Origin of the sequence: Geobacter sp. (assembly GCA_009684525.1) — a bacterium.
In the GTDB taxonomy this organism is placed as follows: Bacteria; Desulfobacterota; Desulfuromonadia; order Geobacterales; family DSM-12255; genus Geoanaerobacter.
The window spans coordinates 634,385-692,055 of sequence record WKKR01000001.1 but is presented as its reverse complement, the minus strand read 5'-3'; the positions used below and the strand labels follow the sequence as shown (position 1 = coordinate 692,055).

At 56.3% G+C, this 57,671-nt stretch carries 48 protein-coding genes and 1 pseudogene (2 of these 49 running past the window's edge); 33 read left to right on the top strand and 16 right to left on the bottom strand.

Annotation, left to right across the window (positions count from 1 at the left end; genetic code table 11):
- Window positions 1-355: the 3' portion of a hypothetical protein gene (locus GJT30_03110; GenBank protein MSM38600.1), read on the top strand. The gene continues 236 nt to the left of window position 1, outside the view; the window shows 355 of its 591 coding nt (coding positions 237-591); the start codon falls outside the window, past its left edge; its stop codon occupies window positions 353-355.
- A gap of 296 nt (window positions 356-651) precedes the next feature.
- Here GJT30_03110 and GJT30_03105 read toward each other — a convergent pair whose 3' ends face one another.
- The 4 genes from GJT30_03105 to GJT30_03090 form a co-directional block, all read right to left on the bottom strand.
- The gene (locus GJT30_03105) at window positions 652-3,063 is read right to left on the bottom strand and encodes a glucan 1,4-alpha-glucosidase (GenBank protein MSM38599.1); all 2,412 of its coding nucleotides are present in this window, start codon (window positions 3,061-3,063) and stop codon (window positions 652-654) included.
- A 62-nt stretch (window positions 3,064-3,125) separates the two neighbouring features.
- Complete coding sequence (locus tag GJT30_03100) at window positions 3,126-3,911, bottom strand: SDR family oxidoreductase (GenBank protein ID MSM38598.1); 786 nt, start codon at window positions 3,909-3,911, stop codon at window positions 3,126-3,128.
- 26 nt (window positions 3,912-3,937) lie between these two features.
- Window positions 3,938-4,723 carry a hypothetical protein gene (locus tag GJT30_03095; GenBank protein ID MSM38597.1) on the bottom strand — a complete coding sequence of 262 codons (786 nt, stop codon included), beginning with the start codon at window positions 4,721-4,723 and terminating at the stop codon, window positions 3,938-3,940.
- A complete protein-coding gene (locus GJT30_03090) occupies window positions 4,716-4,904 on the bottom strand; it encodes a hypothetical protein (protein ID MSM38596.1) in 189 nt (62 codons plus the stop codon). The genes GJT30_03095 and GJT30_03090 overlap by 8 nt, the downstream gene beginning before the upstream one ends.
- Window positions 4,905-5,704: 800 nt before the next feature.
- Here GJT30_03090 and GJT30_03085 point away from each other — a divergent pair.
- Entirely contained in the window at window positions 5,705-6,868 is a 1,164-nt protein-coding gene (locus GJT30_03085) for a choice-of-anchor F family protein (GenBank protein MSM38595.1), read from the top strand.
- Between the two features lie 161 nt (window positions 6,869-7,029).
- Here GJT30_03085 and GJT30_03080 read toward each other — a convergent pair whose 3' ends face one another.
- Window positions 7,030-8,484 (bottom strand): response regulator, encoded by a 1,455-nt coding sequence (locus GJT30_03080; GenBank protein ID MSM38594.1) that lies wholly within the window; start codon window positions 8,482-8,484, stop codon window positions 7,030-7,032.
- Window positions 8,481-10,844, bottom strand: coding sequence for a histidine kinase (locus tag GJT30_03075; protein MSM38593.1), 2,364 nt, complete (start codon window positions 10,842-10,844; stop codon window positions 8,481-8,483). The genes GJT30_03080 and GJT30_03075 overlap by 4 nt, the downstream gene beginning before the upstream one ends.
- Before the next feature lie 366 nt (window positions 10,845-11,210).
- Between GJT30_03075 and GJT30_03070 the strand changes: the two genes are divergently transcribed.
- The 5 genes from GJT30_03070 to GJT30_03050 all read left to right on the top strand — a co-directional run bounded on the left by GJT30_03070 (window position 11,211) and on the right by GJT30_03050 (window position 16,760).
- Window positions 11,211-12,149, top strand: a complete 939-nt coding sequence (locus GJT30_03070; GenBank protein ID MSM38592.1) for a methyltransferase domain-containing protein — start codon at window positions 11,211-11,213, stop codon at window positions 12,147-12,149.
- A 12-nt stretch (window positions 12,150-12,161) separates the two neighbouring features.
- A complete protein-coding gene (locus GJT30_03065; protein MSM38591.1) occupies window positions 12,162-14,225 on the top strand; it encodes a molybdopterin-dependent oxidoreductase in 2,064 nt (687 codons plus the stop codon).
- Complete coding sequence (locus GJT30_03060) at window positions 14,198-14,869, top strand: TetR family transcriptional regulator (protein ID MSM38590.1); 672 nt, start codon at window positions 14,198-14,200, stop codon at window positions 14,867-14,869. The genes GJT30_03065 and GJT30_03060 overlap by 28 nt, the downstream gene beginning before the upstream one ends.
- A gap of 36 nt (window positions 14,870-14,905) precedes the next feature.
- Entirely contained in the window at window positions 14,906-15,706 is an 801-nt protein-coding gene (locus tag GJT30_03055; protein ID MSM38589.1) for an OmpA family protein, read from the top strand.
- A 211-nt stretch (window positions 15,707-15,917) separates the two neighbouring features.
- On the top strand, window positions 15,918-16,760 hold the full coding sequence (locus tag GJT30_03050) for a response regulator (GenBank protein ID MSM38588.1): 843 nt from the start codon (window positions 15,918-15,920) through the stop codon (window positions 16,758-16,760).
- A gap of 113 nt (window positions 16,761-16,873) precedes the next feature.
- Here the strand turns inward: GJT30_03050 and GJT30_03045 are convergent, their stop codons facing one another.
- Together GJT30_03045 and GJT30_03040 are read right to left on the bottom strand one after the other, a co-directional pair.
- Window positions 16,874-17,473 (bottom strand): hypothetical protein, encoded by a 600-nt coding sequence (locus GJT30_03045; protein MSM38587.1) that lies wholly within the window; start codon window positions 17,471-17,473, stop codon window positions 16,874-16,876.
- A 71-nt stretch (window positions 17,474-17,544) separates the two neighbouring features.
- The gene (locus GJT30_03040; protein MSM38586.1) at window positions 17,545-18,465 is read right to left on the bottom strand and encodes an EamA family transporter; all 921 of its coding nucleotides are present in this window, start codon (window positions 18,463-18,465) and stop codon (window positions 17,545-17,547) included.
- 188 nt (window positions 18,466-18,653) lie between these two features.
- Between GJT30_03040 and GJT30_03035 the strand changes: the two genes are divergently transcribed.
- The 18 genes from GJT30_03035 (at window position 18,654) to rarD (ending at window position 39,267) form a co-directional block, all read left to right on the top strand.
- A complete protein-coding gene (locus GJT30_03035; protein MSM38585.1) occupies window positions 18,654-19,418 on the top strand; it encodes a transporter substrate-binding domain-containing protein in 765 nt (254 codons plus the stop codon).
- Window positions 19,419-19,487: 69 nt separating this feature from the next.
- Window positions 19,488-20,276, top strand: coding sequence for an ABC transporter permease subunit (locus GJT30_03030; protein ID MSM38584.1), 789 nt, complete (start codon window positions 19,488-19,490; stop codon window positions 20,274-20,276).
- Between the two features lie 7 nt (window positions 20,277-20,283).
- Window positions 20,284-21,006: an ATP-binding cassette domain-containing protein gene (locus tag GJT30_03025; GenBank protein MSM38583.1), complete on the top strand. Its 723-nt coding sequence runs from the start codon at window positions 20,284-20,286 to the stop codon at window positions 21,004-21,006.
- Between the two features lie 560 nt (window positions 21,007-21,566).
- Window positions 21,567-22,865 (top strand): TolC family protein, encoded by a 1,299-nt coding sequence (locus GJT30_03020; protein MSM38582.1) that lies wholly within the window; start codon window positions 21,567-21,569, stop codon window positions 22,863-22,865.
- Window positions 22,862-24,106: an efflux RND transporter periplasmic adaptor subunit gene (locus GJT30_03015; protein MSM38581.1), complete on the top strand. Its 1,245-nt coding sequence runs from the start codon at window positions 22,862-22,864 to the stop codon at window positions 24,104-24,106. Before GJT30_03020 ends, GJT30_03015 begins: the two co-directional genes overlap by 4 nt.
- A gap of 9 nt (window positions 24,107-24,115) precedes the next feature.
- Window positions 24,116-27,220, top strand: a complete 3,105-nt coding sequence (locus tag GJT30_03010; protein ID MSM38580.1) for a CusA/CzcA family heavy metal efflux RND transporter — start codon at window positions 24,116-24,118, stop codon at window positions 27,218-27,220.
- 57 nt (window positions 27,221-27,277) lie between these two features.
- A complete protein-coding gene (locus GJT30_03005; GenBank protein MSM38579.1) occupies window positions 27,278-27,865 on the top strand; it encodes a hypothetical protein in 588 nt (195 codons plus the stop codon).
- Window positions 27,866-28,151: 286 nt separating this feature from the next.
- On the top strand, window positions 28,152-29,765 hold the full coding sequence (locus tag GJT30_03000; protein ID MSM38578.1) for a hypothetical protein: 1,614 nt from the start codon (window positions 28,152-28,154) through the stop codon (window positions 29,763-29,765).
- 407 nt (window positions 29,766-30,172) lie between these two features.
- Window positions 30,173-31,597, top strand: coding sequence for a hypothetical protein (locus GJT30_02995; GenBank protein MSM38577.1), 1,425 nt, complete (start codon window positions 30,173-30,175; stop codon window positions 31,595-31,597).
- A gap of 67 nt (window positions 31,598-31,664) precedes the next feature.
- Window positions 31,665-31,940: a hypothetical protein gene (locus tag GJT30_02990; GenBank protein MSM38576.1), complete on the top strand. Its 276-nt coding sequence runs from the start codon at window positions 31,665-31,667 to the stop codon at window positions 31,938-31,940.
- A gap of 70 nt (window positions 31,941-32,010) precedes the next feature.
- On the top strand, window positions 32,011-33,186 hold the full coding sequence (locus GJT30_02985; protein ID MSM38575.1) for an ABC transporter substrate-binding protein: 1,176 nt from the start codon (window positions 32,011-32,013) through the stop codon (window positions 33,184-33,186).
- 263 nt (window positions 33,187-33,449) lie between these two features.
- Complete coding sequence (locus GJT30_02980; protein ID MSM38574.1) at window positions 33,450-34,325, top strand: branched-chain amino acid ABC transporter permease; 876 nt, start codon at window positions 33,450-33,452, stop codon at window positions 34,323-34,325.
- Window positions 34,326-34,418: 93 nt separating this feature from the next.
- Entirely contained in the window at window positions 34,419-35,342 is a 924-nt protein-coding gene (locus GJT30_02975; GenBank protein ID MSM38573.1) for a branched-chain amino acid ABC transporter permease, read from the top strand.
- 22 nt (window positions 35,343-35,364) lie between these two features.
- Window positions 35,365-36,129 (top strand): ATP-binding cassette domain-containing protein, encoded by a 765-nt coding sequence (locus GJT30_02970; GenBank protein MSM38572.1) that lies wholly within the window; start codon window positions 35,365-35,367, stop codon window positions 36,127-36,129.
- A 65-nt stretch (window positions 36,130-36,194) separates the two neighbouring features.
- Window positions 36,195-36,899, top strand: coding sequence for an ATP-binding cassette domain-containing protein (locus tag GJT30_02965; protein MSM38571.1), 705 nt, complete (start codon window positions 36,195-36,197; stop codon window positions 36,897-36,899).
- A gap of 55 nt (window positions 36,900-36,954) precedes the next feature.
- Window positions 36,955-37,866: an EamA family transporter gene (locus tag GJT30_02960; GenBank protein ID MSM38570.1), complete on the top strand. Its 912-nt coding sequence runs from the start codon at window positions 36,955-36,957 to the stop codon at window positions 37,864-37,866.
- Window positions 37,859-38,341 carry a YbaK/EbsC family protein gene (locus tag GJT30_02955; protein ID MSM38569.1) on the top strand — a complete coding sequence of 161 codons (483 nt, stop codon included), beginning with the start codon at window positions 37,859-37,861 and terminating at the stop codon, window positions 38,339-38,341. Before GJT30_02960 ends, GJT30_02955 begins: the two co-directional genes overlap by 8 nt.
- Window positions 38,338-39,267 (top strand): EamA family transporter RarD, encoded by a 930-nt coding sequence (gene rarD / locus GJT30_02950; protein ID MSM38568.1) that lies wholly within the window; start codon window positions 38,338-38,340, stop codon window positions 39,265-39,267. Before GJT30_02955 ends, rarD begins: the two co-directional genes overlap by 4 nt.
- 24 nt (window positions 39,268-39,291) lie before the next feature.
- On the opposite strand, the gene GJT30_02945 is transcribed toward rarD, so the two are convergent.
- The gene (locus GJT30_02945) at window positions 39,292-40,008 is read right to left on the bottom strand and encodes a GntR family transcriptional regulator (GenBank protein MSM38567.1); all 717 of its coding nucleotides are present in this window, start codon (window positions 40,006-40,008) and stop codon (window positions 39,292-39,294) included.
- Window positions 40,009-40,202: 194 nt separating this feature from the next.
- Between GJT30_02945 and pruA the strand changes: the two genes are divergently transcribed.
- The 3 genes from pruA to GJT30_02930 all read left to right on the top strand — a co-directional run bounded on the left by pruA (window position 40,203) and on the right by GJT30_02930 (window position 44,432).
- The gene (gene pruA / locus GJT30_02940; protein ID MSM38566.1) at window positions 40,203-43,217 is read left to right on the top strand and encodes an L-glutamate gamma-semialdehyde dehydrogenase; all 3,015 of its coding nucleotides are present in this window, start codon (window positions 40,203-40,205) and stop codon (window positions 43,215-43,217) included.
- Window positions 43,218-43,419: 202 nt separating this feature from the next.
- A complete protein-coding gene (locus GJT30_02935; protein MSM38565.1) occupies window positions 43,420-44,112 on the top strand; it encodes a branched-chain amino acid ABC transporter permease in 693 nt (230 codons plus the stop codon).
- Window positions 44,109-44,432, top strand: coding sequence for an AzlD domain-containing protein (locus GJT30_02930; GenBank protein ID MSM38564.1), 324 nt, complete (start codon window positions 44,109-44,111; stop codon window positions 44,430-44,432). The genes GJT30_02935 and GJT30_02930 overlap by 4 nt, the downstream gene beginning before the upstream one ends.
- A 39-nt stretch (window positions 44,433-44,471) precedes the next feature.
- On the opposite strand, the gene GJT30_02925 is transcribed toward GJT30_02930, so the two are convergent.
- The 7 genes and pseudogenes from GJT30_02925 to GJT30_02895 all read right to left on the bottom strand — a co-directional run bounded on the left by GJT30_02925 (window position 44,472) and on the right by GJT30_02895 (window position 51,923).
- Window positions 44,472-45,197 (bottom strand): hypothetical protein, encoded by a 726-nt coding sequence (locus GJT30_02925; GenBank protein MSM38563.1) that lies wholly within the window; start codon window positions 45,195-45,197, stop codon window positions 44,472-44,474.
- 829 nt (window positions 45,198-46,026) lie between these two features.
- Window positions 46,027-46,827 (bottom strand): annotated as a pseudogene (locus GJT30_02920) (AAA family ATPase).
- Window positions 46,828-47,311: 484 nt separating this feature from the next.
- The gene (locus GJT30_02915; GenBank protein MSM38562.1) at window positions 47,312-48,688 is read right to left on the bottom strand and encodes a PDZ domain-containing protein; all 1,377 of its coding nucleotides are present in this window, start codon (window positions 48,686-48,688) and stop codon (window positions 47,312-47,314) included.
- Window positions 48,689-48,757: 69 nt separating this feature from the next.
- On the bottom strand, window positions 48,758-49,531 hold the full coding sequence (locus GJT30_02910; protein ID MSM38561.1) for a hypothetical protein: 774 nt from the start codon (window positions 49,529-49,531) through the stop codon (window positions 48,758-48,760).
- 41 nt (window positions 49,532-49,572) lie between these two features.
- Window positions 49,573-50,394 (bottom strand): cytochrome C, encoded by an 822-nt coding sequence (locus tag GJT30_02905; protein MSM38560.1) that lies wholly within the window; start codon window positions 50,392-50,394, stop codon window positions 49,573-49,575.
- The gene (locus GJT30_02900; protein MSM38559.1) at window positions 50,391-51,494 is read right to left on the bottom strand and encodes a cytochrome bc complex cytochrome b subunit; all 1,104 of its coding nucleotides are present in this window, start codon (window positions 51,492-51,494) and stop codon (window positions 50,391-50,393) included. Before GJT30_02900 ends, GJT30_02905 begins: the two co-directional genes overlap by 4 nt.
- A 12-nt stretch (window positions 51,495-51,506) precedes the next feature.
- On the bottom strand, window positions 51,507-51,923 hold the full coding sequence (locus tag GJT30_02895) for a Rieske 2Fe-2S domain-containing protein (GenBank protein MSM38558.1): 417 nt from the start codon (window positions 51,921-51,923) through the stop codon (window positions 51,507-51,509).
- A gap of 167 nt (window positions 51,924-52,090) precedes the next feature.
- Between GJT30_02895 and GJT30_02890 the strand changes: the two genes are divergently transcribed.
- From GJT30_02890 to GJT30_02870, 5 genes are all read left to right on the top strand, one after another.
- Window positions 52,091-53,032, top strand: coding sequence for a class 1 fructose-bisphosphatase (locus GJT30_02890; protein MSM38557.1), 942 nt, complete (start codon window positions 52,091-52,093; stop codon window positions 53,030-53,032).
- Window positions 53,033-53,069: 37 nt separating this feature from the next.
- Window positions 53,070-53,345 (top strand): hypothetical protein, encoded by a 276-nt coding sequence (locus tag GJT30_02885; GenBank protein ID MSM38556.1) that lies wholly within the window; start codon window positions 53,070-53,072, stop codon window positions 53,343-53,345.
- Between the two features lie 130 nt (window positions 53,346-53,475).
- Complete coding sequence (locus GJT30_02880) at window positions 53,476-54,927, top strand: response regulator (protein MSM38555.1); 1,452 nt, start codon at window positions 53,476-53,478, stop codon at window positions 54,925-54,927.
- Between the two features lie 182 nt (window positions 54,928-55,109).
- Window positions 55,110-56,390 (top strand): hypothetical protein, encoded by a 1,281-nt coding sequence (locus GJT30_02875; GenBank protein MSM38554.1) that lies wholly within the window; start codon window positions 55,110-55,112, stop codon window positions 56,388-56,390.
- Window positions 56,391-56,403: 13 nt separating this feature from the next.
- Window positions 56,404-57,671, top strand: the 5' portion of a protein-coding gene (locus GJT30_02870) for a DNA internalization-related competence protein ComEC/Rec2 (GenBank protein ID MSM38553.1). Its footprint extends 1,150 nt past the window's final position; the window shows 1,268 of its 2,418 coding nt (coding positions 1-1,268); its start codon is at window positions 56,404-56,406; the stop codon falls past the right edge of the window.

Below are 57,671 nucleotides of genomic sequence, written 5' to 3'. Positions count from 1 at the left end.
CCTCACCGATCCGTTGGGTGGGCTCATCGATTCGTTTGGCAAGGCGGTCCGCGACTACCCAGATGAAGCAATCACAAACCTATCTGATCTCCTGAGTGACTTGAAGAAGGCGGCCTCGATGCGGAACATCCTCTGCCACGGTTCGTGGAGGTTGCCAGATTCGCAGGGAGCTTCTGTGCCGTTCTTTGTGAACAGGCAGAAGGAAGTATTCGAAACCGCCATGGATTGCGCCTACCTTGACCAAGTCCAGCGTCACACGGCGGAGATCGCGTGCTCCGTAATCAATACGGTTACCAATATGGGCTGGCAGTTTCCTGGGTCAATGGGTCCTGGCAAGCCCATTTGGAGAAAGTAGGTAATTGAGGCAAAAAGGCGCGGGGTCTAGCTTCCAAGATGACAAGATTACATTCAAAAGGCGGCCAATCTTTGGCCGGTTGACTCCGGATGACATAGCTCGGATCAATGTATTTCAGGTTTATCTCCTGATTGATTCGATTGAAATGTTCCTTGATGGCGAGAACCTTTGGGGACGCCCTTCACATATTCACATTTGATAAAAAGTGATGTCCCAACTCGCACTTTGACCGGGCCGGGTTCCGGGGACGCCAATAAAAACAATGGCCGATTTCATCGTGAAATCGGCCATTTACTCTATATGGAATCAACAGTAACCGCGAAGTCAACTCCTTCCCAGTGATTTGCATCCGTCCAATAGATGGTGAATTTTAACTGTTTCCCCTCCTGGATCAATTTTGTTGGCAGATCTGCAACATGAATGGTCAATCCGGTATCGAGCGTGGTGGCGTCATGTGCCGTATTCCAATCGTCGTCACTCCAGTGAATGACAGCAGGGGCTAATGTCTCGATGCGAAGTATTTTACTGGCAGGGAGGGAGCGAATCTTGTGGTTGAAGCGCCACACCATGTATGGCGATCCGGTTTTGTCCACCAGGTAACGTTGCACGGTTTGTGGCGGCAGGTCGAAGACCCGCCCATCATGCAGTGAACGAAGCAATTTCAGGTACTCGGCATGCGCCCAGACAAGCGGCATGGCGGAACCGGACGGTCGTCCGAAAAACAGCTCTCGCTCAGGAAGGTCCGGCGCATCCCAAACCTGCTCGGGAAACAGCCCTTCCGCGCCGGCAAAGGATTCCAGAGCCGTCTGCAGCCGCCGTGCGTCTCCTTCCCGGTCTGCAGCCAGTTCGAAGTGGGCCCGTTCACCGGTCAACAGCGGCCATACCCGGCCAACCCCGGTGCCGTCGAATGGCTTGCCATCCTCCTGTTCGCCGTAGCCGTCGCCGTTGTAGCGATGCCAGATGGGGCCCTGAGGTGTCTCAACCTTGAGCAGTGCATCAATGATCTTGACCGTATCGAGTATGCGCGGATCTTCTGCTGTACGCAGTCCAAAACGCACCAGGGCCAGGGCGTCGGGGCTTATCAGATGGCAGGCGAGGTTGCTGGCCTCCGCAGGCGAGACATTCTTGACGGGAATACTCTCTTGAAAGCGTGACACGCCATCCCCTGTCTTGACCGGGGCAATACGAACATAATAGCCATCAACCTTGAACTCACGACACCAGTCGTTACCGGTCACATACATCCAGCGGTCGATGGATTCATTCCACACGTCAGCGGTTTCCCGCATGTATGTCGCAATGGCTGGTTCATGGTGCAGTTCGGCCAGGTCTGCCGCTGCCAGGAGCGCGGCGATTTCAGCAGAGACAGTGAATGGTGAATACCCGGGATCTTCCTCCCAGCGGTCCTGGGGGCTTACCGGGCCGTTGCAGATCAGGTAGGCAGCGGCTTGACGCACCATCGGCCAGAACCGGGCCAGATCGCTCTCGGCCAGCGCCCTTTCACGCCTGGCCAAGTCTACGAGAAGGACCGGCAGGGCGGTTTCATCCATCTGGATGCCGTTCCAGTAGGGAGAACCATCCAGCCACATGTTCTGAGCCCAGTGTCCGTCCGCTTCCTGGGTCGCCTGCAAATAGCAGAGTACGCGACGAACTTCTTCCTGGGCGCCGGCGGCCAGGAGCCCCCCCGCTGACTCCACCAGGTCGCGTGGCCAGGCAAGATGATAGCCCCCCAGGTCATTGTCGCCCTTGTTGAATCCCCATGGGATCGAAAGGCTGGCGATAATCCCACCGGGAAAATGGAAAGACTCGTGCGTGCGCACAACGGTTGTGCTGACCCGGTAAAAGTTTTGCCGGTCATTTGTCCGGTCCTTGTCGAGGGGAAGCAGCTTCGTTTGCCATCTGTTCCATTCTTTAATATACATCGATTGAGCAGCGTTGAAGCCGTCCTGGAGGGCGGCGCGGGCTCGGTTCCCCGCTTCGGCGGCGTTACGTCCAAACCCCAGGGCCAGCAGAAATTCGCCATTACCCGCTTCCAGGTCAACCTCTGCCGTCAGGGCAATGTTCCCGTTTTCGGCCCGCTGGTAATCCCACGTCATCTGCTGGTGAGCAGACAGATCTTGCCAGCCGTCTGAGAACCCCACAAATCCCACGGAGCGCTTGAGCCAGGGAACGGAAGAGGCCAGAGCCAGGGCGTTGCCGTCCCGTTCGGCGAACAACATGGGCATGCCTTTATACTCGCCAACCCAGCCCGTATTGCCGGCTCCATGATTCCCCAGGTGCGGCGCAAGCAACACGTGGAGCCGGTAATCCCGTATCTGTCCTTCCCGGGCGACGAACCGGGTTTGCTGCAACACGGCGTCTCTTTGGGGATCGGCCAGAATCTTCTTTTCGATGCAATAGCGCCCCTGCCGGCACGTGTTGACCAGACTGTAGGCCGGTACGCCTTCGGCCATCCAGCGAACCTCGCTCGTTGCATCACGTTTTTCCTCGGAGAGGAAACCTGCCCCGTCCGTAACGACCAATCCCATGTCCCGCACACAGGCCTGGTCAATCCGCGGATAGTAGATCTCGTTGAATATCCCGTGGCTCAAGGTGAACCAGACACGGCTTTTATCACCAAGAGAAGCGCCCACTCCCGACTTGGCGCTGGAGGTCCAGCGCGCCGGGATACCCGGCCAACCGGGTGAGTTATGATCCGTTGCATCCATAGCGACTCCTTTTTCCGGTTTCCATACCCGCTACGATTACGTCCAATCAGGTGCTTGGAAGATCAACCGCCATGGGCAAAGTCGGGATAATCGGTCATGCCGCCATCCACAAAGATTGTACGGCCGGTCACGTACGAGGCAATGTCCGAGGCCAGTACCACCACCATGTGGGCGACTTCTTCCGGATTACCGATCCGCCCTAACGGGATCTTTTCCATCAAGTCTTTCATACTTTGCTGATCGCTCCAGACGGAGCGGTTGATCGGCGTCTTGATCGCACCGGGCGCAACCGCCAGGACACGTACCCCATGGGGGGCAGCCTCTTGGGCCAGGGTCTTCGTCAGCATGCCGACTGCTGCCTTGCTGGCGGTGTAGGCACTGTAGCCGGACCAGGCGATCTCTTCATGCACCGAGCTGATGTTGATGATGACGCCGCTTTGCTGCGCCACCATCCGCTGCAAGGCTTCTCGAGCGCAAAAAAAGGCTCCCAGCAGGTTCACCTCGATCACCTTTCGCCATGCGGCACTATCCGCCTCCCAACCGACGGCGCGGCCGCCGTCGATGCCCGCATTGTTGATCAGGATATCAATTCCTCCCCAGGCTGCGTCGATATTCTTGAACATTTCAGCGACGGCCCCGGGATCGGATACGTCGGTCTCGATCGCCATGGCAGTGCCGCCTTGCTCCCGAATCTTCTGCACAAGGGTCTGTGCGGTCTCGGGATGGGTGACGTAGTTGATTGCCACTCGCGCACCCGCTTCGGCGAGGGATACGGCAATTGCCTCACCAATGCCGGAATTGCCGCCGGTGACAATGACACGTTTATTATCCAGCCTTATGTTCATAATGCGCCTCCCTTTCCCTGGGTAACAGCTCATACCTTCCTGCGGAACACACCGTACCGGTCGTGCTCGAAATGGTATAGCTTTGCAACCTCAACCTTCAGCCAACCCAGACCAGTAACCCGGTGGGCAGCCACCCCCAGAAAAGTGCCCAACAACGGTCCTACCCAGTAAATCCACCAGTCATGCCAGACTCCGGAGATCACTACTGGCCCCAGGCTGCGGGCTGGATTGGTACTGGTGCCGGAGATCGGCGCCTCGGCGAAAACCATGAAGGCGTACAAGAAGGGGAAAAGAGCTGGTGTGAAAGGCCGCAACCGGTGGTGCCGCAGGAAGAAGAACAGGCCGACGATGAGGGCGAAGGTAGTTATCGCTTCTCCTACCAATGCCCATCCTGCCCCGTAGCCTGAGCCAGGCAGGGTTGCACCGAACGACACGCTGCGGCCCATCTCCCCCCATGCCAGTAATGGCACTGCGCCCAGCACTGCACCCAGGAGCTGCGCGAGGATATAGCCTACTGCATGGCGGGTTTTCAGTTTGCCCATCAGCCAGAAAGCCAGGGTGACGACCGGATTGATGTGAGCCCCGCTTTCTTTGCCAAGTGGCGAGAGCGCAATCAGGGCTCCGGTGGAGCCGAAAAGAAAGCCGGTGATCAGGCGGCGCCAGCCGTTGCCCGGGATGAGTTGGATTATGGGACTTCCCTGTCCGAAGCCCAGGATCACTAACGACAATCCAAAAGCTATGAGCAGCGCCGTGCCCAGGAACTCAGCGCCGAACAGTAGCCATGGAATGGATCGGTCTTGTTCCTCCTCACTCATTATCCTTGCCCCAGAAAAACATGATCTGCGGGGTGGTGAGGCTATGCTCGTTGATAAGTTGCTGGGTGCTGACCAGTTCCCAGCCCACCCTGGCCATATTGTCCAGGTGATCTTGTAAGTCGAGTGCCAACAGGTCATTTACAGGGTAATGTTTGGTCGTGAATGTATATGTTTTAGTCATGACTAGCCTCCGTTGTACACACAGGTTTCTACCGTTGACATGACGCAGCCAGTACACTTTGATAAGAGTAACATGATTTTTGACAGATATATTTTTGTTGCGTGTTGTTATGCTGCATGAGGCAGATAAATATTCTGTCGTCAGCATACTTGGAAACTTCGAAGTGCACCCTCCAGGGGGACACATTTTTCAAAAGGACACTCAGGAGAAGTGGCCTTTTTTGTTTATGTGCGTCATGTGCAACAACAAATAAATCAAAAATTTCCACCCATCTCGTTTTTTGTTGCGCAACCATAGTTGCATGGCAACCATGGTTGCGGATGCTCTTTTCCTGCCTTCTTTCTCCAACGAACAGTTCGATATTTCTGATGCATTCACAATATATATACTGCATTATTGGTATATTAAATTAAATTAAGCATTGTCCTCCCCTCAACTGCATCCTCTGAAACAATAACTCTTCGATGTCACAGGCCGAACGATGGCAACCATGGTTGCCTCGCTCTAGAGCCACATTTTCTCTGCCAGCCTGAAAAACCAAATGATAACCGCTGGATAAGCGAATAAATCTGTTTGGCCTGCCTATTGCTGAACAGGGATACAAAAGCGTTGTTACCTGTCGACATCGTCGATTTTATTGTTGAAACAGTGTAGCAAATGCACGGTAAGGAATGAAAAGGGTTACAAGCCGGAAAGGAGTTCTTACGAAAGGAATTGTACAGTGTGGCCGGGATGGGCTCAGTTTACCTGATAAGAAGGTGCTGCAGCACATCAAACTCAATCAAAAAAAGGAGAGAGAAATGTCGAGAACAAAAGTTTCGAAGAAGTTGAGTGTCTTGCTGGGCGTATCATTGTTGGTTACTGCCGCTTCTGCCAATGCCGGAACCATTACCGGCTGGGATATGAGTAACGTAACTGTAGCACCGCCGCCGTACACTGATTTTATAAAATATAGAAGCACTCTCTTCACCAACACTGCCAAGACTGCCACCAACGGCTATATCGGTTGGGAAGAGTCGGACGTCACGGCTCCGGGCATGAAGATCGTCAACAGGGATGATGTCACCGGCCTCAAGTGCATCATGACCACTGGTATCAACCCCTATGACTTCTCCGACAAGATGTGCTCCGACCCGCTGCAGTCCAGCAAGCGCTGGAAGGTCGGCGGGGTCAACGGCCAGCCGATCGACGTCTACTTCACCGTTGCAACCGACACGCTCACCAGCATCTACAACTCCATGCAGAAGCTGACCGACAACGACGTCAGGAAATGGAAAGGCTTTAAAGCTGAACTGGGCTTCATGGTCAATGGCGTGTTCACCAAGTCCACGTCCCTTGACGGCCTCGGTTTCTCGGACAAGAAGGGCAAATTTTTCACCACGACCACCTCCGGCCTTCAGTCAGCAGAGACGCTGTCGGCTCTCTTTGCCCAGGGACTGGCCGGTCCGGCCGATGCCAATCATCCGGAAACCGGCTATTTTGACCCGATCAACCGCTTCAGCTACTTCCTCAATGCAACTGAAGACACGATCGACTCCGGACTGATCACCTCCAACTACTACGCCCTGTTTGGCGACTGGAACAACCTGTCCGGCGTACCCTATGCCTACTATTATGACGACGATGCCAACCCCAACACTGACAACACCCTGATGGCCAACTGTGATGGCACCTTCGTCGTTACCGACCCGGTCACAGGGATCGGCTACTGCGATGGCACCTGGGTGACCTACCGCAGCCAGGCCGGCCTGGATGCCAATGGCATTGCCTATCCTTCCGATGGCGTCAAGAAGCCGGTCCCGGCCGACATCCTGGCTGCCTGGCAATCCAACTACCTCTACACGACTGCCCCGCTTGAAGATTTGGCCAACCTGGGGCTGAACTACTACATCACGGTCAACAAACTGAACTCCAAGTGGAAGACCCCGAACCAGTTCGTGCTGCGCTTCACCCCGAAGTACTGATCACTGGCCGGACTATTGCTGTAGTACCACCTCGAATGCGGGGGGAGCGTAAGCTCCTCCCGCTTTTGCATATCAGTTGGCAGGTTCTCTAAAGACGAAAGGAGGGAGGCCAAGCCGTTCCCTCCTTTCAATTTCTTTACAGAGATTGCGTTGCGGCTATTTCAGGATGTTGCTTGGGATATGCTCATTGTCTGATTGCCGAGAGATTTTTTGAGGCGCTTTGCCAGGGCCTGACGGGTAATGCCCAGCATTGAGGCTGCCACGGTCTGATTCCCGCCGGTGCGATGTATCGCTTCCAATACGACGCGTTTGCCGATCTCTTCGATGGTTGGCAGACGATCAGGGAAAGTGATCGGAGCGAGGTCATCGATTGCCGTAGCTTGCGCTGGCTTCAGGTTGAGGTCTGCATCGTAGCCGATTTTCTCCTTGAAACTGTCGAGTGACAGCACATGAGAAGAGTGCAGGCTGACCGCGTGGAACACCATTGCCCTGAGTTCACGGATGTTGCCTGGGAAATCATAGGTGGAGAGCAGGGCCACAAGCTCCCGTGGCACAGCCGGTGTTTTCTTCCCCATAGTTTGTGCAGCCTCTTTCAGGAAGTGGTGCAGGAGCAGGGGCAGATCCTCCAACCGGTCCCGCAATGGGGGGAGCTCAATGTGGTGGGTATTCAGACGATAGAAAAGATCCTTGCGAAACTCACCCTTGGCAACCTTGGCGTCGAGGTCATGATTGGTAGCGAACAGCACGCGCGCCTTCAGTTTCTTTGGACGATCCGATCCGATGGGGAAAAATTCACCCTCCTGCAGAAGTCTGAGGAGCTTGACCTGCGACTGGGGGGATAAATCCCCGATTTCGTCCAGAAACAGTGTCCCTCCCGTTGCCTCCTCGATCATCCCTTTGCGCTCCCGGTCAGCTCCCGTAAATGCGCCTGCCACATGACCGAAAAGCGTGTCGGAAACGACATTGTCATCCAGTCCGGCTACATTAACGGCTACCAGCGGGGCATTCGGTGAACGAAGCTTCCACAGTGCACGTGCGATCAACTCTTTTCCCGAGCCGCTTTCGCCGGTGATAAGAATCGGTTCGCTACTCCTGGAAATGGCTTCACAGTATCGGAAAACCGCTCGCATCTTAGTGCTGGTACTGATGATCTGTTCGAAAGCCTCAGGGGTTTCCAGTTTGTCGTTCAAGATACCTTTCTTCAGGCTACAATTCTCACTCCTTAGTTGCTGGATGGAGATTGCCCTCTGGATTCCGGCTATCAACCGCTCCTTTTCACTCGTTTTGACATGGTAGTCCAGTGCACCAAGGTGCAGGCACTCCACGGCAGTCTCAACCTGATTGAGACCGCTGAGAATGATCACCGGCACTGAAGGGTGCCTGCTCACAATCATCCTGAGGATATCCTGTCCTGAAAAGAATGGCATGGTCAGGTCAAGCAGAACCAGGCAGATGTCATTATTGTCAAGAATATTCATGACTTGCCGGCTATCAGCGCATTTGATGAAATTATTCATTCCGGTCGATTCCCTGAGAAAGACCGATAGGCTCCTGAGCCACGCCTCTTCGTCGTCAACGAGCAGAATGGGCATCTGGGGATAGAGTTCCTGATTCATGCTGCTATTGCCTCCTTGAAAACGGGGATGTTGATCGTGACGGTCGTCCCCTCTCCAAATCTTGAATTGAACAACAGATCCCCCTTGAAATCTCGGATGATTCTCATCGAGATGGAAAGGCCAAGCCCTGTTCCACCCTGGGTGCGCTTGGTGGTAAAGAACGGATCCGTTATCTTGGGAAGGATTTCGGGAGGAATCCCAATGCCTTCATCCGCCACGGTGACGACACACTCCCCGGCGCCCGGGTCATAGACTGTCGATATCCGGATCCCCCGATCTTTAGATGGCAAGGCCTGACAGGCGTTCAGAATCAGATTCACCAACACCTGCTCGATCCGTTGCAAACTTCCTCGAATCAATGGCATCTCATTGCAGAGTTCAAGCTCAAAGCGATCGGTTGCATTCTTGATCGCATTACCGACAAGGCGGGATGAAGTGCATATCGCATCATTGATGTTAATTATCTCTTCCGTGTCCGGTTCATCTTCCCGCGCAAAGTTCCTCAGATCATCGACAATCCTTTTTATCCTCACCGCACTGTCGACAATTTCGCCAAAAAGATACGGCAGGTCATGCTTGATCTCGTTATAATGCAAGCCCCCCAGCATGAAGTCGCCGTTGACCTCGAAGTGCTGACTGAGAATGGGAGTCAGACTGGTTGATACCTTCTTGAGGATTTCAGAGTTCAACATGATTACCGCGTTTGGATTGTTGATCTCGTGTGCCACCCCTGCTGCCAGTTCACCAATTGAAGCCAGTTTGCCCGTACGTATCGAGTCTTCCAGGAGCTGATTCTTTTCCGTTATGTCACTGGCAAGCATGATCACATGAGTTACCATGCCCGCTCCGTCAACAACCGGGAATGCCTTTACTTCCAGCGTCCTTCCGTCCGGCGTTGTAATGATGGATTCGACTCGTTCGCCGGTAGCGAATGACTTTATTGCAGGGCATTCCTCGCACACTGATGACCGGTTGTAGAGGAGTTTGCAGCAGTTGTCTCCTGGAGTCGTACCCAGCGTACCGTTGAAAAATGTCTCGGTGCTCTTGTTCGACCAGATGACCTTCATGTCAGGGGATATAAGCGACAACCCGTCGGAAATCCCGTCCAGAATGATACCGAACTGCTGAGACAGGTCCCGGAAATTCCGTTCGCTCTCCCGAAGCATGGCTTCTGCGATCCTGCGGTTCATTATATTCCTGATAAGAACCAACGAAATCGTTATCGAGGAGACAAGCAAAGAAATGGCAATCCAGAACTGTCCTTTGCTGATCTGAAAGTTATTGGGGGGGAGATTGATGATCCTGCTCCCGCCAGGGATGCTTGCCTGGGAGATGCCAAAACGTTGTAGCTGATTGTAATCGAACATGAGGTTAGATTTCAGCAGTGTCGGTACCTGTGGTATTTTATCTCCTTTGAGAATGGAGAGTGCCATAAGCGCCGCTGCCTTTCCCTGTTCACGGGGAGATGTCAGCGGCCCCCCCACAATCCCTTCCCCCAGGTAAACATCCCAGAAACTGTACATGGGAATACGGCTTATATTACGAAAGAGAGCGTTCTGCTCGTTGAATGAAAGGAGATTGCCGGCGTTGTCGTTAAGATAGCCGTTAATTACCAGGACTGAATCTTTTGGAATTTCAGTAAGCCGCTGCTTGACCGTTTCGCTTGAAAGATTGTTCCAGTAATCAAAATTCATCTCTCCGGCAAACGTTTTGGCTACTTCAATGAAACGTAAATAGTTCTGATTGTCATAGGAATCTGTCGTATCGCCGATAACGACAACATTACGATTATTGGGATGAAACTTCTTTATCTGTCGCAAAACTCCTGCCATGTCGGGCATTGAGCGAATTCCATAGACTCCCGACATGGAGGTTGCCTTTTCCAGGTTTGCGTTGGCCGCACAATAGATGACCGGAATGCCTTTCAAAATGGTGGATCGATGTCCAAGAGCAAAAGAAAGCGCTTCATTGCCTGAAACGATGACGATGTCGTAGGTGCGGCTTTTCAGCTTGTAATGCAGCATGCTTTCTACAATTTTGGAAAGGAAGATCGGGTCCTGATGCCGCTTGCTGTCAATGTATTCGATATCGATGTGGGTATCGGGGAGATGGCCTCTGAAAACTGACTGAATCCCCTCCGTAATCGTGTCGGTGCACGGGAAGCCGGGATGATAGGAATGTAGGACAAGAATGTGGTAAATACCTGGCTGGGATTTCTGGTCCTCAGAGAGGGCGTTTCCGATCAGAAGAAGGGAAAAAAAGAGGGCCAGGAGAACAATGATTGCATGTTTGCCCGGCTTGGCAGGGTTTGCGTATGGGGTGTGTCGATTACGCTGAATTGTCATGAGAAAAATCGCCATATTTTGTCGTTAATAGAATCTCACCCTTTAACGCAATAGTTGTGCCATACAGTTTGCATTCTGCCGCCTAACCTGAATGTGGTCGAAATGTAAAACATTTATATGGATAATTAAATAAGTACATATTAATAAAATAATCAGTTCGTTACAGAACATTGGAGATTTGGCAGAAGGACGCGCGATATCACCGAATTTGCTAGACATCACATGTTTCGGTGGACTGTAACTGCTCACAATTTGGGTCCTGCGTGTACGGTGTTCCGGGACAGTTGGATGCAATGCGATTTGACGTAGGGGCAAACCAGCTCTAATCTTTTTCTATGGCCCGAATTGCATGCGCCATAGAATCTAATTCCGGGGGGATTCATGAAAAAGCGCCTTCTTGATCTGCTCATCTGCCCCTGTTGCCTGCCGGGCGAATACCCGTTCATTGCCGACATCGGCCGGGAACATGACGGAGATATCGAATCCGCTACCCTCATTTGCCCACAGTGTGGAGCCCGGTTTTCTATCGACGAAGGGGTGGCCATGCTCGACCCCCATGCCACCGACAGCCAGCGGACCACCAATAAGTACGAGACCGACGAGGTGGTTTCTTCCTATCTCTGGAGCCATTTCGGGGATCTTATCGCGGATGAGCATGCATCGCAGGCGTACGGCACCTGGGCCGGGTTGATGCAACCCCAGGCCGGCGTCGCCCTGGATGCCGGCGGGGCTGTGGGGCGCTTTTCCTTCGAGATGAGCACGTGTTGCGATTTTGCCGTTGGCATCGATACTTCGCATGCCTTTATCCGGGCGGCCCGGTGCCTGATGCGGGAGCGTTGCATGACGGTATCGCTCAAGGACGAGGGGGTGCTGCGTCGCGAGGTCACCATCCGTCTCCCGGACAAGTGGCGTAGCGACCGGGTGGAGTTTCTCGTGGCCAATGCACTGGCTCTGCCGTTCCGGCGCAAATCCATTGGCCTCTTTTCCTCCCTGAATCTCGTGGACAAGGTACCTTCGCCGATCCGGCATCTGCGGGAGATGAACCGGGTAGCCCGCGATACCAAGGCTCAGTTTTTGCTCTCCGATCCCTTTTCCTGGTCTATTGAGGCGGCTCCAATGGAGGAGTGGCTCGGCGGCAAAAGCGATGGCTCATTCGCTGGCAAGGGGCTGGCAAATGTGGTGGCACTCCTGGCCGACGATAAGGGAGAGCTGGCGCCGGTCTGGCAGGTGGACGAGCCCGGTAGTGTCTGGTGGAAGATCCGTACCCATAGCAACCATTTTGAGCTGATTCGCAGCTGTTTCGTCCATGCCAGCCGCTAGGGAGAGAAAACGATGATCGTCGATACCGTTTGCCGACTCTGTTCGTCCTGCTGCCCCATCGAAGCCGAGGTGGAGGATAACCGCCTGGTCGGAGCCCGGCGCAAATCCTTTCTCGATCCGGACAAGCGACTGACCTGCGCCAAACTGGCCGCTGCCCCGGAGATCGTCTATTCTCCCAAGCGGCTGACCGTGCCGCTGATTAAGCGCGAGGATGGTTCGGGATTCCGCGAAGCGGGCTGGGATGAGGCACTCGATCTGGTTGCTGCCCGGTTCCACCGTCACCGGCAGGAATCAGGACCCCAGTCCGTTGCCTGGTTGCGGGGGATGGCAGCCGACTGGGGCGCGCCCTGGGATTATCCCAATCGGCTGATGAACGTCTTCGGCAGTCCCAACACCATTGGCAACGGCTCCATCTGTTTCGTTGCCCGCGATTTCGCCCACTCTTACACCTACGGGTCCATGGCCTATCCCGAGGCCAAAAACGCCAGGTGCATCATCGTCTGGGGGAAGAACGACGGCGATACCGCCCTGGGTGCGGCCGAGGGGATCCACTGGGCCAGAGAGCATGGCGCCACGCTGATCGTCATCGATCCTGTCGAGACGCCACTGGCGCGCAAGGCCGACATCTGGATGCGGATCAAACCGGGGCATGACGGCCTGTTAGCCATGGCCATGATCAACGAGATCATCGAGGCAAACCTCTACGATGCCGAGTTTGTTTCCCAGTACACCATCGGCTTTGATGCCCTGAAAAAGGCGGCAGCCCGCTTCCCGGCAGACAGGGTGGCCGAGAGCCTCTGGCTGAGCACCGGGCAGATCAGGCAGGTGGCCCACCTTTACGCCACCACCAGGCCGGCCGCCATCATCGACGGCAACGGTCTGGACATGCACCGGGAGGTCTTCGACACTACCAGGGCTATTGCCATGCTGCGCGCCATGACCGGGAATCTCGACAAGCCGGGGGGCGACGTGCTCCCCCAGCCGATCCCGGTCCGCAACATCCAGTTGAGGGAGAGGCTGGACGACACTATCCCTCCCATTACCCATCAGTATCCCCTGTTCAACACTTTTTCCGAAACCTGGGGCAACCAGGTGCAGGGGTGCGTGGTCGACGCCATTCTGGATGAGTCTCCCTATCCGCTGAAGATGGTGGTGGTCCAGTCCGGTAACCCCCTCGTCACCATGGCCGATTCCCGCCGCACCAGGGCTGCCTTCGACAAACTGGAGAGCCTGGTGGTGATCGACATGTTCATGACCGAAACCGCCAGGCTGGCCGATGTCATCCTGCCGGCGGCCAGTTGCTTCGAGAAGACCCAGCTCAACCGTGCCTCCATCCGCAACAATCCGATCATTCTCCAGAACGCGGTGATCCCAACGGTGGGCGATTCCTGGCCTGACTGGAAGATCGTCTTCGAGTTGGGCAGAAGGCTCGGATTTGCAGCCGAATTCCCCTGGGAGACGGCGGAGGAGGCGATCGATCATCAGCTGGAGCCCGCCGGGGTCACGGTTGCGGAGCTGCGCAAGAGCGGCAAGACCGGTTTGCGGATCGAGGAGACGCGCTACGAAAAATACCGGGATACCCCTTTCCGGACCCCTTCCGGCAAGGTCGAGTTCTTCTCCGGCCGGCTTGCACAGGCCGGTTTGTCAGGAGTCCCGTTCGAGAGCGGTTTCGGTGACGACCCGATCAGTTTTGCCGACCAGAGCGGAGAGTACCCGGTCCTGGGGATCAGCGGCAGCCGTGATATCCGCTTCACCAATTCACAGTTTCGCACCATTCCTGCGCTCCTGAAGGAGGGTGCCCAGTGCATGGTCGACATCCACCCCGCCGATGCCGCCCGGCAGGGATTTGTCGAGGGGGAGCGGATCGGGATCGAAACTCCCAAGGGGGCAGTGGAAATGACGGTGCGCCTCTCCACGGTGGTGAGCCCCGGTATGGCCCGTCTGGGCTGGGGCTGGGGCGACCACGATCCGCGTGCCAGCCTCAACGCCCTGACCGAGGACGACAAGCGCAGCCGGGTCACCGGCACCTCTACCAGCCGGAGCTTCATGTGCCGGTTGTCCAAGATAAGCCCCTGACCGAGAATGCACTTGCATTAATAGACGAACGGTCATATATTGCCATAATGGCTCGGATAAGAAAAAGCGATGAGACACGGACACGTCTTTTGGAGATCGGTCTGAAGACGTTCGCCAATCGCGGCTATCACGGAACCGGCATCAAGGAGATTGTCGAGAGCGCTGGAGTGCCGAAGGGCTCATTTTATAACTATTTCAAAAGTAAGGAAGATTTCGGGATTGAGATAATTCGCCGTCATTCTCAGGCATTCTGGGAAACATTGGAGCGGTGTTTCGACCGTGGGATACCCGATCCCATCGATGCTCTCAATACCTGTTTCGAGAAGATGATAACGGAACATGAGGAGTGTACTGTTTTTCATTGCAGCATCGTAGGCAATCTCGTTGTTGAGTTGAGCGAGCACAGTGCACCATGCAAAGCTACCATAGCCACATTTTACAGCCATTGGCTGGAGAATCTGGCCACACATATCAAGAGAGCGCAAGAGTTGGGCATAGCGAGGATCGATGTTCCCTGTGACGATCTGGTGATGCTGTTCTGGGATGCCTGGCATGGTGCCCTTTTCCGGGTAAGGATCGAAGATTCGACAGAGCCTCTGAAGCGATCCGTTTCGTTTGTTTTGCAGAAAATCATTCGTCGCTAATTTTTTTAACCATATATTAAGACGACCGGTCATATTATGGCGCCGAAAAAGAAACCTCAAAAAGAACCAAACCATGAACGTTGGCTGGTTTCATACGGAGATTTGCTCACACTCCTCTTTGCTGTTTTTGTTGTTTTGTATGCAATGTCCCAGGCAGACAAGAAAAAGGCAGAGGAGGTCTCGGCATCCATTCGGGAAGCTTTTGGCGCGGTTAACAGTAGTGGTTCGACAAGGAGGCCTGCCATTATCGATTCCGGGAAGATAAGTGTCATTCCGGACATCGCCAGTCGACCAGTATCCAAGGCTCTTCAGCAGGGAGACTTCAAGAGCGGAAAGCACGAGGCGAATGAAAACGATTTCAAGGCGATGAAGGCTTCCATAGATGCTTATTTGCTCAAGACTGGAGCACGAGACAAAGTCAATGTAGAAATAAACCGGAGAGGGCTGGTCGTGAGTTTGAAGGAAGCCGGCTTTTTCGAGTCCGGCAGTGCAGTGATGAAAAAAAACTCCGGTGATGTCATTGACACAATCGCAACTGTTATCAATAAATATTCAAACCGTTGCCGGGTGGAAGGCCATACCGACAATGTGCCGATCCAGTCTGGTCCATTCGATTCAAACTGGGATCTTTCGACTGCACGGGCATCATTCCTGGTAAAGAAGCTGGTCCAGTCACACGGGGTCGAACCGAAGAGCATCTCTGCCACCGGGTACAGCGAATATCAGCCGGTAGCGGAAAATACCTCACCGGAAGGGAGAGCAAAAAACAGACGGGTCGATATCGTTGTCTTATCCTCCACGAGCGATGGTGCCCGAACATATACGCCTCCAGAGTGATGAAAGACTGCGATTCATAAAGCACTGCCATTGGGAACAGTTTGAAAATCTCGAAAAGGTCACTTTACTTCAATAAAGTGGCCTTTTTCTGTAGCTAATCAGTTGTCTCATTGCTTAGAAGCCTTCTGTAAAGTTTTTTTACACCAATAGTGACTATTGGACTGTTACTGCTATAATAAAGCGTATTTGAAGCCTCAGTCCGGGGGATGGTGTGGAACCACGCAAACGAATAGGCGAAATTCTGGTAGAGAAGGGCATTTTGACACCGAAAACGGTAGATCGGGTGCTTGTTGTTGCACATCGGCTCAATAAGAGATTCGGCATGGTCCTTGAGGATATGGAAATCGTCACGCCGGAGGAGCTGGCCTATGCTCTGGCACAGCAATATGGCACCAAGGTGGCGACGAATATGGTGAAATATTCGTTTCCTGCGGATCTGCTGGGGATCATTTCAGCCGACAATGCGCTCCAGTACGTCATTTTTCCCCTGAAGCTCGAACAGAACAAACTCTGTCTGGCCATGGCCGACCCAACCGATATGAAGATGGTCTCGAATCTGGCGTCAAACCGCAACTTGAGCATTGTCCCATTCATCGCAACGCGAAAAGATATCCTGGCGGCTATTTGCAAGCATTATTATGGCAAGGATCTGGAAGAGCAGGCCGAGCGAACCATCCTGATAGTGGATGACGACGTCTCTGTATTGCAGATGTTGACCTCGATTCTGTCGAAGCACGGATACCGGATCATTACTGCAACGGATGGCATGGAAGCATTCAAGGAGGCTATCTCCAAGAATCCTCATGTCATCATTACCGACAAGGTTCTGCCCAAAATCGATGGCTATGCCTTGCTCGATTCCCTGAAAAAACTTCAGGAAACCAAGTCCATCCCGGTGCTCCTCATAACAGGGCAAAAATCGGAGAATGAAGAGGCACTGGCGTTTCGCAAGGGATTTTTCGATTTCATCCCCAAACCGTTCGGTGAGATTACGATTGTCTCCCGCATCCAACGGGCGCTCCTGTTTTATGATCGGAAATACCAACTCACGTGATAAGCAAAGGGGCAACGGTATCGGTCGTTGCCCCTTTTGCACAGCAGGGGGATCTTCGTTCGGATGAATGCAATTGCCAGGGATTCCCGAAATGATCCTATGGACGCGGAATGTCAGGGAGTGGTCGGCTCCTCCTGGAACTGTGAAGCATCACACTTTCCACTTACCTTGAGTTGTTGACAGATCTCTTCTATTGCACGGTCGATTTCGTCGCTCCCCATACCGAGCTCTTTGCGTACTTTTTCCTCAGCAGCCTTATCCCACTCGATTTCCTTGTCCCGTAATTCTCCGCGGTTGTAACGATGGCTGTGCAGGGTTGAGTAAGCATAGAATTTACTCTGTTTTTCATCGCTGAAAATCTTTGCTGCACGCTGTTTCAGCTCAAACAGCATGCGACCGCGCCGCTTGGGGTCGTTGGCGGTGGGGAGGGACTTCGCGGTGAGCGGGGTGGGCTTGGCATCCGAGGCCGCTACCGGTGCAAGAAGCTGCAGGAGTCGATCATTGGCCTTGACGGCAAATTCGCTGGCAGGGTAACGGTCGATGAGGGATTCGTAGATTGTCTGCGCCTGCTGTGTATTCCCCTGGCGTTCAAGTTTGCCGGCCTGCAGGTAAAGGGACTGGGGTGATTCCGGTGCGGACTCCGCTGCCGGTACCGTCCCGGAAAGCAGCAGAAAGAAACAGACAGCAGGGAGAAAAATGGTGAATGGTTTCATGGGATGCTCCTGACAGGTTCGTGTAATATGCAAGATCCAAGGGGGCAACTGCGAAATTCGTGACCTCTCGATCAGGCGGTTGTATGTGTTTCCAGGGTATCTGCGCCGGAAGGGAGCGGAATGGCCCCGGCAGCAGCCCTCCGTGGTGCGAGTTCCGAAACTATCATCCCGGCGAAAATGAGCAGGGCTCCAACCATGCCGATTGGGCCCATGCGTTCTCCCGCGGCCAGATAGGCGTAGAGAGCTGCGAATACCGGTTCCATGCAGAAGATGAGAGCAGTATGGGACGGGCTCAGCACCCGTTGCATGGCTGTCTGGACCAGGAAGGCAAAAACTGTGGCAAAGATGGCACAGATAATGATAGCCCAGGCGATCTGTGGATACAAGGCGAGTATCTCTTTGCCCCTGATGCCGGCAGTGACAAAACTGAGTAGCGCCACCGTGCAGATCTGCACCGTGGTGAGCCAGTAGATGTCCGTCCCTGTACGCCGGGAAAAACTGCTGGTGAGCAGGAGGTGCAGGGCTACGCAGACGGCGCATATTGCGGCCAGGATGTCGCCGTTATTGAAATTCCAGGTACCGTTGGAACAGAGCAGGAACAGTCCGGTTACGGCGAGTCCGACCCCGGCAACGACAGGTGCGGAAACCCGCTGGCGGAAGAACAGAGCCCCGGTCAGCGGGACGAGAACCACGTTGAGCCCGGTGAGAAAGCCGGTGTTGGAGGCGCTGGTATAGAGTAGGGCAACGGTCTGGAAGCCGAAAGCAGAGAAGAGAACGACCCCCAGGACAATGCCATCTTTCAGGGCCGACCTGGTGAGCTGCCTGCGGGTCAGGAAACAGAACAGCAGCAAAAGGAGAGATGCCAGAGCAAAGCGGTGGGCAAGGAAAATGAACACGTCCACCTGTGCTACGGCATCCTTCACTATGGTGAAGGTTACCCCCCAGAAAAAGGTGGTCAGGAGCAGCAGGGTAAGTGCAACGTACTTTTTCATCTCGGTCTTTCTCGACATGGGACAGGGTGACGTTCTACTGAAACGGCATCTATAGTGCCGTTTTTTCACGCCAATGGCAATAAATATTCTAAATGGTTTTACCAATCGTATTGACAAACGGGTGAATAAGCGATAAAAAGGCCGGAATCCGTCGAATAATCGATATATTTAGACATACCCCGAGGAGGATACAAAAAATGCGAAAATCGTTATTCATGCTTTCTGCAGTTCTGATCCTTGCAGCACTTTCGTTTGCGGCAGTTCCTGCACAGGCTGCCGGGGCTCGCAAAATCGTGGTCGCGACCGATGCTACTTGGCCTCCGATGGAGATGGTGAATGCGAACAAGCAGATTGTCGGATTCGACATCGATTTCATGAACGCTGTCGCCAAAGAGGCGGGCCTGGCTGTCACCTACAAGAATACCGCCTGGGACGGCATCTTTGCCGGTCTCGCATCGGGACAATACGATGCCATCATCTCTTCCGTGACCATCACTGATGAGCGGAAGAAAAACTTCGATTTCTCCGATCCCTATATCAATATCGGCCAGATCATCGTTGTGCCGAAAACCGATAAGACCACCAGGAAACTGGCTGATCTGAAAGGGAAGAAGGCCGGAGCCCAGATTGGCACCACCGGTGCCTTTGAGATCAAGAAGAATGCCGGTGTTGAACTCAAGACCTATGACGAGATCGGGCTGGCCTTCGAGGATATGGCTGCTGGCAGGATCATGGCGGTCGTTTGCGATGAGCCGACTGCAGCACACTATGCCCTGCAGAAGCAGGAGTACAAGGCAAAATTCAAGATAGTCGGCGAGCCTTTCACCCACGAAGGCTATGGCATTACCGTGAAAAAGGGTGACAAGGAGCTGATCGCGCTTTTCAATAAAGGGATCAAGGCAGTCAGGGCAAAGAAGCTGGATGAGAAACTCCGCAAGAAGTGGCTCCGTTAGTCAACTGCATGGGGTGGAGCGATCCACCCCATAATCATATATTTGCAGGAAGGATGAGAACAATCAGGCATGTCAACCAGCGAATCGCCACAATCCCACATCGACGTTGGTGACGGCGCAGCCATCCCAACGAAGTCCGACGCCGGCCTGTTTACCGCGTGGCGCATCGCGTTTGTCGGGTCGATTTCCTGCTGTATCCTGCTGGCGGTATATAAGCCCGATCCGTACCTCGCCATTTTCAAGTTCGTTCCCGATGGCATTCTGGTCACGTTCAAGGTAACCGTAGGGGCTATCCTTCTTGCCATAGTGCTCGGGCTCTTCACCGGACTGGGGCGCATTTCCACAAACAGACTGGTCAATGGCATTGCCTCGCTCTATGTCGAGGTGATCCGCGGCATTCCCCTTCTGGTGCAGATCTTCTACATCTATTATGCGCTTGGGCGGTTTGTCCGAATCCCCGATCTCTTCAGCGCCATCATCGCCATGGCAGTCTGTTACGGTGCCTACATGGGCGAGGTATTCCGGGCCGGCATCCAGTCCATCCCCAAAGGGCAGATGGAGGCTGCGCTCTCCCTCGGGATGTCGCGTCGGCAGGCCATGCGGCACGTCATTCTGCCCCAGTCGATCAAAGTGGTGCTTCCTCCCATCGGCAACGAGTTCATTGCCCTTCTTAAGGATTCCTCCCTGGTATCCATCCTGGCAGTGTCCGATCTCCTTCGCCGCGGCAGGGAATTCGCTTCGGAATCCTTTACCTATTTCGAGACCTACACGGTGATTGCCCTGATCTATCTGGTCATTACCCTTTTCTTTTCCAAGCTGATCGGCATCATGGAGGAACGACTCAATGCGGGAAAATAGTCGCCCCATGATTGAGGCCCGTAATGTCTTCAAGCATTTCGGCAGTTTCCGCGCTTTGCATGATGTCTCTTTCTCTGTAGCTGCCAACGAAAAGGTGGTCATCATCGGCCCCAGCGGTTCGGGGAAAAGCACCTTGCTCCGCTCCATCAACCGCCTGGAGACTATCGATTCGGGCAGCATCATCGTCGATGGCGTGGACATTGCCGATCCGAAAGTCGATATCTGCAAGGTTCGCGAAGAGGTGGGGATGGTGTTCCAGTCTTTCAACCTGTTTCCCCATAAGACCGTTCTGGAAAATCTCACCCTGGCACAGCTCGTCGTTCGGAAACGGAGCAGGGCCGAGGCTACAGATCGCGCCATGGAGCTGTTGAAAAAGGTTGGCATTGCCGAAAAGGCGTCGGCATACCCGAGCAAACTTTCTGGCGGCCAGCAACAGCGGGTCGCCATTGCCCGCTCCCTTGCCATGAACCCGAAGATGATGCTGTTTGATGAACCGACGTCGGCCCTTGATCCGGAGATGATCGGCGAGGTGCTTGACGTCATGAAGGATCTTGCCCGCGAAGGCATGACCATGGCGGTCGTAACCCACGAAATGGGGTTTGCCAGGGAAGTGGCCGACAAGGTCATCTTTATGGACCAGGGTGCCATCGTCGAGGTGGGGACACCGGAGCATTTCTTCACCAGTCCTTCCCACGAGCGGGCAAGGCAGTTTTTAAGCCAGATTTTGTGAAACGATTTCAAGATATTTTCTGTTCTTGACTTTGTAACTCGTGATTTACTATAGTTCAATAAGGTTTTACCCATCTCCTGCTGGGCGGTAATGGCTTGAAGCAGTTGTCCTTGCTCATTATATTCATACTTCTGACCAACTGGTTCAGCGGAATGTGCGAGAATGCACATGCCATGGAAAAGTGTCTGGTCGAACATGTTCCAATCTCTGTAACATGTAATGACACTGGCGAGTGTCCTTCGTGCCCTCTTGAACATCACAACGATTTTGATGGATGTGATACGTGCATCAACTGTGCATGTCATGCATCTCTAACCACTCAGAATTTCCAACTTGTTTATTCCCCGTGTGTTCTTGATTTACACACATCTGACCCATTCAGATTCTTACCCGAAGTCTACCTATCTAAATTTATTCCCCCGCAAAACCAGGCCTAAAAAGACTCGACAGGAGTAGTTTGTCTTCGATCGGGGAATGCTCTGCTTTTCCCCTATGTCGAGTTGCGTCCCGCATTGAATCTATTTCTGCCTAAAAACAACTAAATAGTGGAGGTTAATCCCTTGGGAACAACGGAATGTGCACGTAGAGCATTGCTCTTGGTGCCGGCGATCATATGCATTGTAATGGCTCAACCTGTCCGCGCGGAGACACCGTACCTGGAATTGCAGCAGATACTCGAATATTCATTGCAAAATAACGGCGAACTTAATTCATTTCGTGTTGAGAAGGGTATTCGAGATGCGAACAGAATTAAAGCGGGACTGATGCCCAATCCTACTCTCGATCTTGAAGGGGGAACAGGTGCTTTGACCGGCAGCAGTGCCGAGAACAACCTGGCAATCGGTGTTTCACAGGAAATCGTGCTGGCAGGCAAGCGCCATAAACGCATGACAGTTGCGGAACGCGAACTGGAAACCTACCGCTGGCATTTGCTTGAACGTGGGCGATCTTTGATTGAGGAAGTGAAGACGGTATTCTATGACGTCATGCTTGCCGAGCAACGGCTCAAATTGACAGACCGGTCCATTGAGCTCAACCGGCAGCTTCTTGAAATAACCAAGGAGCGTCTGGCTGCCGGCGATATTCCCGAGCTGGAAATGAATCTGGCAAAAGTGGAGCTGATACGCAGCGAAGGGACTCGAATCGAAGCTGAGCGGGCGCTTCTGCAAATCCGGGCCAAACTCTTTTCGTTCATGGGGCAGCCTTCTGGTGAAACACCGGCCATTGCTGGAGCGTTGGACAACAGCTTCTCTCTTGACAAGAGTCTGGCTGACCTGAAGCAGTTGGCGTTCGCAAAACGTCCCGACCTGAAGGCTCTGGAGGCAGAAAAATCAAAAGGGGACGCGGAGATCGCCCTGGCGCAGTCCGAAGCCATCCCTAACCTTACCGCCGGCCTCGCCTTCAGGCGCGACACGACCAGCATGGAAATCGGAGGAGTTGAAGGCAAAGATACTGCCTACACGATCGGGTTGAAACTGTCGATGCCGATACCGTTGTTCGATAAGAACCAGGCCGGCATTCAGGAGGCCCGGGCAAAACGGAGCAGCAGCGAAAGCCGTTTCTTTGCCGCCACCAGGAATGTGGAACGGGACGTAGAGACCGCCTACGCAAGTTTTCAGAATGCCGAGAAAGTACTCTCTCTCTACAAGTCGAGCATTATCCCCCAGCTTGAAGAAAACCTGCAATTGACCCACGAGGCGTACCGTCTGGGTGAGGTCGGGATACTTTCCGTTATTCAGGAACAGAAAAAATTCTTCGAGGTCAGCGATGGTTATCTGGCAGCGCTTCATGCCCGGCAGCTGGCATTCGTAAAACTCGAATCAGCAGTGGCGACAGACATCAACGGAGGTGCGCAGTGAATAAGAAAGCAATCATCATCGGACTCATCCTGGTTCTGGCCCTGGGGGGCGGCGTCGCCTACCGGCTGATCCATTCCACCACCGGGGGGGGAGAAAAAGTAGAACATAAAGAGACCGGTCATAAGGACGAAAAAGGGGACCATGACGCGGAGAAGGGGCATGAAGGCCACGACGAACATGGCGAGGGAAAACTCGTCAAGATGTCCGCAGAAGTGCAGAAACAGAGCGGCGTGGTCGTGGCTTTGGCCAAAAAACAGCGCCTGGCCGGCACTATCAGCACCACTGGCAAGGTGGAAGCCAATGCCGACCGCATCGCCCATGTGTCGCCCCGCATCTCCGGCAAGATCGTCAGCGTCAAGTCCTCCCTGGGGGACAGCGTTGCCGCCGGCCAGGTATTGGTGACCCTGGACAGTGTCGAGCTGGGTGAAGCCCTGAACCGTTACCATCAGTCAAAGACCAAGTTAGCCTTGGCACAGTCCAACATGGATCGGATCAAGGCACTGGTGGATAAGAAAATTGCGGCCCGCAAGGAGATCCTGCAGGCCGAAACCGACTACAAGACCTCACAGACCGAACTACATACGGATGAAGAACGCCTCGCCTTGTATGGGGTTTCGATTGCTCATCTGAGGGGCGACATTCACAAGAAGCCGCTCTTGCCGGTTCGCTCTCCGATTTCAGGCATTATCACCGAGAAGCATGCCATTGTCGGGGAGCTGTCTGACCCAGCCAAAAGCCTCTACACCGTCGCCGATCTCTCCTCAGTCTGGGTGCTGGTAGACATCCACGAAAAAGACCTGGCCAAAGTCCGCCGGGGACAGGCGGCAACCGTCATCGTTGGCGCTTTTTCCGATCGGAAATTCAGGGGCAGGATAACCTATCTTGCCGATCTGGTCGACGAGGCTACCCGCACGGTCAAGGCGAGGGTCGAAGTTGCCAATCCGGGCCGCATGCTGAAACCGGAGATGTTTGCTACCGTCGAGCTGGCGCTTGCTGCAGACGCTCCACCGGTCCTGGCGGTGCCGGAAGAGGCCCTACAGGAAATGGACGGCAGGAAGCTGATCTTTGTCGCCGAGAAGGAGACCGAGTTTGAACCGAGACCGGTTGAACTGGGGCGTGCCTCTGGCGGCATGGTGGAAGTGGTTTCAGGCCTCAGGGAAGGAGAGCGCTATGCCGTCAAGGGGGCGTTCACACTGAAGTCGGAACTGAAGAAGGGTGAACTTGAGGGGCACGAACATTAAGGAGACAGCATGCTGGAAAGACTCATTGCATATACATTGAAGCAGAAAGGGATGGTCATCTTCTTGGCGCTGGTGATCGTTGTTTTCGGCTTTTACTCGTACATCAGATTGCCGATTGACGCCTTTCCTGATGTGACCAACATCCAGGTTGAGGTGGTCAGCCATGCCGACGGCCTGTCGGCGGTCGAAATCGAACGGAATGTTACCTATCCGATAGAAATGGCCATGCGCGGCCTGCCGGGCATCGAGCAACTCCGCTCGGTGACCAAGTTTGGCCTCTCCATCGTCACCGTTGTCTTTAAGGACAATGTGGATATCTACTTTGCCCGGCAACTGGTCTTCGAGCGGCTGGCCGAGGCACGGGAAAAGGTGCCGAAAGGTGTTCAGGTTGCCATGGGGCCCATCGGAACGGCCATGGGGGAGATCTACCAGTACACCCTGGAAGGTAAGGTGCCCCAGGACCCGGAACAGAAACGGGCTTACCTGACCAACCTGCGCACTATGCAGGAATGGGTCATTACCCCCCAGCTGAAGAGCGTCGCCGGAGTGAACGAAATCAACTCATTCGGGGGCTATTTCAAGCAATACCAAGTGCTGGTGTCGCCGGAGAAACTGGTGAAATACGGCGTCACTGCGGATGATGTCTATAACGCCATCGGCAGCAACAACAGCAATGTTGGCGGTAACGTCCTCGAGCGGGGCACGGACCAGTACATCGTACGCGGCGTCGGCCTGATCCAGAGCATCAGCGACATCGAAAACATAGTCCTCAAATCTCAAAAAGGGACGCCAACCTACCTGCGGGACGTGGCTCAAATAAGGTTAGGCGAAGCGGTTCGCATGGGTGCTGCCATCAAGAACGGCGCCGACGAGGCGGTCGGGGGCATTGTCATGATGCTGCGGGGCGCAAACAGCCGCGATGTGGTATCCAGAGTGGCGGCCAAAGTCAAGGAGATCAACGAAAGCAACATGCTGCCGGACGGAGTCAAGATGGTTCCCTATTACGACCGCAGCGATATTGTGAAGGCCAGTGTCGGTACCGTCAATAAGGCGCTGATCGAAGGCTCCATCCTGGTCTTGATTGTCCTCTACCTGCTCCTGAACAGCATCCGGGGGAGTATCGTGGTGTTGCTGGCCTTACCGCTGTCGCTGTTGGTAACCTTCATCGTAATGAAGCTCACCGGCATTACCGCCAACCTGATGTCCCTCGGTGGCCTGGCCATCTCCATCGGTATGATCATCGATACCACGATTATCCAGGTGGAGAACGTCCAGCGTCACCTGAGTGAAGAGGGGCACCTGCACCCCAAGCTCGACACGGTTCTGAAGGCGGTTATGGAGGTGCGCAAGCCGAGTATATTCGGCGAGTTAATCATTGCCCTTACCTTTATTCCAATCCTGACCCTTGAGGGGATCGAAGGGAAGATGTTCGGCCCGCTGGCAATTACCGTTGCCATTGCTCTGCTCTCGTCGCTACTCCTCTCCATTTTCATTATTCCGGTGCTCTGTAGTCTGTTTCTCAAACCGGAAGAGGGAAAAGACAGCAGGATCATGGCCTGGGCCAAGCAGCAGTACCTGCCGATGCTGGAGTATGCTTTGAACAAGAAGAAGGTCGTCCTCGGGATTGCCGGAGGGCTGCTGGTCGTCTCGCTGTTCCTGGTGACCAGGCTGGGGTCGGAGTTTATTCCGATCATGGATGAAGGGTCGTTTGACATGGATATAGCCATGCTTCCCGGCGTCTCTCTGGCCAAGGCGCTGGAGGTCAACCAACAGGCTGCCGCCAAATTGATGAAGTTTGATGAGCTGGACGTGGTCATTGGCCGCATCGGTCAGACCGGCGTCGCCCTGGATACCCGTGGCGTGGACAAAACCGGCTATGTGGGGGTGTTTAAACCGAAAAGTGAGTGGAAGCGGGACATTACGAAGGAAGAGCTGACCAACGAGTTGCGCGAGGCGCTGGAGAGCGTTCCGGGGATAAGCTTCGGTTTCAGCCAGCCGATCCAGTGCCGGATCGACGAACTGGTGGCCGGCACCCGGGCCCAACTGATCGTCAAGCTGTTCGGCGAAGATCTTGACATTTTAAATGAAAAATCGGCCGAAATAGCCAAGGTTCTCTCCATCGTCCGGGGCGGAACAGACCTCAACACGGAAAAGGTTTCCGGGCAGCCCTATCTGACCGTCACCATCGACCGGGCAAGAATAGCCCGCTATGGCCTCAACATCAGTGATGTGCAGAATGTCATCGAAATAGCGGTAGCTGGCAAGGCGGCCTCTACCTTCTATGAGGCAAACCGGGGCTTCGACATTACCGTTCGGCTGCCGGAGGAGAAGCGGAATTCCATTGAGACTATCAAGAACCTTCTGATCACGACTAAATCAGGAATGAACATTCCTCTCGAACAACTTGCCGAAGTAAGGATGGTGGAAGGACCGGTGCAGATCAGTCGTCAGGATGGCGTGCGCCGGATCGGTATCGAGATGAACGTCACCGGTCGGGATATGGGTAGTTTCGTAGCCGAGGCGAAGCAGAAGATCAAGGAACAGGTAAAACTACCAGTCGGTTACTACCTGACCTGGGGCGGCCAGTTCGAGAACCAGCAGCGCGCCATGAACAAGTTGATGATCATCGGCCCTGTGGCTATCGGGCTGATCCTCTTGCTGCTCTACGTTACCTTCCGCTCCATTCGCTTGGCGCTGCTGGTAATTTCCAACCTGCCGTTCGCCCTGATCGGCGGAATTTTTTCTCTCTTTCTCTCTGGCCAATATCTCTCGGTTCCGGCGTCGGTCGGTTTTATCGTCCTTTTCGGGGTGGCGGTGCTGAATGGCCTGGTTCTGGTATCGCGCATTTCGCAGCTTAGGGACGAGGGGATGGAACTCGGGGAGGCCATCAGGAAGGGCGCCGCTGATCGGCTCCGGCCGGTGCTGATGACCGCATCCATAGCCATCTTCAGTCTGATGCCGATGCTGCTGGCCAGCGGGACCGGTTCGGAGATCCAGAAGCCGCTGGCAACGGTCGTTGTGGGTGGTTTGATAACCTCAACCCTGCTGACCCTGTTGATCATCCCGGCAGTATACGGTTGGTTCGAGAAGAGGAAAGTCGAAGCGGAAATGTAGTCAAATCCGGATTGAACCGAAGTTAAACGATGGTTGAGCCGCAAAAGGAGCTACGTCATGACGAAAATATGTCTAATGTTGATCATGCTGGTCTTTCTTTTTAGAGGGCTTGCGGAATGCTCTGTACTGTTTGAGGCAAACAATGCATGTTTGCCAAAAGATGCTTCAGAGAGTATTTCTCGTGGGATTGTCCCGGAAGGATTGTCCGCATTGCGGGTCACCGCCAGCATAAAAACTCACAAGCCTGGTATTCATTCTGTATCGGATATCCACGGAACGCCGGATTACAAAATTTTACTGAATATCGACGGTGAAGTCTTGAAATTGAGCGGGCAACTGCATGAAGAAAATAGCGAACCGAAGAAACTGTCGGATCCGGAAACTGGCGACGGTATCAGGTATGTCTTTCAAGAAAATCTGCGCTTGAAGGCTGGCCATCATTCGATAGTGGTGACCCTACAAAACGATGATATTGAAGTTCATAAAACAATGACGCTTGAAGCTGGGAGCATGAACAATCTGGTGTTGGAGCCGATTTATCGTGCTGTGCCAGGAAAGAAGCGATTGGGTCTTTATGGTACTCCCAGCTTTACGGAGGGCCTGAAAGGGTTCGCTCTCCTATTGAATGGGAGAACCTTGGATTGATGTGAGCGCATTTGACAGGTAGCTGGCTTCAGGCTCATTCATGGAAATGGATGAACGATCAGGGAAGAGCGATCTTCCCTTTTTTTATTTGACAAATATCGCGTAAAGCTGTATTGAAAATAAAAATCAATATCTACACGTATGTATTCATAATTTATATAGATAATATATGGTTGTGATAGGCAGATGCTTAGATGGCGTGACGCCGGAAAATTTCATGAGCAAACCCGTAGTTAAACAATCCCAATATCTTTGCCGATACAACTGTAGGGAGGATAAGTGCATGATGATAAAATTGGCGAATAGTGTTCTGCTCGTCGGCCTGTTGCTCTGCATCAACTTTCACGTGGCGATGGCGGCTGAAGTCATTCCGGAGAGGGTCGAAAGCAAGCACTGGTCGTGTCTGGAGCTGAAGGATCTTGCCGTTAAGTATGATGCTTCACGACGGGTTCCTGATGGCGAGTTTGTTGCAAAACAGGACCTTGCTGCTTCGCTTCTGGCGGTTCTGGATAAAGTCATGGAGATGTGTGACAAGAATGGTTCCAATGCAATTCCCAAGGAAGATATGGAGCGGATTGCTCGTCTTTACGATGCCTTGAAAGCGGATCTTTCAGGTTACGAGGGTTATCTGACCAGGCGTGAAGCAATAGAGAAGATGCTTGCCAAACCCGATGAAACAAAACCTCCTTTTGAATTTGCTGCTGGAATCGGCGGGTTTCTGCGAGGCGAAGGAGTGGGGAATTTCCGTTTGACGGATTTCAGTTATGCGCCCAACCACGCAGAAGGAAGATTTCTCTATCGTGCAAAGCCTTTTGTTTACTGGCACCCAACTGACTGGATAGACATCCATGTCGAGGGACAGGGGTACGGGTACATGGGAGGAGAGCACCAGGAACGCAACCGTTTTTCCCTTTACCAGGGTTATGCTGAACTGAAATCGCCCGGTCGGGACTGGCTCTCCCTGAAGGGAGGGCGTCAGGAATTCAGCTACGGCAGCGCCTTCATCCTCGGCACCAACTCCTTCTTCGACGGCCTTGTATTCGACGCGGCACGGCTCAGGGTAAAACCGATAGAGCCCCTCAGCCTCGACTTCCTGCTTGGCGCCTATGCTCCCCCCTTCAACAACGGGTTTTTGGGGAACTTGGCCGGTGCCTATGCAACCTACAGTATCGACGATGCGACTTCTGCCGAACTCTATGTCTTTCGTGATTCAGGCTCGGAAGATCACCATGTCGACGAGCGTCTTATGATATGGGGCGGGCGGGGGACTGCAACATTCGGTTCGTTTTCTGCTGAAGCTGAATTGGTCTACGAATCGGGCAAGCTTTTCAACGGGATAACCGGGAACAATGATGATATCGATGCCTTTGGCGGTCATATCGACGTGACCTATGATGCAGACCTGGCGGGATACAGCAACAAATTCTTCCTGAGTTACGCATACGGGTCGGGGAGTCAGGACTCAGCCGATGGCATCCGATCGAACCGGGAATTCCGCAATCCCAATAATGATACTTCCCTGGTGGGGGATATGTGCGTTGTCGGTGATCTCTCGGGCCTGACCGTGGGAGACCACCATGCCAGCGGACTGCAGATCTATACCCTTGGATGGGGTATAGATCTGTCAAAACAGGTCAATTTCTCCGCGACCGGGCGCTATTTTGTAGCTGATCACGTTGAGGCCGGTTTTAAGCGGGACATCGGCCTTGAGACCGATTTCACACTGACCTACATGGTATCTGACAACGTCTCCGTGATTGTTGGCTATGATCATTTCATCACCGGAAGATTTTTCAGGGACGCCGCCCAGAGCGATGATGATATCCTTTACGGGTATTCAATGCTGCAGTTCAACCTGGAGAAAAACTGGTTAAAGACAAAGAAGCCGGGTGACATCTGACGCAGTTCCTTTCCGCAGCATAAAAACTCCGCGATTACACGGCGGGGAGATCCCTTGGGTCTCCCCGTTGTCGTTTCCAAGCTCCCTTCATTGTCCATTCTTGAATTGTCAGACCAAGAGATTGTTTGTCGCTGCCAAAGATTTCAGGTGCAAATTCTGCCTGTAAACCTGAATGGTTGGATAATGCGACTCCATGCTATAGGTAGTTGTTAAAATGTTTAACCATTAAAAAAAAGTTGATTTGCACGAGGTATTGCATTAAATATACGTTGTTTTTCATTCAACTACAGCGCGGGTTAGATCCCGTGGACTTGCATGAAAAAAGCGAAAAGGGGGGCTCTGGGTCGAGGAATGAAGGGCAGCAGGATGCAGATTGAGATGCATTATATTCATTCAGAGAGGAGTGCATGAACATGAAGAAATCTGTTGTAGTCGCCGCGGCATGCGCCGTAGCAGTCGGTGCTGCAGTACCGGCATTTGCCTTTGAGAATGAGTTTCACGGGATGTTTCAGACCCAGTTCGACGTCTCGAACTTCAATGGGACGAACAATGTGAGGGATAACCAGGGCGACACAGGTGGCTTTGGTACCTATGATCCAAGCACCACGGACAAAAAGGCCCCGACGGCAAACTTCTTCGAGCAACGCGCTCGTCTGGCCTATATTGCCAAGGCTTCGGACGATCTCAAGCTGGTGACGAAATTCGAAATCGATTATAAATATTGGGGGAATGATTCTTATTCCGTAAAGCGTAATGGTGGTGCTGCTCTCGGTTCCGATGATATCAACCTGGAAACCAAGAACGTCTATCTGGACATGAACATCCCGACGACAAAGATTAACGCAAAAATCGGTATGCAGCCGTTCGATGATGCATTCAAAGGCATCTTCGCCAGTGCCGACATGGCTGGTATCTTCGTATCCCATTCTTATACCGATGCCGCTGCCTCCGCAGGCTTTTTCCGCTGGAACGACAATGGCTTTGACCTTGGCAAAGAGACCCGCGACTTTTTTGTCCTGGATGGTAAATACAACGTTACCAAAGATATCAAGGTTGGCGGCGCCTACTACCTGGTGAACAGCGACAATGCCGACAGGGACCAGGGTGCGTATACTGCGCCCCAGGTGAATAACGTTGAGAACGTGATCGTTCACATGCTCGGTGTCAATGCCGAAGCAGGTTTCGGTCCCTTGACGCTGGACGGGTTCGTTGTCTATCAGTTCGGTAACGATGAGCAGACGGTCAGCAAGCCCACTTCCAATCACATCAGCGCCTTTGCGGCAAACGCCGGGGCACGGTTGAAGGTCGGTAAGGGCACGGCCCGCACCGAGCTCCTCTACGTCTCCGGTGAAGGTAACCCCGGTGGCCGCAGCACCAGCAACGCCTTCTACACCCCCTCCGGGTTCGGGCTCTCGGAAAGCGGCTATTACAGTAACGAGATGGTTATCCTCGGTCGCGACAAATACGCCATGACCAATGATGCTGCCATCGTCTATGACGTGAATAACAGGGATCAGGGTGTGATCTTTGGCGCTCTCGGTTACGACCATCCCTTCACTGACAAACTGAAGGCCAGTGCCAATCTCGGATTTGCTGCAGTAGCCAAGGAGAACCTCAACAAGCCTGTTAACGTGAAGACCGGGCAGAGAAACTCCAGCAATTATCTTGGCACCGAAATCAATGCTGAAGTCGATTATAAGGTTTTTGAGAGCGTAACGCTGACAGGACGTGCCGGTTATGTCGTTCTGGGGGACTACTACAAGGATATCGCCGCCAACGGTACGCCGGACAATCCGTATGATGTGAAGCTCATCGTCAACTACAGTTTCTAGGTCCTGAACTGAACGGTCGCGTCCTCGGCCGCGACCGGCAACCATTCCACGAGATAGGGAGGCAGAAATGAAAAAAATCGCGATGATACTGGCCATTGCCGTACTGACGGCTTCCGCCATTCCCGCTTTTGCAGAGATGACCAAGGATGAGAAGGATCAATGCCTGCTGGCATCCAAAGGGTGCGCCGGCGAGGTCGATTCTATCCAGAAACAGGTAAAGAAGATCCAGGCGGAGATCAAGAAGGGTACCAAGGTGTATTCAGCCGATGAACTCAGGACCCTTGAGCAGAAGCTCAAGGAGGTCAATGCATTTATCAAGAGCATGGACAAGCCGGGGAGATAGTTCCATTCCACTTGCATTTGCATGTTTAGCTGATACACGTAACTGTATACCATTGATCAGGAGGTTCACGATGAACATGAGAAAGATGGCGGCCTTGCTTTTGGTAGGTATGCTGGCAGCCGGCAGTTTCGGCTGCAAGAAAAAGGACGGTGGCGAGGCGCCGAAGGCTGCCGGCGACACCATCAAGATCGGTTTCCTCGGTGCCCTTACCGGTGACGTTGCCATGTTCGGCAAACCGACCCTGGAAGGGATGAAGATGGCTGCCGACGAGCTGAACGCTGCCGGCGGCATCCTCGGCAAGAAGATAGAGATCGTGGAGGCGGATAACCGCGGTGACAAGCAGGAGGGCGCCTCGGTAACCCAGAAACTGATCAGCCGCGATAATGTCGTTGCCATTGTCGGCGACCCGACTACCGGCATTACCAAGGTTGCAGCTCCCATTGCCCAGAAGGCTCAGGTCGTTCTCCTCTCCGCAGGTGCGACAGGCCCGGGCGTTGTCGAAAATGGCGATTTCATTTTCCGCGATACCCTGCTGGACAGCGTCGCCATTCCTGCTTGCATCGACTTCTTTGCCAAGGACATGGGCTACAAAAAGGTGGCAGTGATCACGTCCGACAACAACGATTATAGCGTCGGCCTTTCCCAGACCTTCCGCGATGCCGCCAAGGGAAAAGGGATCGAGATCGTTGCCGAAGAGAAGGTAAAGGACGGCGACAAGGACTTCAGTGCCCAGATTACCAACATCAAGGCAAAGAAACCTGACGTCATTTTCTTCTCCGGCTATTACACCGAAGCGGCCCTGATCATGAAAGAAGCCCGCAAGCAGGGTCTCAAGGCCAAGATGTTCGGCGGCGATGGCCTCTTCTCGCCGAAACTCATCGAGCTCGGCGGTGATGCGGTAGAAGGCACCATGTCCGCCCTCGGCTTCTCTCCCGAGCAGGCATCGCCGGTAACCGCCAAATTTGTCGAGGCGTTCAAGAAGAAGTTCAACGGTGCCGAGCCCGGTCTGTTCGATGCCCAGGGCTACGATGCCATCATGCTGCTCGCCGATGCCATCAAGCGCGCCAACAGTGCCGATCCGAAGGTATTCAAGGCAGCTCTTGCCCAGACCAAGAACTTTGAAGGAGTATCCGGAACCATCACCATCCGCGACAATCGCGAGCCGATCAAGTCGCCGCTCGCTCTTCTCGAAGTGAAGGGGGGCAAATTCGCCCTGAAGGCCAAAGTTCCTGTCAAGATGGACTGACAGCGTTTTTATCAGAAGAGTGATTGGTATGTCAAAGGCCCGGCAGGTTATCCTTCCGGGCCTTTTAACGTGGGGCTGAACAGACGTGACTCGTGATTGACACATGGGAATGTTAATTTGGTCAAACCATTTATTATCCACTTGCACAGCAGGATGCATTCATGGTAAACGAACATGATTTAATTGGTATAGTACGGTTGGTTGAAACTCGTATCCGGCAGGCCTCATTGCGGTTCTGAACGTAACGTGAACAAGGACGGGCTATGTTTTTTCAGCAGCTTATCAACGGGATCGCACTGGGGAGCACCTACGCGCTGATTGCCCTCGGCTACACCATGGTCTATGGCATCATTACGCTGATCAACTTTGCCCATGGCGAAATCTACATGGTCGGTGCCTTTGTCGGGCTCCTCCTGGTCGCCACCTTCAAGCTGAATATCTTCGTGGCCATGGTGCTTGCCATGGTCACCTGCATGGTGCTCGGTGTTCTCATCGAACTGATCGCCTACCGTCCCTTGCGGAAATCGTCCCGGCTCTCTGCCCTGATCTCCGCCATCGGGGTCTCCATCTTTCTTTCCACGCTCGCCCAGATGATCTTCGGCGCCGATGCCAAGGGGTTCCCGAGCGATGCCTTTCCGGTCAACCAGATCCATATCGGCGATGCCGACATATCGACCCTCCAGCTGCTCATCATCGGCATTTCTGCCATTCTCATGGTGGCGCTCGAATTCATCGTTCAAAAGACCAAGATCGGCAAGGCGATGCGGGCAACCTCCGAGGATTACAACACCGCTGCACTCATGGGGATCAACGTCAATGTCGTCATCTCGTTCACCTTTGCCCTCGGTTCGGCCCTAGCTGCAGCCGGCGGCGTTCTGGTGGGGCTCCTCTTCAACGCGGTTTCCTTCAACATGGGTCTTATGGCAGGTCTGAAGGCCTTTGCCGCGGCAGTCCTCGGCGGGATCGGGTCCATCCCAGGCGCCATGCTGGGCGGGCTCCTCTTGGGAATTACCGAAGTACTCGGCGTGGCAGCCGGATACTCCTCGTACCGCGATGCCATCGCCTTTGCCATCCTGGTACTGGTTCTGCTGGTGCGTCCGACCGGTCTTCTGGGAAGAAAGATACAGAAAAAAGTCTAACGTCGGGTTGGGGATTGACGCACCGGCAAGGGGTTCAGCCTCTCTTAGCTGGTGCGTTCGCCGCCCGAATCCAGGGATTTGAGGTTTTCAAGTATGGGTGAAGCGCTACAGGCTCTGTTGGGGAATATCAACCCCTATTTTCTGCAGATCATCGTCAATATCGGCATCGGCATCGTCCTCGCTCTGGGGTTGAACGTCATAACCGGGCTTACCGGCCAGCTTTCCCTTGGGCATGCGGCCTTCATGAGCGTGGGCGCCTTCACCAGTGCGCTCCTGACCATCAGGCTCGGCATGCCGTTCACTCTCAATATCCTCGTCACCGGCCTGGTGACGGCTGGTGTCGGCGCTCTGATCGGTTATCCCATCCTCAGGCTCACCGGCGATTATCTGGCGATCTGCACCCTCGGTTTTGCCGAGATCGTCAAGGTGGTCTTTCTCAACCTCGACATCACCAACAGGGCACTCGGCCTTTCCGTGCCGAGCCCCAATACCACGATCCCCATGCCGATCATGGTCTGGCTCGTGGTCGTGCTGGCCGTTATCGTCGTCTCCTTCATCCATAACTCCCGTTTCGGCAGGGCGCTCAAGGCCATCCGCGGCGACGAGATCGCTGCCGAGGCGATGGGGATCGACGTGGCGCGCTACAAGGTCCAGTCTTTTGCCATCGGGACCTTTCTCGCCGGGGTGGGTGGGGGGCTGTACGCCCACTTCATCAGCTACATCAACCCCTCCGATTTCGGATTTCTCAAGTCCATCGATATCCTCAGCATGATCGTTCTCGGCGGCCTGGGGAGCATTCCCGGCAGCATCATCGGCGCGACGATCCTTGCCGCGGCACCGGAATTCCTCCGTTTCATGGCCAAGTACCGCATGCTGGTCTATGGCGGTCTCCTGGTCTTCATGATGATCTTTCGGCCCAACGGCCTCATGGGGGGCATCAACTTTACCGAAGTTGTCCTGAGGGCCATTGGCCGTAAGCCGCACATGAAGGAAGAGATGGAAAAGAAGCAGCACTAATTCGAGCAGATAGAGACGTGCCATGTCGATACTCAAACTAGAAAATGTGACGATCCAGTTCGGCGGCCTGGTCGCCGTGGACAGCGTGAACCTGACCGTGGAGCCGGGGACCATCCAGGCCCTCATCGGTCCCAACGGCGCTGGCAAGAGCACCCTCTTCAACCTGATCACCGGGATCTACAAACCGACCTCCGGTGCAATCACCTTCAAAGATCGTCCCATCAGCGGCATGCAGACCTACCGGATCGCCGCTGCCGGCATCGGCCGAACCTTCCAGAACATCAGGCTCTTCACTGAACTTTCCGTGCTCGACAACGTCCTGATCGGTGCCCATACCCGCGGCAGCTGGGATCTGACCGGGGCCATCCTCAAATTTACCCCCTGGGTGAAGCGCGAGGAAGGGGAGCTGATGGAGTGGGCCATCCATTGCCTCACGCTGGTCGAACTCTCCTACAAGGCATTCGAGTCGGCCGGCAATCTCCCCTACGGAGAACAGCGTCGCCTCGAGATTGCCCGGGCGCTGGCCCTTAAGCCCGATCTGCTGCTCCTGGATGAGCCGGCGGCCGGCATGAACCCCCAGGAGAAGATGGTGTTGATGGAGATGGTCAAGAAGATCCGCGCCACCGGCGTTACGGTGTTCCTGGTGGAACATGACATGAAATTCGTCATGGGGCTTTCCGAGCGGATTGCAGTACTGGATTACGGGATAAAGATTGCCGATGGTACACCCGAAGAGATCCGCCAGGACCCGAAGGTTATCGAGGCATATCTGGGAAAATCGCACTGAACCGGGCAAGAGGGCGCCGAGTTTCTCTCGTGCCGCTTCCCAGCCACGGTTGTTGAGGTCATGACATGCTCGTCGTAGAGAATCTCTTTGTGAACTACAAGGCCATCAAGGCCTTGAAGGACGTCTCCTGCAGGGTCGAGCAGGGGGAGATCGTCGCGCTCATCGGCGCCAATGGTGCCGGCAAGACAACCACCCTGAATACGGTATCCGGCATCGTGCCCGTTGCAGCTGGCGCAATTCGCTTCCTGGGTGAGGAGATCACCGGTGTCGCTCCCCACGAGATCGTCAAGCGGGGGATCTCCCAGGTGCCCGAGGGGCGGCGCGTGTTTGCCAATATGACGGTGCTGGAAAACCTGGAGATGGGTGCCTATATCCGCTCGGACACCAAGGGGATCAACGAGGGGATCGAGCAGGTATTCCAGCGCTTCCCGCGGCTCTTCGAACGGAAGAAGCAGCTGGCCAAGACCCTTTCGGGGGGTGAGCAGCAGATGCTTGCCATGGGGCGGGCCCTCATGTCGCAGCCGAAGCTGATGCTGCTCGACGAGCCTTCCATGGGCCTGGCACCCATGCTGGTGGAGAAGATCTTCGAGATCATCCGGGAGATCAACAAGGCAGGGACCACGATCATGCTGGTGGAGCAGAACGCCAACATGGCCCTTTCCATCGCCAACCGGGCCTATGTGCTGGAGACCGGCGAGGTGGTTCTCTCCGGCGATGCGCGCGAGCTGGCGGCAAATCCCGAGGTCCGCAGGGCATACCTGGGAGAATGATCGATTCTTCTGCCTGCACGGGCGGTCTGTGCCGGGCATTCCCGAAAGCATACTGATGAACGACAAACCCGTGATAAACCCCTATCTGGCGGTGCTGGTAGGGGTTTTCGCCATTTCATTCTCGGCGCTCTTCGTGCGCCTGGCTTCGGCGCCGGCCATGATTATTGCCACCTATCGGCTGCTGTTCACCTTTCTCATGCTGGCCCCCTTCACGCTGCTACGGCACCGCTCCGATCTCGGACTGCTTTCCGGTCGGGAGCGCGGGCTGGCAGCCTTGAGCGGCCTCTTTCTCGCCCTGCATTTCGTCACCTGGTTTGCTTCCCTGCGCTATACCAGCATTGCCAGTTCGGTCGTCCTGGTGACGATCCAGCCGGTATTCGTGGTGATCGGATCGTGGGTCTTCTTCCGTGAGCGGATCAGCCGCCTGGCTATGCTCGGCGGGCTGCTTGCCCTGTCCGGCAGCTTCATCATCGGTGCCAGCGACTTTCAGCTCGACATGCGGGCGTTCTGGGGGGATCTGCTGGCACTCCTGGCGGCACTGCTGGTGTCAGGCTATCTTTTGGTCGGTCGGCGCCTGCGGAGCGACGTGAGCCTTCCCGCCTACACCTTTTTCACCTACGGGAGCAGTTCGGTGGTGCTCCTCCTGGCGACCCTGGCGAGCAGGACGCCGCTCTATCCCTATCCCGCCGGCGACTGGCTCCTGTTCCTGGCACTCGCCCTGGTCTGCACCGTGCTCGGGCATACGGTGTTCAACTGGGTGCTGCGCTACGTCCAGGCTTCCGTGGTTTCGGTGAGCATTCTCGGCGAGCCGCTCGGCGCCATTGTCTGGGCATCTCTCTTTTTGCGGGAATATCCGACGCTACGACAGGTGATCGGCGCGGGTTTCATATTTTGTGGGCTTTTCCTGTTTACCCGTGTCTCGGTACGGGATATCGTTATAAACGATCCGGGAGGTAAGCGTGGCTAAAAAAAGTGGGAGTGTGGAGCGGGTGCGGAGTGCGCTTGCGGCTGCCGGAGTGCCCGGCGCGGTGCAGGAGCTGACGGTCAGCACGAGAAGCGCCCAGGAGGCGGCAGATGCGGTCGGTTGCGATGTGGCTCAGATCGTGAAATCCCTGGTGTTACAAGGCGCCGAGAGCGACAGGCTCTTCCTGGTGCTGACCAGTGGCAGCAACCGGGTCTGTGTAGGTCGGATCGCCGATATGGCCGGCGAACCGGTGGTCATGGCCAATGCCCAGACCGTGCGGGCCCAGACCGGCTTTGCCATTGGCGGGGTGCCGCCGCTCGGCCATCTGGAGCCGCTGACGGCATTCATCGACCGCGACCTCTTGGGGCATGCGATGATCTGGGCCGCTGCAGGTGCGCCCAATGCGTTGTTCCCCCTGTCCCCCTCAGATCTGCTCCGGATAACCGGCGGCAGCGTGGCAGACGTGGCTGAACAATGACCACGACCCGGCAGGTGGGACATCCGGAGGCAGGCACCGGTCTTCTTCTGGGGTTGTTCGCCTATCTCATTTGGGGCGGGTTCCCGGTCTATTTCAAGGCCCTGGGTATCGTCCCCCCGCTCCAGGTCGTGTCGCACCGGATCTGCTGGTCTGTTGTCTTTCTCACCCTGCTGCTCGTCCGCCACGAGGGGCGACGGGATCTTCGCCGGGCAGTGCGCGATCGTCAATCCATGCTGCTCCTGGTGACGACGTCACTGCTCATCGCCACCAACTGGCTGGTCTTCATCATTGCCATCGATCACGCCCAGGTTCTGCAATCGAGTCTTGGTTACTTCATCACCCCCTTTGTCAGCGTGCTGCTTGGGGTGATTTTCCTGCGGGAGCGGTTGCGCAGGTTGCAGCTGGTAAGCCTCATCCTGGCTGCACTGGGTGTCGTGCTGCTGACCGTGCAGTATGGCCGGTTCCCCTGGGTTGCGCTGATCCTGGCCGGGACCTTCGGTTCCTATGGCCTGTTGCGCAAGGTCGTGCAGGTCGATTCCCTTACCGGCCTGACCGTGGAGACGTATCTCCTCGGGCCGCTGGCATTCGCGTACCTGCTCTATGCGGGGTGGCGCGGGCAAGGGGCATTTCTGCACAACGGGATGCAGGTGGATATCCTGCTGATGCTGGCCGGGGTAGTGACGGCGATACCGCTTCTGCTCTTCGCTGCCGCGGCGCGTCGTCTCAGGCTGGCAACCATCGGTTTCCTGCAGTACATTACGCCGACCCTGCATTTTCTCCTGGCAGTCCTTGTCTATGGCGAGCCTTTTTCCCAGGCCCACCTGGTCAGTTTCCTGTTTATCTGGGGAGGGCTCTGTCTCTATTCCTGGGATGCGTATCGGGCCATGCATGCTGCGAGGAAGGTTGAGGCGGGTGGGGCAGGGTAGGAGCGAACGTCTTCCGGTCGGGGGCTAGGTGGCTCCCTTGTGCTCCATGTAGCTGTTGAAACGGCGGACGTGGTCCTGTGCCAGATGGCGGGCAGATTCGGCGTTCTTTGTCGCGATCGCCTGCACGATATCCGCAAGGTCGCGGTAATTTTCTTCCAGTAGATGTTCTTCCTTTGCCAGGTAGCTTTCGTAGTAGGTGTGGATGTTGCTGTAGACCGTCTGGAGCACGGAGATGTAGAGCTGGTTTGCGGTCATTTCCGCCAGCGCCAGATGGATCTCCTCGTCGGTCCTGATGAAGGCGTCCCAGAAGAGCGCCCCCTTGCTGAGTAATTCCTTGGCCTGTCCGAGCAGGGTTTGCAGCCGCTGCACGTCTTTTGCGGTGGCACGCTCGGCAGCCAGTGCGGCAACCAGTCCTTCCACCCCTTCCCTGAACTCGGCGAGCTGCTGCAGGGAAACCTTGCGTGAACGGATGAGCAGGCCAAGGCTTTCGCTCATCTGGTCCGTTGAAGCGCCACGGACCACCGACCCGCCAGTGACCCCGGTCTTGATCTGGATCAGCCCCTTCTGTTCAAGAACGCGCAGCGCCTCCCGCAGTGTCCCCCGGCTGACATTGAACTTCTCCTTCAACTCCCGCTCTGCCGGCAGGTGTTCGCCTGCCTTCAGCTTTCCCGAGACAATCGCTTCCTGGATCTGCTCTACCACATCCTGGAATATCCTGTTCTGTTTTGCCTGGCGGAACATGGCCATTCCTTTTCCTCATGATTGCGGGCAGTTGAAAAGTTTTATCAAATGGTTCAACTCTTCCAGAGAGTAATAGCTTACTTTCCCTTCATTTTCAAGACAAGAAATAGGTGTACTATCTTTATTGACAGCTATCTTCGTATGTTGTATGTAATGGTTAAACCATTCAACAGTGGCATGCAAAGGAGTGCGCAATGTTAAGCAATGAACTGAACAGCAAGGTCATCTCCCGCGGCAAGGAATTTTTTGCCACCATCTCAGGTGAAAAACCGTCCCTTTTCAACAAGGGGGCCTGGATGGGGAAGGTCATGGACTGGAGCATGCAAAACGAACAGTTCAAGATCCAGATGTTCCGTTTTGTCGATGCATTTCCCTCCCTGACCACAGCAAAGCTACTCACCGACCATATCCGCGAATATTTCGGCGAAGAAAAGGATATGCCGCCGGTGCTCTCCACCGGGGCCAGGATGGCAGGCCTGCTCGGCTCGCTGGGGGGGGCCGTGCTGAACAAGGTGATCTCAGCCAATATCCAGGAGATGGCGCGGCAGTTCATTGTCGGCGAGAATACCCGCGAAGCCGTGAAAAATATGGAGAAGCTGCGCAAGGATGGCTTTGCCGCCGTGGTCGACGTGCTGGGGGAGGCGACCCTGTCCGCTGATGAGGCGGAGACCTATGTTGCAACCTACCTGGAGCTGCTGGATGCCCTGAAGAGGGAGCAGCAGGGGTGGAAGGGGCTGCCGGGCAGCGGCGGCGAGCCGCATCTGGACTGGGGGCATGCGCCCAGGGTCAATGTTGCGGTGAAACCGACCGCGCTGTTCTGCCTCGCAAACCCCATGGACTTCGAGGGCTCGGTCGAGGCCATCCTGCAGCAGATGCGTCGTATCTGCATCAAGGTGGTGGAGCTTGGCGGCTTCCTCTGCATCGACATGGAATCGTACCGTTTCAAGGAGATCACCCTTGAGGTGTTCCGCCGGCTCAAGCACGAATTCAGGGACTACCCCCATATCGGCATCGTCCTGCAGGCCTATCTGAAGGATACCGACCAGGACCTGCAGGAGCTGCTGCAGTGGGTCCGGCAGCAGAATACGACCATCTCAATCCGGCTGGTCAAAGGGGCCTACTGGGATTATGAAACCGTCAAGGCAAAGCAGATGGGGTGGGAGATTCCGGTCTGGACCATCAAGGCGGAAAGCGATGCTGCCTATGAGCGCCAGGCGCGGCTGATCCTGGAAAACCATGATATCTGCCACTTTGCCTGTGCCTCCCATAACATCCGCACCATTTCGGCGGTCATGGAGATGGCGAAGGAGCTTAACGTCCCCGCATCCCGCTACGAGTTCCAGGTGCTTTACGGTATGGCAGAGCCGGTGCGCAAGGGGATTCTCAAGGTTGCCGGCCGGATTCGCCTCTATTGCCCCTATGGCGACATGGTGCCGGGGATGGGCTACCTGGTGCGGCGCCTATTGGAAAACACCGCCAACGAATCGTTCCTGCGGCAGAGTTTTGCCGAGGATGCCCAGATCGAGCGGTTGTTGGAAGATCCCGTGACGACTGCCGAGCGTGAGCGATCAGAGCGCGCCGGCAAGCGGAAAAAGGAAGTAGCCGGCCCTGGTGGCCTGGCCCGCTTCGTCAACGATCCGATGGTCGATTTCACTCGTGCCGACCACCGGGGGGCGTTCCCCGCAGCCATTGCCCGTGTCCGCACGCAGCTGGGCAAGGTCTACCCGCTCTACATCGGCGGGCGTGAGGTCCAGACCAGTGACCAGATCCCCACGTTGAACCCGGCCAGGCCATCCGAGGTATTGGGGAGCATCTGCCAGGCAGGTATCTCCGAGGTTGCCCAGGCCATTGCCGCAGCCAAGTCGGCGTTCCCCGCCTGGCGGGACACTTCGCCACGGGATCGCGCCGAATACCTGCTCAAGGCCGCTGCCGTGGCGCGCGAAAGGATTTTCGAACTCTCCGCCTGGCAGGTGCTGGAGATCGGCAAGCAGTGGGATCAGGCCTATGCGGATGTGGGGGAGGCCATTGATTTCCTCGAATATTACGCACGGGAGATGATCCGCCTGGGGACCCCGCATCGGGTCGGTCATGCCCCCGGAGAGCTGAACCACTATTTTTATGAACCTAAAGGCCTCGCCGCCGTCATTTCTCCCTGGAACTTCCCGCTGGCCATCAGCATGGGCATGGCGTCGGCCGCCATTGTCGCCGGCAACCCGGTCATCTACAAGCCATCGACCATCACCGGGATCATCGGCCACCAGTTGGTGGAGATCTTCCGCGAGGCAGGTCTGCCGGCCGGCGTCTTCAACTTCGTTCCAGGCAGGGGAAGTGTCATGGGGGATTTCCTGGTGGACCATCCTGACATCTCGCTCATCGCCTTCACCGGCTCAATGGAGGTCGGCCTGCGCATCGTGGACCGGGCCGCCAAGGTCTATCCGGGACAGCCCAACGTGAAGAAGATCATTGCCGAGATGGGGGGGAAGAACGCCATCATCATCGACGACGACGCCGACCTGGACGAGGCGGTCCCCCATGTGCTCTATTCCGCCTTCGGTTTCCAGGGGCAGAAATGTTCGGCCTGTTCACGGGTCATCGTCCTCGATGCGGTCTACGACAGATTTGTCGACCGCCTGGTAAAGGCTGCCAAGGCCTACCAGGTCGGGCCTGCCGAGGACCCGAAATACTCCATGGGTGCCGTGGCCGATGCTGCCGCCCAGAAGAACATTCTTGAGTATGCAGCCATCGGCAAGCAGGAAGGACGGGTTCTCTACGAGAGCCCGGTCCCCCAGGGCGAGGGCTACTGGGTGCCGCTGACCATCATCGGCGGTATCCGCCCGGAACACCGCCTGGCGCAGGAAGAGGTCTTTGGTCCGGTACTGGCGCTGATGCGGGCCAGGGATTTCGATCAGGCGGTCGAGTGGGCCAACTCGACCCGATTTGCCCTTACCGGCGGCATCTTCAGCCGCAGTCCGGAGCACTTGGCCAGGGCGCGCCGGGACTTCCGGGTGGGAAACCTGTACATCAACCGCAACAATACCGGTGCCCTGGTGGAGCGCCAGCCCTTTGGCGGCGCCAGGATGTCGGGTGTGGGGACCAAGGCGGGCGGTCCCGACTACCTGCTCCACTTCATGGACCCGCGGGTAGTGACGGAAAACACCATGCGCCGCGGCTTTGCCCCCATAGAAGCAGACGACGACTGGGTCGAGTAGATCCGGGGTGCTTTGTCATTAGATTGCCGGAAGGATCGGGCCCGCCTCGCGCGGGCCTTTTCTTGTCTTTCAATCTCGCTCTCTTCTGGTCAACGGCGGGGATTTCTGGCAAGATGCGGTTCATGAGAGGTATGGTGATGCACGTTAGTCAGCGGATGATGTACGGAGGGGGTCTCTGATGGCAGCGATCCTGCCCGGCTCCATGGGTGACCGCTTCTCTGAGGGGCTCGCTGCGGCGTGGCCGATCTGTCTCGGCTATTTTCCCATCGGGCTCTCGCTGGGGGTTCTGGCGCAGAAGGGGGGACTGGTCCCGTGGCAGATCGGGCTGATGTCCGTGCTGGTCTTTGCCGGCGGTTCCCAGTTCATAGCCGTGGCCATGCTGGGGAGCGGCGCCTCTTTTCCTGCCATCGTTACGACCACGTTCATGGTCAACCTGCGGCATCTGCTCATGAGTTCAGCCCTGTCGGTCCACTGCACCGGGATTCGCAAGAGACTGCTGCTTCTGTTCGCCTACGGGGTGACCGACGAAAGCTTTGGCGTCAACATGGCCCGGTTCACAGCCGGGGAATGGGATATCCAGCGGGCCCTGGTGCTCAATCAGGCGGCAAACCTGACCTGGATCGTCAGTACGGTCTGCGGTGGCTATCTCGGACAGTTTATCCCTGCCGGGGCGCTGGGGATCGATTACGCGCTGACCGCCATGTTCGTCTGCCTGCTCGTTTTCCAACTGCGCAGCCGCATCTTTGTCTTCACGGCCCTGATCGCGGCGTTCTGCTCGGTTTGCGCCTATCTCTGGCTGCCGGGCAATGCATATGTGATCGTCGCCTCCTGCGTAGCGGCTTCGGCAGGTTTTGTCATGAAACGACTGTTCGGGGAAACGGGGGGGACGACGTGAGCACCCAAAACTTCCTGCTGTTGCTGCTTGCCATGGGGGCGGTCACGTACCTGCCCCGCATGCTGCCGCTGGTCGTTCTCTCCCGGTCCGGGCTGCCGGGATGGTTTGCCGCCTGGCTGGAATTCATCCCGGCAGCCATCCTGAGCGCACTTCTGGCCCCGACTCTGTTCACCCAGGCGGAGCCGCGGATGTTGCACCTGGGCAAGCCGGAGCTCCTCGCGTTTCTGCCGACCCTGCTCTTTGCCGTCAGGACCCGATCCCTGGCCGGGACCGTGATTGTCGGCATGCTTTTTTACTGGGGAGTTTCCGCGCTGAATTGAGGTGTTGTCGAAGAGGGGAAACTGACCAGCCCGGAAGGGTCAGCGGTGATTCTCCTTACCCATCTGGATCTCGAATGTCGATCCCTTGAAGGAGAATCTGACCCGGTCGGGGAAGATCTCTTCCACTTGCGCTCCTTCCACCATGCCCCCTTCCGTGACCGACATGCCGTTGATCACTGCCAGACGCGATGTGCTGTCTTTCTGCCATGCAATGCCGCTTACCCGTAAGGCGGGCGGTTTCGGGGCGGCCGCGGGCTGTTCCGCTGTCACGGCCTGGGGAGCCTGGGCAGGAGGGGGCAGGGGAGCTGCCGTCTGCGGTTCGATGGTGCGAGCGGACGCGCCCTGCTTCGGAGTCGGAACGGGGATGATCCCACCCGTCTTTCCTGGTCTCTCCGAGGGAGTCAGGGGAAGGCGAGGGGCATGTACGGCCGGCAAACGGGTGGGTGCAGCAGTTTCCGGGGGGGATACCGGTGCCTTGGGTGCCAAAAGGGGCTGGCTGGCAGCCTGGGGGGGGGCCTGTGGAATATCCGCTACGGCAGAAGGCGCTGGGGTCTGCCGGCTGCTGCCGAATCCCCCCATGACGGCATAGGTTACCAGGATCGAAATCGTTGCCACCAGCAACATGACCGTCGGCACCAGCCAGCGGGGTTGGGACTTTCGACGCTGGCTGCTTCGGGTAATGGCGCCGGAGATATCCGGTTCCCTGGTCTGGCGGGCTGCCTTGTCCTGTTCCAGTTTCTGCAGTGCCTTGAGGATCGAGCTCATGTCAGGGTCTCCCTACAGGCGTCAGGCGCGGGTCCTGAGGGGTGCTGTTGGCCCGGTAGAGGAAAAGCAGGGTGATGGGGCCGGGAACGCCGTCTGGCGGGAGCTTTCGGGCTGTCTGAAAGGCCCTGACCGCCTCCTGCGTTGCCGCGTCGAACGTGCCGGATGGCGTACCTCCGTATGTCCCTGTCCGGGAGAGCAGCTTCTGCAGCTGAAGAACGTTCGGGCCCTGTGCACCCGGCAGGATGCGGCCTGAGATGCCGGTGCCGGAACGCCAGGGCACGATGGCCTTTCCCGTCCAGATACCCCTCAGGTCTGCGGCAGACAACGCTTCGCCACGGCGAGCCGGGGCGCCGAGCAGCAGCTTGTCGCCCTGGCAGCCGATAAGCGGGAGGTAGCGGATCTCCTGCGATCCGGGGAGCTTGAGTTCCAGGAGACAGGGGGTATCTGCCCGGAGAAGATCGGCAATACTTCCGGTAACGTGCAGGAGGGTGAGGCCGCGCCGCGTCGCGATCGATTCGAGCCCCGGCAGGACAGTCTTGCCATGATACTGTGCCACTGGCCTGACCTGCCAGAGGGCTGCCAGCTCGTTGAAGCCGCGGATGGCGCTCTCCACCTCGGTCAAGGATTTCAGCCTGCCAAGGACTGCATCTCTGGCCCCTGATGCAGTTCCTTGCCGTTGGGCGGTATCCGGTTGCGCCGTGGGTTGCGCCGGCGTGAGCAGCTGCTGCCCGATCACGATCCCGGTGACGATCAAGGCCGTGGCGATCATGGCGGCAGCCAGCAGGCGCTGAGCCCATTGCGCTGCCGGGGAGGTCCTGCTCTCCCGGCGGAGTTCCCCGATAGCCTGGGCGACCATCTTGCGGGTGATTTCACGTGACTCTTCGGTGTAGGCGATCAGCATCACACGGTCGCAGAGCACGTTGACCAGGCGCGGCAGCCCCTGAGTATAGCGGAAGATCTTTTTCAGCGCATCGGGAGAAATGGTGACGGCCCGCCACCCTCCGGCAATCTCCAGCCGGTGTTCGATATAGGCCAGGGTGTCTTCGAAATCGAGGGGGCCCAGGCGAAAGCGGACCGTGATCCGCTGGTTCAGCTGTCGCAGGTCCTCCCGCTCCAGCATCTGTTCCAGTTCCGGCTGCCCGGCCAGAACGATCTGGATCAGCTTGTCCGTTTCCGTTTCCAGGTTCGAGATCAGGCGGATCTGCTCCAGAACCAGAGGGTCCAGATTCTGCGCCTCATCGATCACCAGAACGACGGTTTTGCCGGCGGCATTTTCCTGCAACAGGAACTGATAGAGCGCATGGAGCAGGGTATCGATGCTCTCGTCCGGGCTGCTCTGGATGCCGTATTCGCGATTGATGCTGCGCAACAGCTCGATGGCTGACAGGCGGGGGTTGAAGATAAGGGCGGTGCGGTGTTGCAGGTCGTCGAGCTGGCCGAGCAGGGCCCGGAGGATGGTGGTCTTGCCGGAGCCGACCTCGCCGCTCAGTTCGATGAAGCCGACATGATTGTTGATCCCGTACAGAAGGTGTGCGAATGCCTCCCGATGGTTCTTGCTCAGGAAGATGAACCGCGGGTTGGGAGTTATGGCAAAAGGGTGTTCCTTGAAGCCGAAAAATTCGCAGTACATGGCGTGCTTTCCGTTGATCCTCCCGGAGACTGATGTTGGCGGGTACTATTCCATACTGCTGCTGGATTTTCAAGGGGAATCGGGATATTCGGATCTGCTGGCTGAAAGCGGTGAGGAGAAATGACAAAGCCGGAAGCAGGTGCTTCCAGCTTTGTCGTCTGCGATCGGCCCGGTGCCGTTGGAGGAAAAAGATAGGGGAGAGAGGAGGGGACTCTCCCCTATTAACCATGCAGCCTGCATGTCCTTGGCAGGTCGCATGCTGAGAAGCGTTGTTTGTTGAGAACCAGCTTGTGCAGAGAGGTATTGCAGAGGAGATGCCAAAAGGAGTATGCGAGATGAAATTGTGCAACCTACTGAAATGAAAAATGTTTAACCCTGCTGGCCCATCATGTGTGTCGCGCGGTGCATGCGCATGCAGCCCCGTTTCTGCACACGGCTGTTCAAACCCAGTGCCGGCTGCGGTGCGCTGTTTCCAGGCAGAGGCCTACCGTCCGGGCAAAGAACGCTGTGCCATCATGTCGAGCCCGTGCAGGAGCTCCATTGCACGTGAAAGCTGGTAGTCGCTCTTCAGTTCGCCGAAAAGGACCGGCCCGTGCACTTCCTTGAGCGGGGTCTTCTTTGTTTCCGGCCCCTCCAACGGGGGTTTGCGGACTGCCGGAGCAGGATGTCCGGAAGTGGTGGGAGCAATCTTCCCCTCAAGGTCGTTTTCCCTGAGATGGTTGTCGGGCTGTTCCACGGCTTTTGACATGTCTATCTGGTTGACGATGATATCGGGCGTGATCCCCTTGGCCTGGATGGATCGGCCGCTGGGGGTGTAATAGCGGGCAGTCGTCAGTTTGAGCCCTGCCTTGTCGCGCAGGGGGATGACTGACTGTACCGAGCCCTTGCCGAAACTCTGGGTTCCCAGAATGACTGCCCTGTGATGATCCTGGAAGGCCCCGGCGAGAATCTCCGCGGCACTGGCGCTGCCACCGTTGATGAGAACGACGATCGGGTAGTGTGGCTCCTTTTCACCGATCTTCGTGGTCAGTTTCATGCGTGATGTCGGTATCCGCCCTTCGGTATAGACCACCAGACCATTGCCGAAGCCCTCGCCGATAAAGTGGTCGGCAACCTCTACGGCCTGGTTCAGCAGACCACCGGGGTTGTTCCGCAGATCGATGATCAATCCCTTGATGGTACCGCCGTTCTGTTCATGCAACGATTTGAGGGCCTTAGTGAATTCGGGGCCGGTTGTCTCCTGGAAATGGGCGAGGCGAATATAGCCGAAACCGGGCTCAAGGGTACGGGATTTGAGACTCCTGGTCTTGATGATGTCGCGAGTCAAATGGAATATTAGCGGTTTTGGGCTACCTTCGCGCAGGATGGTCAAGGTGACGCGTGTCCCTTTTTCTCCCCGCATCCGGCTTACCGCATCGGTTATGGAGAGCCCGCGGGTCAGTTTGTCGTCGATCTTGAAGATATGGTCATTTGCCTTGATGCCTGCGCGGAATGCGGGGGTATCCTCGATGGGCGAAATAACGGTCAGCCTGTTGTCCTTGAGGGATATCTCGATACCGAGTCCGCCAAATTCCCCGGACATCTGTATCCTCATCTCCTTGAATGAATCGGCCGGCATGTAGGCGCTGTGCGGGTCGAGCGAGGCGAGCATCCCCGCGATGGCGCTCTCCATGAGTTTTTTTGGGTTGACCTCTTCCACGTAGTCCTGTCTGACGATGGCAACGACCTCTTTGAAGAGCTCGATACTCTCCCTGTCATTCGACTTGGGGTGATTCCGCCACAAGAGGAACGAGATGACACCCGCCGAGATGATCGTTATCAGTACCAGCCCCAGAGCCGCGCGGAACAGTTTGATCTTCATGGAACCACAAACCTCCTGGAATACAGTCGCTGCATTCTATCAGGTATCCTGCCATGATTGTCAAGTTTCTCATGGTGCGCCAATGAGATATGCGTTTGCGGGGTCCTGACGGTAGTAGCCGGCAAGGAGATCGTAGAGGGGGCCGTGAGACGCTTTGAACTCGACAGGGCACTCGAAGAAGCTCTCGGTGGCAACGGCAAAGAACTCGGTCAGGTGCTCGGCGCCGTAGGGGTCGAGCAGTGTGGGGCGTTGTTCGGTAACTGCACGGCAGAAAGAATCGTATTCCGAGCGGAGGGTCGTGACCCAGTGCTGCCGCAGGCTTGCGGGAAGGCGGGGGGCTACCGAGGTGAGGCCGTCTTCGGCGTCCAGTTGGTGGGCGCATTCGTGGAGCACCACATTGTAGCCGTCCAGTCCCTTGCTGCCGATCAATACATCTTCCCAGGAAAGGACCAGCGAGCCCCCCTCCCAGGTCTCCCCGGAACGGACATCGAACCCTTCGGTGACTACGCCGAATTCGTCCGTCTCGCTTACCGGCGCCCGGTATTCGTCGGGGTAGATAACCACGGAGGTTAGCGAGGGGAAATAGTCCGTATCCCGATGGAGCAACAGCAGGCAGGCCTGTCCGGCGATCATGACCCGTACGGCTTCGGTTACCTCAAAGCCCGCGACCCCTTCGAAATGTTTCTCCTGAAGAAATATCTGGATATGGCCGTGCAGTTCGAGCCGGTCGTCAGGCAGGAGCCGCCGGTAGAGTGGAACCCGCTCTGTCAGTATCTCCTGCCACGCGGCCGGAAATGGCCGGGCTCTGAGTCGTTTTCTGCGGAGAAAGGAAGGGAGCAGCATGAAAAGGTCAGCCGCAACGGCTTGGACAGGCGGCAAAAGGCCTAATCATAGCTTTTCGCCAGGAGGTGTGCCAAAAGGGCTGCCACCAGAAAGCCTCCCACCACGAAAGCACCGGCAATCTTGCGTTGGTAGCGCTCTTCGTCGGTCCGGGAGAGGAAATCATCCAGTTTGTCGAGCTCTCCCTTGATGGCTGCTGATTCCTGCTGTACCAGAGCGACATCCACATCGTGGAAGAGGCGGTGATAGCGGTTGCGCACGGCAAAGAGCTGTTTTCCCCAGGCGTCGGTATCCACACCCTCCTGCTTCAGGCGGGTTATCTCGCCGTCTATGCGCACCAGATTGCGCTCCACCTCCTGCATGGCCGCCTTGATCCTGGCTGCCCGCTCGTAGGGATGGCACGCGCTGCACCGTTTTTCGTTGATGATCTCCAGGGTCACCTTCTGTACTTCGTGACTGCCGTGGCAAGTGACGCAGGTGGGGCCGCCTTTGCCCAATGCCCGGCCATGGGCGCTTTTCTGGTAATCTTCCAGGATGCCTACGTGACAGCGGCCGCAGAAAGCGGGAATCCCCTCTTCTGCAGGCACTCCCAGGAACCCGCGGGCAGGGCTCATGGCATTGGCTGCGTCCTTGGGATCGCCGCCATGGCAATCCTGGCAGCCGATCCCCTCTGCGGCATGCACACTTCCCTGCCATGGCTTGACCGGTATGCCGCCGCGGCCCGTCTGGCTGCCGTGACAGGCGAGGCAGACGGTTGCGGGCGGTTTTGCCGCTGTATCGGCGATGGCAGCACCAATGGCGATCGATGATACAAGGTGGAGTGTCAGTGCTGCGAGAGCGATGTGACGGAAAGAGGAGCGGATCATGAATAGTGCCCCCAGATCATCAGCCCGATGAAGGTGAGAATCCCGCAGATGCAGCAGGTGAGGAACAGCGGTCGCTTGAGCGGATGCCGCTCTTTGCCGCGGTCGATGAACGGGAGGAGGGCGAGAAAGGTCATGGCCGCCCCCTGGACGGCCAGGCCGAGAAGCTCGCTCGGCAGTATCCGCAGGGTCTGGTAGTTGGGAAGAAAGTACCATTCCGGTTTGATCCGGTCAGGGGTCTGGAAGGGGTCGGCCGGGACGAACGCCTGCGTCGGGAAGAAGAGGTTCGGCAGGAAAAAGACTACCGTGCTGAAGAGGGCAAGGTAGAGCAGGATCGAGCTCAGATCGCGCAGGGCGAAGTTGGGGAAAAAGGGTATGCCGTCGGGATGGTCTTCATACTGGTACTGTTCGCTGCGCCATGCGTTGCGGGTATCGCTCAGCCCGAACGGTGGGCGCGAGATGCCGGTCCGTTTCAGCAGAAAGAGATGGATTCCGATCAGGCCTGCAATTGCGGCCGGGATGACCACCACATGGAGGACGAAAAATCGTGACAGGGTAGGAGGACCGACGCTCTTTGCCCCGCGCAGGAATTCCACCAGTTGCTCGCCGATCACCGGGACAACACCGACGCTGTTGGTGGCAACCGTGGTCGCCCAGAAGGAGAGCTGGCTCCAGGGGAGAAGATAGCCGGTGAGAGAGATCCCCATCACAAGGTTGAAGAGGATGAAGCCTGAGAGCCAGTTGAGTTCGCGGGGTGATTTGTAGCTCCCCATGAAGAGCACCGAAAGCAGATGGCCGAACAGGGCGAGGACCATCAGGTTGGACCCGACCGCATGACAGGTCCGGAACAGCCAGCCGAAGGGGACCTGGTTCATGATGAAGGTGACGCTCTGGAACGCCTTTTCCGCGTCAGGCACGTAATAGACCAGGAGCAGGATGCCGGTCAGAACCTGGATGGTGAAAATGGCAAGCAGGATGCTTCCCAACGAATACCAGGCATTGATGTTGCGCGGCAACAGGTAGCCGGTCAGCTCCTTCTTGAGCAGCGCGTCAATGCCGATCCGGACGTCGATCCAGGTATGGAGTTTCTGCAATGGATTCATTCCGTGAGACCCCTATCCAACGGTAACCGTGCCGTTTACGACAGTGAACGGCAGTTTGGCCAGTGGCCGTGGCGGCGGTCCGGAGACCACCGTGCCGTCGATGGTAAAGCGTCCGCCATGGCAGGGGCAACGGAATTCTCCCTGGTCCTTTTGCCACTGGACGATGCAGCCGAGATGGGTACAGACTGCTGAGAGGCAGACCAGTTTCCCCTTTGAACTGACCAGCACGGCAGGTTTTCCTTCAAAATCGAAAAATTTAGCCGTGCCGTCTGGGATCTCGGCAAGGGGGATCCTGACTGCACGCTGCGCCGTGTCGGTGCGTCGAGGTGCAAGATAGCGCAGCAGCGGATAGAGGACCGCCCCGGCTGTCCCGGCCAGGAGTGCAGCGAGGCTGGTAGCGAGAAATCTCCTTCTGGTGCCGGTATTCATGAAGTCTCCACTGGTGAGTGCCGTTGATATGCTCATTTGAATAACACGTAAATGCGGCAAGTCAAGCGGCGAGAGGCATGAGGGCACTTTTTGCTTGCCTTGCCCCCATCTTTGCACTAATCTCTAACCGTTTACAGGATATTCTCTGGGGGGAGGGACGAACTACCATGCACAGCGAACCGGGCAAGACAAAGTTCCAGATCGACCTGCGGCGACACCTGCGCGGGCAGGATATCTGCGACAATCTTATCCACGTGATCTGCGAGATCGCCGAGGCAAGTAAATACGTGATCAATGCGGTCCGTACCGGTGATCTGGGTGTGGCGGGTACCTCCAACCTCTACGGTGAGGAACAGCTCGCCCTTGACGTCCTCTCCGACCGGATCATCCGCAAGCGCCTGATCCATACCGGCGTGGTCTGCAACATTGCCTCCGAGGAGATGGACGAGATCTTCCAGGCCCAGGCAGCGGCAGATGGTCTCTACTCCGTGGCCTACGATCCGCTGGACGGTTCCTCCCTGGTCGACGTCAACCTGGCCGTCGGCACCATCGTCTCCATCTACAAGGGGTGCGATCTCCTGCAGACCGGCCGCAACCAGGTCGCTGCCATGTATATCCTCTACGGACCCCGAGTGTCGCTGGTCTATTCCGTGGGGAACGGCGTCCACGAGTTCACCCTCAACCAGTTGATGGAGTTCACCCTTACCAGGGAGAACGTCACCATGAAACCGTCTGGCGACATCTATTCTCCGGGCGGTCTGCGCAACAAGTATACCCCCGAGAATGAGAAGTTCATCCGTTACCTGGAGGCGAAGGGGAGCAAGCTCCGCTACTCCGGCGGTTTTGTCCCCGACATCAACCAGGTGATGATGAAAGGGAAGGGGATTTTCATGTATCCTGCTCTGCAGGGTTCTCCCAGGGGAAAACTCCGGCTTCTGTTCGAACTGAACGCCATGGCCTACCTGATCGAGCATGCCGGCGGGGCCGCCAGCAACGGCGTTATCGATATCCTCGATGTCCAGCCCGAGAGTCTCGATCATCGTGCCCCGGTCTACATCGGCTGCAAGGAAGACGTGGAAAAGGCCAAGGAGTTTCTTCGCGGCGCATGAACAGCGATGAAGCAGCGACTTTCAGGTGAGGCTACCAATGGCACAGAATGAAAAACCGCAACGGCTCTGCAGTGAAATACAGCTCTTTGATCTCTGTGAACGCGATGTCTGTGCGCACCGCGATGGCCGCTACTGCACCAAAGGGGACATCCTGGCGCGGTTCGAGGCCATTCACGATGCCGAGGACGAGCGCACTCCCGAACAGTTCTTTGCCGAAGAGCTGGATGATGTGGAAGGGGCCGGCGATCTCGGCTATGACGAGGCGTTCGGGGTAGACGAGTATGGTGAAGAAGAAGATGACGACGAATGGTGACATCCAGGTGTCATCGTAAATAATAAGGCCGTTCAGATTTCTGGACGGCCTTATTTGTTTTAAAGCTGAACACCTCACCGCCGATATATGGATACATGAGACTTGAATGCATGTATGTAGGGGGGGACTTATGAAACCAGGGATCATGATCCTGGACGACGATGTGGCGATCCTGCAGATGTTGAAGACCGTGTTTACGGGCGACGATCTCCAGCTCTACCTGGAGAGCGATTGCGAGTCAGCCATAAAGAAGGTGCTGACCGAGCATCCCAGTGTTGCCATCATCGACATCAACCTGCCGAAGAAATCGGGCTTCGAGGTGTTGCAGCAGATCAAGAAGATCGATCCGGGGCTTTCGGTCATCATGGCCACGGCCCACAACACCACCCAGAACGCCATCGAGGCGATGAAGCACGGCGCCTACGATTACGTGACCAAGCCGTTCGATATGAAGAAGCTCAAGTCTACCGTCCAGAAGGCTATCGAGTGCAACCTCCTGAATCGCAAGGTCCGTTTCACCAAAGAGCGTGAACAGCTGCCCGAGCCGGATACCGACGAAGATGTGATGATCGGCTCTTCCCCGGAGATGATCGAGATATGGAAGATGGTGGGGAAGATCGCCGATTCGGACGCCACGGTCCTTATCCAGGGTGAGAGCGGCACCGGCAAGGAGCTTTTGGCCCGCGCCGTCTACAATAATTCGCGCCGCAAAAACCGCCCTTTCCTGGCAGTCAACTGCGCTGCCCTCCCGGAGAACCTCCTGGAGAGCGAGCTGTTCGGCCATGAAAAGGGTTCTTTCACCGATGCCCACACCCGGCGGATCGGCAAGTTCGAGCAGTGCAACGGCGGCACCATCTTCCTCGACGAGATCGGCGAGATGAGCATGGCCAACCAGGGAAAACTGCTGCGGGTGCTGGAGAACCAGGAGTTCGAGCGTGTCGGCGGCAACGAGACCATCAAGGTCGATGTGCGGGTCGTCGCTGCCACCAACAAGTCGCTCCTCCAGTCGGTCAAGGAGAAGACCTTCCGTCTCGATCTCTTTTACCGGCTGCGGGTGGTGTCATTTTTCCTGCCGCCGCTGCGCGAGCGTCTCGAGGATATCCCGCTGCTGGTGGATCTCTTCATCAGGCGTTTTTCCAAGAAATTCGGCAAGAAGATCAAGGGGGTGGCGCCTGAGTTGATGGAGATGATGGTCAATCATCCCTGGGAGGGGAATATCCGGGAGCTCAAGAACGTCATCAACTCCGCAACGGTCCTCTGCAAGGGGGATGTGCTGCTGCCGCAGGATTTCGAGACCCTGCTGATGGTCAAGACCGGCATGAAGGAGATCGACTTCGAAGGGGCCGGGGACGACTACTATACCGTTTTCTGGAGCATGTTGGAGCCGGTTTTCGAGGGGCTTTGCCTGAAGAACAAGGGTGCCATCTACGAGAACATCAACATGGGGCTGGAAAAGGCCCTGATCCACATGGCGATGCAGAAGAGCAACAACAACCAGGTTGTGGCGGCAAAGCTGCTCGGTATCAGCCGCAACACCCTGCGGGACCGACTGGAGCGTTACAAGATCGGCAGTCCCGTCTGATTTTCCCGCTGGTCCAGTCAAGAACGCGGCGGCAGGGCAACCTGCCGCCTTTTTTGCGCCCCCCGGTCAGGTTTGCATGACAGAGCGGGGTGTGCTAGAATTCCCCTCGGCCAGCTGTCCGGGCCGGAGCATGCATATCGTCCGAAGCTTCCACTTGGCAAATGAAGAGTCCTGGAGGGATTATGCGCATTGTCATCAAAGTGCTGGTGCTGGTATTGGTGCTGGCGGGAGCAGCCGCAGCCGCCGAAGGTCCCGGCACGAAAGCTCAGGCTGGAGCAGCAGCAACGACACCGGCGAAGGCACCGGGTTTGCCAACCGCAGTCATCACTCAGGGTGAGTTTGCCCGGAAACTGGTTGCCCAGTTCGGTTGGGAGGGGGGGCTTCCCCGCGTGCCGAAGGAGGTTGTAGACAAGAAGGAAAAGAAATCGAAGAAATCCAAAGAGGCCGTGGAGTACGAAGAACCCAAGGACCGCGATTTCCTTCGCATCATGGAGGGGAAACGGACCCTGAAGTTCGAGGCAGAGAATATCTACAACAAGAAAACCGACGACGTGGCGGTGCGTAATTTCGATCTGATCGGGCCGTTCAGCGGCATCTCCTGGCTGGGAGGGATAACGACCCCCACGACCGTTCACTTCAAGGTATTCATCCCCCTGGCTGGTGAATATCGCCTGAGTGCAGCTGCCAAGGGAAACGGCCAGCTCTGGAAGATCGCGGGCAAGGACTACCGCGTTGATTCAGGGGATCGACTCGCCCTGACGCCGGTGGCGACGCTGCCGCTCAAGGCGGGTGAGCTCGAGTTCGAGATGGTCCTGCCCCCCGAGGGAGGGGTCGACTATCTGCTCTTTTCCGCCCCGGATCTGACCCCCATCGAGCCGAAGGAGGGGTGGCGCTTCAGCGCACCTCTCACCAATGCCGACCTTGCTTTCATCGTGGCAAGGCTGCTCGGCTGGGAGGAGCGGCTACCGGTCGATGAGCAGCTCGGACAGACCACGATTCCTGCCACCGGGCTCCCTGTACTCCCGGCGACCGTGGCGCCGACCGACATCCCCTATTACGGGCAGTTTACCGGCAAGCAGTGGCTGCGGGCCGGTTCCCAGGGGGGGAAGGTGGAGATCCCCTTCACGGTTCCCCGGACCGGTATCTACGGCCTGAAACTCAGATACATGGGGACGCGGCTTGCGGCGCGTCTCGACGACATGAACCTCGACCGCGATGCCAAGGGTATACTCGCCTGGATCGATCTCGGTCTGCAACGACTGGCTGAAGGCAGTCACCTGCTGCAGGTCGACCTCCCGCCATATGGTGGGCTGGATGCCCTGGTTATCGAGCCCCGCCAGTCATCGGACGCTGCCTATATGGCCCTGGCAGGGATCAAGGGCGATCCGGGCGCCGCCATCACCGTTGGCGAGGCGGATAAGTTCATTACCCAGCTGGTGGAGCGTTACACGGGACGCAAGTAGCCCCTGGCCTGCAATGGAAAGGCCATTACTCATCCTGCTGGCAGCGCTTGTCAGCGGCATCGTCGCTGCCGCCCTGCCGGGCTGGTTTGTCCCCCCGTGGTTTCTCCCCCTTACTGCCGCCTGCTGTCTCGCCGCCCTGGTGGCGAGGCGGCAGGCCCTCCTGGTCGCATCGCTCTCAATTCTCTGTCTGGTCTGGGGCAACCTGGCCTTGCAGCCGCTCCTCAAGCCCGTCTTCTCTCCGAATCATCTGGCACGCCAGCAGCTGCCGGAGCCGGTAGTCCTCACCGCTGTTGTCGACAGGCGACCCGAGATAGGTGAAAACGGCAGCCGCCTCTACCTCGAAGCCGAATCGGTCCGGCAAGGGGGCCGCTCCCTGCCCGTGACCGGCCGCCTCCTGCTCTACGTGGGAGAAGGTCGGACAACGGTCTCGACCGGGGACCGGATACGGGTTCGCACTAGGCTTCGCAAGCCACGTCCCTTTGGCATTCCCGGAGAATACGACATGCAGCGGCGGCTCGCCCTGCAGGGGATCTACCTGACCGGTGCTGTTGCCACGGCCGACGAGGTGCAGCCCCTCCAGCCAGGGGCGGCTCATCCCTTCCAGCGCCGCATCGATCTCCTTGCCGCCCAGCTGGGCGACTTCATCCAGCGAAGCGTTGCGCCACCTGAGGCAGGGGTCCTCAGAGCCCTCCTCATCGGCGACCGCGGGGCCGCCGGCCGCCAGACAGAGGGGCTCTACGCCCGCACCGGGGTCAATCATATCCTCTCAATCTCAGGATTTCATGTGGGTATCATCGCTCTGTTCCTCTATCAGCTTCTCTGGCTGGTCGCCCGACGCAGCGAAACGCTTCTCCTGTTCGCCAATCTGCGGCGTGTCCTACTCCTCATGACCGTGCCGGTGCTGGTCTTCTACCTGCTCTTGAGCGGGGGTGCGCCGGCAACCACCCGCTCGGTGTTGATGATCGTCGCCTGCTGCGTCGGACTGCTCGTGGAGCGCGCCCTGGACCCGCTCAATCTCCTCGCCCTGGCCGCACTGGCAATCCTGGCGGTCACTCCCCAGGCCCTCTTCGATCTCTCCTTCCAGCTCTCTTTTCTGGCGCTCTGGGGGATACTGCTCTTCACCCCCCTGCTGATGCGGCCGTTCAGCGGGATGCGCAAAGGGGTGGCCTACCGTTCGCTGCAGTTCTGCATGGTGTCGGTGGCGGCCATTGCCGCGACCATGGTGCCGGTTGCCTATCATTTCCACCGGGTCACCCTGATCGGAGTGGCGAGCAACCTCAT

Excerpts from the sequence above, each read along its gene's own strand:
- GJT30_02890 (MSM38557.1), top strand. The coding sequence starts at position 52,091 with ATGCACAGCGAACCGGGCAAGACAAAGTTCCAGATCGACCTGCGGCGA.
- rarD (MSM38568.1), top strand. The coding sequence starts at position 38,338 with ATGACCACGACCCGGCAGGTGGGACATCCGGAGGCAGGCACCGGTCTT.
- GJT30_03105 (MSM38599.1), bottom strand. The coding sequence starts at position 3,063 with ATGGATGCAACGGATCATAACTCACCCGGTTGGCCGGGTATCCCGGCG.
- GJT30_02885 (MSM38556.1), top strand. The coding sequence starts at position 53,070 with ATGGCACAGAATGAAAAACCGCAACGGCTCTGCAGTGAAATACAGCTC.
- GJT30_03090 (MSM38596.1), bottom strand. The coding sequence starts at position 4,904 with ATGACTAAAACATATACATTCACGACCAAACATTACCCTGTAAATGAC.
- GJT30_03080 (MSM38594.1), bottom strand. The coding sequence starts at position 8,484 with ATGAATCAGGAACTCTATCCCCAGATGCCCATTCTGCTCGTTGACGAC.
- GJT30_02925 (MSM38563.1), bottom strand. The coding sequence starts at position 45,197 with ATGAGCTCGATCCTCAAGGCACTGCAGAAACTGGAACAGGACAAGGCA.
- GJT30_03065 (MSM38591.1), top strand. The coding sequence starts at position 12,162 with ATGATCGTCGATACCGTTTGCCGACTCTGTTCGTCCTGCTGCCCCATC.
- GJT30_02880 (MSM38555.1), top strand. The coding sequence starts at position 53,476 with ATGAAACCAGGGATCATGATCCTGGACGACGATGTGGCGATCCTGCAG.
- GJT30_02900 (MSM38559.1), bottom strand. The coding sequence starts at position 51,494 with ATGAATCCATTGCAGAAACTCCATACCTGGATCGACGTCCGGATCGGC.
- GJT30_02945 (MSM38567.1), bottom strand. The coding sequence starts at position 40,008 with ATGTTCCGCCAGGCAAAACAGAACAGGATATTCCAGGATGTGGTAGAG.
- GJT30_02985 (MSM38575.1), top strand. The coding sequence starts at position 32,011 with ATGAACATGAGAAAGATGGCGGCCTTGCTTTTGGTAGGTATGCTGGCA.
- GJT30_02910 (MSM38561.1), bottom strand. The coding sequence starts at position 49,531 with ATGCTGCTCCCTTCCTTTCTCCGCAGAAAACGACTCAGAGCCCGGCCA.
- GJT30_02965 (MSM38571.1), top strand. The coding sequence starts at position 36,195 with ATGCTCGTCGTAGAGAATCTCTTTGTGAACTACAAGGCCATCAAGGCC.
- GJT30_03000 (MSM38578.1), top strand. The coding sequence starts at position 28,152 with ATGATAAAATTGGCGAATAGTGTTCTGCTCGTCGGCCTGTTGCTCTGC.
- GJT30_03030 (MSM38584.1), top strand. The coding sequence starts at position 19,488 with ATGTCAACCAGCGAATCGCCACAATCCCACATCGACGTTGGTGACGGC.
- GJT30_02975 (MSM38573.1), top strand. The coding sequence starts at position 34,419 with ATGGGTGAAGCGCTACAGGCTCTGTTGGGGAATATCAACCCCTATTTT.
- GJT30_02935 (MSM38565.1), top strand. The coding sequence starts at position 43,420 with ATGGGTGACCGCTTCTCTGAGGGGCTCGCTGCGGCGTGGCCGATCTGT.
- GJT30_03010 (MSM38580.1), top strand. The coding sequence starts at position 24,116 with ATGCTGGAAAGACTCATTGCATATACATTGAAGCAGAAAGGGATGGTC.
- GJT30_03070 (MSM38592.1), top strand. The coding sequence starts at position 11,211 with ATGAAAAAGCGCCTTCTTGATCTGCTCATCTGCCCCTGTTGCCTGCCG.
- GJT30_03040 (MSM38586.1), bottom strand. The coding sequence starts at position 18,465 with ATGAAAAAGTACGTTGCACTTACCCTGCTGCTCCTGACCACCTTTTTC.
- GJT30_02905 (MSM38560.1), bottom strand. The coding sequence starts at position 50,394 with ATGATCCGCTCCTCTTTCCGTCACATCGCTCTCGCAGCACTGACACTC.
- GJT30_02980 (MSM38574.1), top strand. The coding sequence starts at position 33,450 with ATGTTTTTTCAGCAGCTTATCAACGGGATCGCACTGGGGAGCACCTAC.
- GJT30_02915 (MSM38562.1), bottom strand. The coding sequence starts at position 48,688 with ATGAAGATCAAACTGTTCCGCGCGGCTCTGGGGCTGGTACTGATAACG.
- GJT30_02970 (MSM38572.1), top strand. The coding sequence starts at position 35,365 with ATGTCGATACTCAAACTAGAAAATGTGACGATCCAGTTCGGCGGCCTG.
- GJT30_03095 (MSM38597.1), bottom strand. The coding sequence starts at position 4,723 with ATGAGTGAGGAGGAACAAGACCGATCCATTCCATGGCTACTGTTCGGC.
- GJT30_02875 (MSM38554.1), top strand. The coding sequence starts at position 55,110 with ATGCGCATTGTCATCAAAGTGCTGGTGCTGGTATTGGTGCTGGCGGGA.
- GJT30_03045 (MSM38587.1), bottom strand. The coding sequence starts at position 17,473 with ATGAAACCATTCACCATTTTTCTCCCTGCTGTCTGTTTCTTTCTGCTG.
- GJT30_03005 (MSM38579.1), top strand. The coding sequence starts at position 27,278 with ATGACGAAAATATGTCTAATGTTGATCATGCTGGTCTTTCTTTTTAGA.
- GJT30_02990 (MSM38576.1), top strand. The coding sequence starts at position 31,665 with ATGAAAAAAATCGCGATGATACTGGCCATTGCCGTACTGACGGCTTCC.
- GJT30_03075 (MSM38593.1), bottom strand. The coding sequence starts at position 10,844 with ATGGCGATTTTTCTCATGACAATTCAGCGTAATCGACACACCCCATAC.
- GJT30_02960 (MSM38570.1), top strand. The coding sequence starts at position 36,955 with ATGAACGACAAACCCGTGATAAACCCCTATCTGGCGGTGCTGGTAGGG.
- GJT30_02895 (MSM38558.1), bottom strand. The coding sequence starts at position 51,923 with ATGAATACCGGCACCAGAAGGAGATTTCTCGCTACCAGCCTCGCTGCA.
- GJT30_03025 (MSM38583.1), top strand. The coding sequence starts at position 20,284 with ATGATTGAGGCCCGTAATGTCTTCAAGCATTTCGGCAGTTTCCGCGCT.
- GJT30_03085 (MSM38595.1), top strand. The coding sequence starts at position 5,705 with ATGTCGAGAACAAAAGTTTCGAAGAAGTTGAGTGTCTTGCTGGGCGTA.
- GJT30_02995 (MSM38577.1), top strand. The coding sequence starts at position 30,173 with ATGAACATGAAGAAATCTGTTGTAGTCGCCGCGGCATGCGCCGTAGCA.
- GJT30_03055 (MSM38589.1), top strand. The coding sequence starts at position 14,906 with ATGGCGCCGAAAAAGAAACCTCAAAAAGAACCAAACCATGAACGTTGG.
- pruA (MSM38566.1), top strand. The coding sequence starts at position 40,203 with ATGTTAAGCAATGAACTGAACAGCAAGGTCATCTCCCGCGGCAAGGAA.